At 62.2% G+C, this 57671-nt stretch carries 52 protein-coding genes and 1 riboswitch (1 of these 53 running past the window's edge); of the genes, 15 read left to right on the top strand and 37 right to left on the bottom strand.

The features are described from left to right. From atpA to HJ536_RS12075, 3 genes are all read right to left on the bottom strand, one after another. Positions 1–557, bottom strand: the 5' end (the start) of a protein-coding gene (gene atpA, locus HJ536_RS12085; RefSeq protein ID WP_176854919.1) for a F0F1 ATP synthase subunit alpha. The gene continues 982 nt to the left of window position 1, outside the view; 557 of the gene's 1539 nt are visible here — the first part of the coding sequence; its start codon is at positions 555–557; its stop codon lies beyond the left edge, outside the window. Further along, the gene (locus tag HJ536_RS12080) at positions 558–1118 is read right to left on the bottom strand and encodes a F0F1 ATP synthase subunit delta (RefSeq protein WP_177157909.1); all 561 of its coding nucleotides are present in this window, start codon (positions 1116–1118) and stop codon (positions 558–560) included. Between the two features lie 255 nt (positions 1119–1373). Continuing rightward, on the bottom strand, positions 1374–2117 hold the full coding sequence (locus tag HJ536_RS12075) for a class I SAM-dependent methyltransferase (protein WP_176854917.1): 744 nt from the start codon (positions 2115–2117) through the stop codon (positions 1374–1376). 62 nt (positions 2118–2179) lie between these two features. On the opposite strand from HJ536_RS12075, the gene gloB reads away from it, so the two are divergent. The 3 genes from gloB to HJ536_RS12060 all read left to right on the top strand — a co-directional run bounded on the left by gloB (position 2180) and on the right by HJ536_RS12060 (position 6399). Beyond that, positions 2180–2950 carry a hydroxyacylglutathione hydrolase gene (gene gloB / locus HJ536_RS12070; protein WP_177157908.1) on the top strand — a complete coding sequence of 257 codons (771 nt, stop codon included), beginning with the start codon at positions 2180–2182 and terminating at the stop codon, positions 2948–2950. A gap of 156 nt (positions 2951–3106) precedes the next feature. After that, positions 3107–5446 (top strand): ATP-dependent Clp protease ATP-binding subunit ClpA, encoded by a 2340-nt coding sequence (gene clpA, locus HJ536_RS12065; RefSeq protein WP_176854913.1) that lies wholly within the window; start codon positions 3107–3109, stop codon positions 5444–5446. After that, complete coding sequence (locus tag HJ536_RS12060) at positions 5446–6399, top strand: M23 family metallopeptidase (protein ID WP_177157907.1); 954 nt, start codon at positions 5446–5448, stop codon at positions 6397–6399. Before clpA ends, HJ536_RS12060 begins: the two co-directional genes overlap by 1 nt. Before the next feature lie 33 nt (positions 6400–6432). Here the strand turns inward: HJ536_RS12060 and HJ536_RS12055 are convergent, their stop codons facing one another. From HJ536_RS12055 to HJ536_RS12045, 3 genes are all read right to left on the bottom strand, one after another. Continuing rightward, positions 6433–8346 (bottom strand): peptidoglycan -binding protein, encoded by a 1914-nt coding sequence (locus tag HJ536_RS12055; RefSeq protein ID WP_177157906.1) that lies wholly within the window; start codon positions 8344–8346, stop codon positions 6433–6435. A gap of 3 nt (positions 8347–8349) precedes the next feature. Continuing rightward, the gene (locus HJ536_RS12050; RefSeq protein WP_177157905.1) at positions 8350–9570 is read right to left on the bottom strand and encodes a biopolymer transporter ExbB; all 1221 of its coding nucleotides are present in this window, start codon (positions 9568–9570) and stop codon (positions 8350–8352) included. A gap of 71 nt (positions 9571–9641) precedes the next feature. Beyond that, positions 9642–10172, bottom strand: a complete 531-nt coding sequence (locus tag HJ536_RS12045) for a gamma-glutamylcyclotransferase (protein WP_177157904.1) — start codon at positions 10170–10172, stop codon at positions 9642–9644. Positions 10173–10234: 62 nt separating this feature from the next. Between HJ536_RS12045 and HJ536_RS12040 the strand changes: the two genes are divergently transcribed. Next, positions 10235–11221 carry a DUF2125 domain-containing protein gene (locus tag HJ536_RS12040; protein ID WP_177157903.1) on the top strand — a complete coding sequence of 329 codons (987 nt, stop codon included), beginning with the start codon at positions 10235–10237 and terminating at the stop codon, positions 11219–11221. 15 nt (positions 11222–11236) lie between these two features. Here HJ536_RS12040 and HJ536_RS12035 read toward each other — a convergent pair whose 3' ends face one another. The 15 genes from HJ536_RS12035 to thiC form a co-directional block, all read right to left on the bottom strand. Continuing rightward, positions 11237–12208: an extensin-like domain-containing protein gene (locus tag HJ536_RS12035; protein WP_177157902.1), complete on the bottom strand. Its 972-nt coding sequence runs from the start codon at positions 12206–12208 to the stop codon at positions 11237–11239. After that, positions 12205–13125 carry a prephenate/arogenate dehydrogenase family protein gene (locus HJ536_RS12030; RefSeq protein ID WP_176854900.1) on the bottom strand — a complete coding sequence of 307 codons (921 nt, stop codon included), beginning with the start codon at positions 13123–13125 and terminating at the stop codon, positions 12205–12207. The genes HJ536_RS12035 and HJ536_RS12030 overlap by 4 nt, the downstream gene beginning before the upstream one ends. Continuing rightward, positions 13122–14207, bottom strand: coding sequence for a histidinol-phosphate transaminase (hisC, locus tag HJ536_RS12025; RefSeq protein WP_177157901.1), 1086 nt, complete (start codon positions 14205–14207; stop codon positions 13122–13124). The genes HJ536_RS12030 and hisC overlap by 4 nt, the downstream gene beginning before the upstream one ends. A gap of 161 nt (positions 14208–14368) precedes the next feature. Next, the gene (gene rpsD, locus HJ536_RS12020; RefSeq protein WP_176854897.1) at positions 14369–14989 is read right to left on the bottom strand and encodes a 30S ribosomal protein S4; all 621 of its coding nucleotides are present in this window, start codon (positions 14987–14989) and stop codon (positions 14369–14371) included. 146 nt (positions 14990–15135) lie between these two features. Continuing rightward, positions 15136–16191 (bottom strand): Hint domain-containing protein, encoded by a 1056-nt coding sequence (locus tag HJ536_RS12015; protein ID WP_177157900.1) that lies wholly within the window; start codon positions 16189–16191, stop codon positions 15136–15138. A 75-nt stretch (positions 16192–16266) separates the two neighbouring features. Next, positions 16267–17184, bottom strand: a complete 918-nt coding sequence (locus HJ536_RS12010; RefSeq protein WP_177157899.1) for a lipid A-modifier LpxR family protein — start codon at positions 17182–17184, stop codon at positions 16267–16269. Positions 17185–17369: 185 nt separating this feature from the next. Beyond that, positions 17370–20414, bottom strand: a complete 3045-nt coding sequence (locus tag HJ536_RS12005) for an efflux RND transporter permease subunit (RefSeq protein ID WP_177157898.1) — start codon at positions 20412–20414, stop codon at positions 17370–17372. 3 nt (positions 20415–20417) lie between these two features. Beyond that, positions 20418–21455: an efflux RND transporter periplasmic adaptor subunit gene (locus HJ536_RS12000; RefSeq protein ID WP_177157897.1), complete on the bottom strand. Its 1038-nt coding sequence runs from the start codon at positions 21453–21455 to the stop codon at positions 20418–20420. A 246-nt stretch (positions 21456–21701) separates the two neighbouring features. Beyond that, the gene (gene thiD, locus HJ536_RS11995; RefSeq protein ID WP_177157896.1) at positions 21702–22415 is read right to left on the bottom strand and encodes a bifunctional hydroxymethylpyrimidine kinase/phosphomethylpyrimidine kinase; all 714 of its coding nucleotides are present in this window, start codon (positions 22413–22415) and stop codon (positions 21702–21704) included. Between the two features lie 3 nt (positions 22416–22418). Next, positions 22419–23402 carry a HesA/MoeB/ThiF family protein gene (locus HJ536_RS11990; protein ID WP_228028710.1) on the bottom strand — a complete coding sequence of 328 codons (984 nt, stop codon included), beginning with the start codon at positions 23400–23402 and terminating at the stop codon, positions 22419–22421. Then, positions 23375–23971, bottom strand: coding sequence for a thiamine phosphate synthase (locus HJ536_RS11985; protein WP_177157895.1), 597 nt, complete (start codon positions 23969–23971; stop codon positions 23375–23377). Before HJ536_RS11985 ends, HJ536_RS11990 begins: the two co-directional genes overlap by 28 nt. Further along, positions 23971–24729, bottom strand: a complete 759-nt coding sequence (locus HJ536_RS11980) for a thiazole synthase (RefSeq protein ID WP_177157894.1) — start codon at positions 24727–24729, stop codon at positions 23971–23973. Before HJ536_RS11980 ends, HJ536_RS11985 begins: the two co-directional genes overlap by 1 nt. A 3-nt stretch (positions 24730–24732) precedes the next feature. Then, entirely contained in the window at positions 24733–24930 is a 198-nt protein-coding gene (gene thiS, locus HJ536_RS11975; protein WP_177157893.1) for a sulfur carrier protein ThiS, read from the bottom strand. After that, complete coding sequence (locus HJ536_RS11970) at positions 24920–25846, bottom strand: FAD-dependent oxidoreductase (RefSeq protein WP_177157892.1); 927 nt, start codon at positions 25844–25846, stop codon at positions 24920–24922. Before HJ536_RS11970 ends, thiS begins: the two co-directional genes overlap by 11 nt. After that, on the bottom strand, positions 25846–27645 hold the full coding sequence (gene thiC / locus HJ536_RS11965; protein ID WP_177157891.1) for a phosphomethylpyrimidine synthase ThiC: 1800 nt from the start codon (positions 27643–27645) through the stop codon (positions 25846–25848). The genes HJ536_RS11970 and thiC overlap by 1 nt, the downstream gene beginning before the upstream one ends. A gap of 141 nt (positions 27646–27786) precedes the next feature. Beyond that, a riboswitch (TPP riboswitch) is annotated at positions 27787–27913 on the bottom strand. 155 nt (positions 27914–28068) lie between these two features. Between thiC and pqqA the strand changes: the two genes are divergently transcribed. From pqqA to pqqE, 5 genes are read left to right on the top strand one after another with little or no spacing between them, the layout of a single operon-like run. After that, the gene (pqqA, locus tag HJ536_RS11960; RefSeq protein WP_176854878.1) at positions 28069–28167 is read left to right on the top strand and encodes a pyrroloquinoline quinone precursor peptide PqqA; all 99 of its coding nucleotides are present in this window, start codon (positions 28069–28071) and stop codon (positions 28165–28167) included. 24 nt (positions 28168–28191) lie between these two features. After that, on the top strand, positions 28192–29088 hold the full coding sequence (gene pqqB, locus HJ536_RS11955) for a pyrroloquinoline quinone biosynthesis protein PqqB (RefSeq protein WP_177157890.1): 897 nt from the start codon (positions 28192–28194) through the stop codon (positions 29086–29088). Then, a complete protein-coding gene (pqqC, locus tag HJ536_RS11950; protein ID WP_177157889.1) occupies positions 29085–29837 on the top strand; it encodes a pyrroloquinoline-quinone synthase PqqC in 753 nt (250 codons plus the stop codon). Before pqqB ends, pqqC begins: the two co-directional genes overlap by 4 nt. After that, positions 29834–30112 carry a pyrroloquinoline quinone biosynthesis peptide chaperone PqqD gene (gene pqqD, locus HJ536_RS11945; protein ID WP_177157888.1) on the top strand — a complete coding sequence of 93 codons (279 nt, stop codon included), beginning with the start codon at positions 29834–29836 and terminating at the stop codon, positions 30110–30112. The genes pqqC and pqqD overlap by 4 nt, the downstream gene beginning before the upstream one ends. Beyond that, positions 30109–31194 (top strand): pyrroloquinoline quinone biosynthesis protein PqqE, encoded by a 1086-nt coding sequence (gene pqqE, locus HJ536_RS11940; protein ID WP_177157887.1) that lies wholly within the window; start codon positions 30109–30111, stop codon positions 31192–31194. The genes pqqD and pqqE overlap by 4 nt, the downstream gene beginning before the upstream one ends. Before the next feature lie 57 nt (positions 31195–31251). On the opposite strand, the gene HJ536_RS11935 is transcribed toward pqqE, so the two are convergent. The 10 genes from HJ536_RS11935 to HJ536_RS11890 form a co-directional block, all read right to left on the bottom strand. After that, entirely contained in the window at positions 31252–32532 is a 1281-nt protein-coding gene (locus tag HJ536_RS11935; protein ID WP_177157886.1) for a hypothetical protein, read from the bottom strand. Between the two features lie 21 nt (positions 32533–32553). Beyond that, the gene (locus HJ536_RS11930) at positions 32554–34929 is read right to left on the bottom strand and encodes a substrate-binding domain-containing protein (protein WP_177157885.1); all 2376 of its coding nucleotides are present in this window, start codon (positions 34927–34929) and stop codon (positions 32554–32556) included. 466 nt (positions 34930–35395) lie between these two features. Continuing rightward, positions 35396–36640 (bottom strand): methyl-accepting chemotaxis protein, encoded by a 1245-nt coding sequence (locus HJ536_RS11925; protein ID WP_177157884.1) that lies wholly within the window; start codon positions 36638–36640, stop codon positions 35396–35398. Then, positions 36637–36948: a hypothetical protein gene (locus tag HJ536_RS11920; RefSeq protein WP_177157883.1), complete on the bottom strand. Its 312-nt coding sequence runs from the start codon at positions 36946–36948 to the stop codon at positions 36637–36639. Before HJ536_RS11920 ends, HJ536_RS11925 begins: the two co-directional genes overlap by 4 nt. Positions 36949–37143: 195 nt before the next feature. Next, complete coding sequence (locus HJ536_RS11915) at positions 37144–39030, bottom strand: bifunctional sugar phosphate isomerase/epimerase/4-hydroxyphenylpyruvate dioxygenase family protein (protein ID WP_177157882.1); 1887 nt, start codon at positions 39028–39030, stop codon at positions 37144–37146. Further along, entirely contained in the window at positions 39030–39881 is an 852-nt protein-coding gene (locus HJ536_RS11910) for a shikimate dehydrogenase family protein (protein WP_177157881.1), read from the bottom strand. Before HJ536_RS11910 ends, HJ536_RS11915 begins: the two co-directional genes overlap by 1 nt. Continuing rightward, positions 39881–41398 (bottom strand): tripartite tricarboxylate transporter permease, encoded by a 1518-nt coding sequence (locus tag HJ536_RS11905; protein ID WP_177157880.1) that lies wholly within the window; start codon positions 41396–41398, stop codon positions 39881–39883. Before HJ536_RS11905 ends, HJ536_RS11910 begins: the two co-directional genes overlap by 1 nt. Continuing rightward, positions 41398–41973, bottom strand: a complete 576-nt coding sequence (locus HJ536_RS11900) for a tripartite tricarboxylate transporter TctB family protein (protein WP_176854857.1) — start codon at positions 41971–41973, stop codon at positions 41398–41400. The genes HJ536_RS11905 and HJ536_RS11900 overlap by 1 nt, the downstream gene beginning before the upstream one ends. Before the next feature lie 124 nt (positions 41974–42097). Continuing rightward, positions 42098–43102, bottom strand: coding sequence for a Bug family tripartite tricarboxylate transporter substrate binding protein (locus HJ536_RS11895; RefSeq protein WP_177157879.1), 1005 nt, complete (start codon positions 43100–43102; stop codon positions 42098–42100). Between the two features lie 140 nt (positions 43103–43242). Continuing rightward, entirely contained in the window at positions 43243–44151 is a 909-nt protein-coding gene (locus tag HJ536_RS11890; protein ID WP_176854853.1) for a LysR family transcriptional regulator, read from the bottom strand. Between the two features lie 119 nt (positions 44152–44270). Here HJ536_RS11890 and HJ536_RS11885 point away from each other — a divergent pair, with 119 nt between their 5' ends. The 3 genes from HJ536_RS11885 to pobA all read left to right on the top strand — a co-directional run bounded on the left by HJ536_RS11885 (position 44271) and on the right by pobA (position 48105). Then, positions 44271–45965, top strand: coding sequence for an FAD-dependent oxidoreductase (locus HJ536_RS11885; protein WP_177157878.1), 1695 nt, complete (start codon positions 44271–44273; stop codon positions 45963–45965). Then, the gene (locus HJ536_RS11880; protein WP_177157877.1) at positions 45962–46771 is read left to right on the top strand and encodes a sugar phosphate isomerase/epimerase family protein; all 810 of its coding nucleotides are present in this window, start codon (positions 45962–45964) and stop codon (positions 46769–46771) included. The genes HJ536_RS11885 and HJ536_RS11880 overlap by 4 nt, the downstream gene beginning before the upstream one ends. A gap of 164 nt (positions 46772–46935) precedes the next feature. Continuing rightward, positions 46936–48105, top strand: coding sequence for a 4-hydroxybenzoate 3-monooxygenase (gene pobA, locus HJ536_RS11875; RefSeq protein WP_177157876.1), 1170 nt, complete (start codon positions 46936–46938; stop codon positions 48103–48105). Positions 48106–48142: 37 nt separating this feature from the next. Here the strand turns inward: pobA and HJ536_RS11870 are convergent, their stop codons facing one another. Further along, positions 48143–49384, bottom strand: coding sequence for an AGE family epimerase/isomerase (locus tag HJ536_RS11870; RefSeq protein ID WP_177157875.1), 1242 nt, complete (start codon positions 49382–49384; stop codon positions 48143–48145). A gap of 63 nt (positions 49385–49447) precedes the next feature. Continuing rightward, entirely contained in the window at positions 49448–49876 is a 429-nt protein-coding gene (locus HJ536_RS11865; RefSeq protein WP_176854844.1) for a VOC family protein, read from the bottom strand. Between the two features lie 96 nt (positions 49877–49972). Here HJ536_RS11865 and HJ536_RS11860 point away from each other — a divergent pair, with 96 nt between their 5' ends. Continuing rightward, a complete protein-coding gene (locus tag HJ536_RS11860; RefSeq protein WP_177157874.1) occupies positions 49973–50836 on the top strand; it encodes a LysR family transcriptional regulator in 864 nt (287 codons plus the stop codon). A 63-nt stretch (positions 50837–50899) separates the two neighbouring features. Here the strand turns inward: HJ536_RS11860 and HJ536_RS11855 are convergent, their stop codons facing one another. Beyond that, positions 50900–52252 (bottom strand): aspartate ammonia-lyase, encoded by a 1353-nt coding sequence (locus HJ536_RS11855; RefSeq protein ID WP_177157873.1) that lies wholly within the window; start codon positions 52250–52252, stop codon positions 50900–50902. Positions 52253–52485: 233 nt separating this feature from the next. On the opposite strand from HJ536_RS11855, the gene HJ536_RS11850 reads away from it, so the two are divergent. Beyond that, positions 52486–53439: an asparaginase gene (locus tag HJ536_RS11850; protein ID WP_177157872.1), complete on the top strand. Its 954-nt coding sequence runs from the start codon at positions 52486–52488 to the stop codon at positions 53437–53439. Here the strand turns inward: HJ536_RS11850 and HJ536_RS11845 are convergent. Then, a complete protein-coding gene (locus HJ536_RS11845) occupies positions 53436–54248 on the bottom strand; it encodes a helix-turn-helix domain-containing protein (protein ID WP_177157871.1) in 813 nt (270 codons plus the stop codon). The two genes, HJ536_RS11850 and HJ536_RS11845, sit on opposite strands and share 4 nt — an antisense overlap. Before the next feature lie 137 nt (positions 54249–54385). Between HJ536_RS11845 and HJ536_RS11840 the strand changes: the two genes are divergently transcribed. Then, positions 54386–55810 (top strand): alanine/glycine:cation symporter family protein, encoded by a 1425-nt coding sequence (locus HJ536_RS11840; protein WP_177157870.1) that lies wholly within the window; start codon positions 54386–54388, stop codon positions 55808–55810. Between the two features lie 34 nt (positions 55811–55844). Here the strand turns inward: HJ536_RS11840 and HJ536_RS11835 are convergent, their stop codons facing one another. Both HJ536_RS11835 and HJ536_RS11830 read right to left on the bottom strand, forming a co-directional pair. After that, positions 55845–56723: an FkbM family methyltransferase gene (locus HJ536_RS11835; RefSeq protein ID WP_177157869.1), complete on the bottom strand. Its 879-nt coding sequence runs from the start codon at positions 56721–56723 to the stop codon at positions 55845–55847. Further along, a complete protein-coding gene (locus tag HJ536_RS11830) occupies positions 56723–57574 on the bottom strand; it encodes a hypothetical protein (protein WP_177157868.1) in 852 nt (283 codons plus the stop codon). Before HJ536_RS11830 ends, HJ536_RS11835 begins: the two co-directional genes overlap by 1 nt. Positions 57575–57671 lie beyond the last annotated feature (97 nt).

The raw sequence follows: 57671 nt of genomic DNA, 5'->3' as shown, positions 1-57671 counted from the left end.
TGGTTCAGGATCGCGTCCAGAGCAACGGCAGTTTTGCCGGTCTGACGGTCGCCAATGATCAGCTCGCGCTGGCCACGGCCGATCGGGATCATCGCGTCAACGGCTTTCAGGCCGGTCGCCATGGGCTCGTGAACCGATTTACGGGGGATGATGCCCGGCGCTTTGGAGTCAGCAATGCGGCGCTCGGTGAAAACAACCGGGCCTTTGCCGTCCAGCGGGTTACCCAGACCGTCGACAACGCGACCCAGCAGGCCTTCGCCAGCGGGAACGTCCACGATCGAGTTGGTGCGCTTAACAGTGTCACCTTCTTTGATGTCGCGGTCCGAACCGAAGATAACGACACCGACGTTGTCGGTCTCGAGGTTCAGAGCCATGCCCTGGATGCCACCGGGGAATTCGACCATTTCACCAGCCTGGACGTTGTCCAGACCGTGAACGCGCGCAATACCGTCACCGACGGAAAGAACGCGGCCAACCTCGGCCACTTCGGCGTCTTGGCCAAAGTTTTTAATCTGCTCCTTTAGGATCGCAGAAATTTCGGCTGCTTGGATACCCATTTATCCGACCTCTTTCATTGCATTCTGTAGGGCGTTGAGCTTGGAGCGGATCGACGTATCGACCATCTTCGAGCCCACCTTAACAACGAGACCACCGATGAGGGTTTCATCAACGGCGGCTTCAATCTTCACGTCCTTGCCGACGCTCTCTTTCAGAGCGGCTGCAAGTTTGTCCTTTTGCGCGTCGGTCAGAGCCGTTGCGCTGACAACCTCGGCGGTGACTTCACCTTTGAAGGCTGCAATCTTCTCGCGCAGGGCGACGATCAGTTGCGGCATCGCAAAGAGACGACGCTTGGACGCCATCAGCGCCAGCGTGTTCTTGGTGATGTCGCTCACGCCCATTTGAGTTGCAACTGCGACAATAGCAGCGCCTTGCTCTTCGCGAGAGTAGACAGGGTTGTTGATCAGTTCACGCAGTTCATCGCTCTCTGCCAGTACAGCAGCCAGCGCGTCTACGTCCTTTTCAACGGAGTCGAGCGATTTGGTCTCGAGGGCGAGATCAAATACGGCAGAGGCATAGCGTTGCGCGATGCCGAAGGAGATCGAAGCTGGTTCGGACACGTCCACCCTTCCGATGTCTTGGCCCCGACCCGTCAAATTGCCGTATCGGGGGCGTTTACGCCCGTAGGTCCTATCCCTACGGGCATCGAAATCGCGCAGGACTTAGCAGAGGGTGGCCTGCCTAGCAACAATGGATCACACAATTAAAGTAGTAGATGGCGCTAGCATTTGCTGAGAGGCGTAAATTAATTTCTCCAAATGCTGCGATGTGCCGCATCGGACGCCATTTTTGGATTCGCGGGACGAATCCCTAAGTCATGCAGGTTTGGCTTCGGGGGTCGCCAGACCGGCCAGCACCTTGAGCGGGCGGGTCGCCACAGCTGTACCGCCGCCGGTGGGCTCCTGCGTCAGCTTATATGCCTCTAGCATAAGGACTCCGGCCGGAATCACCGATCCTGTGCTGCGCGCAATCTTCTCGATCCAAGGGCCCGACCGCAGCCAGAACCGCTTGTGCGAGGGGGGCTGATACAGCACCGAACTGGACCGTCTGGGCTGGAACCCGCTTTTCAGAAGCTGAACTTCGAGCTGACTGACGCTAAACGGACGACCATAGCCGAAGGGCGTTATGTCGCGGCGCGACCAGACCCCTGCGCGGTTCGGAACGATGAAAATTGCACTGCCGCCGGGGCCAAGCACGCGCCACGCCTCTTCCAGAACCAGATCCGGCTGCTCCGAGGTTTCGAGCCCGTGCATAACGACCAGCTTGTCCACATGGCCGGTTTCAATGGGCCAGTTCGCCTCTTGGCACAGAACAGACACGTTGGGCATTCCGGCGGGCCAGGACATCACGCCTTGGGGGCCGGGCATCAGTCCGATCACGCGGCGGGCCTCTCCCAGATAGGGGCGCAGCAGGGGAACGGCGAATCCATAGCCCAGAACCGATTGGCCACGCGCCTCTGGCCAGTAGCGCACGACCTCGTCACGGATCACCCGTTGGGCCGCACGCCCCAGAGCGCTGCGATAATAGAAATTACGCAGATCTTGCACGTCCAGATGCATTGCGCCTTGATGCCCCTTCGGTCAGTCTTGGTCCGACAATAGCAACAGCGTCAGGAAACACCATGCCCCTTGAGATCGTGACGGTCCCCTGTCTTGCAGACAATTACGCCTATCTGGCCCACGATCCGGCCACCGGGCAGACCGCAGTGGTCGATGTCCCCGATGCCGCCCCTATTATAGAGGCCCTGAACGCGCGGGGTTGGACCGCCGACACGATTCTGCTGACCCACCACCACCACGACCACGTTCAGGGTGTTCCGGATATGCTCGAGGCCTTTCCCTTGGCCGAGGTTGTTGGCGCTGTGGCCGACCAGAACCGCATGCCCCCCTTGGACATCACTCTGGCCGAGGGTGACACCGTCCAAGTCGGTCAGGAAACCGGTCAAGTGCTGGACGTGTCGGGCCACACCGTCGGGCACATCGCGTTTTATTTCCCCGCCAGCGCCGCTCTCTTTTCTGCGGACAGCCTGATGGCGCTGGGATGTGGCCGCCTGTTCGAGGGCACGCCAGAGATGATGTGGGAAAGCCTGTCCAAGATGGCCGCCCTGCCCGCGGACACCCTTGTGTACTCGGGGCACGAATACACCGCATCCAACGCGCGCTTCGCCCTGACGATCGAGCCCAAGAACCCCGATCTGGTCGCCCGCGCCGAGGATATTCGCCTAAAGCGCGAGGCCGACCAGCCCACCGTCCCCGTTTCGCTGGAGCTAGAGCTTAAAACGAATCCGTTTTTGCGTGCGGGTAACAGCGATGTGAAGGCGTCGCTTGGCATGGGAAATGCAGCGGATTCCTCAGTGTTTGCTCGCATTCGCGCGATGAAAGATGCCTTCTGACCCAGCAGAAAGATCAGGCTCGTACTCTTATTTGGTCGGATAAATACAAGTTTTCACTTGAAGACGCGCGAGGAACGACCAAACTTTAACTTATGCAGGCCACGGTTGGTTGGGGCCTCGGGCCCCTCTCGACCCCGATCAAGAGGAGCACCCCAAGTGCCTTCATTCTCTACTACTCTCGAACAGGCAATCCACTCGGCATTGGCTCTGGCCAACGCACGATCGCACGAGTTTGCGACGTTGGAGCACCTGTTGTTGGCCCTCATTGATGAACCCGATGCTGCCCAGGTCATGCGCGCGTGCAATGTCGACCTTGGCGAACTCAAGAGCACGCTCGTCGAATATATTGATGATGACCTCTCGAACCTCGTGACCGAGGTCGACGGCTCCGAAGCAGTGCCCACCGCTGCGTTCCAGCGCGTGATCCAGCGCGCGGCCATCCACGTCCAGTCCTCGGGGCGTACCGAAGTGACCGGCGCGAACGTTCTGGTCGCCATCTTTGCCGAGCGCGAATCGAACGCTGCCTTCTTCCTGCAAGAGCAGGACATGACCCGTTATGACGCCGTGAACTTCATCGCACATGGCGTTGCCAAGAATCCTGCCTTCGGCGAGAGCCGCCCCGTTTCCGGCGCGACCGAGCAGCACGAAGAGCCCCAGAATGTCGAACGCGAGGGTCCGAACCCGAGCGAGAACAAGGAATCCGCGCTGGCCAAATACTGCGTGGACCTGAACAAAAAGGCCCGCAAAGGCGATGTGGACCCCCTGATTGGCCGCGGCGAAGAAGTCGAGCGCTGCATTCAGGTGCTCTGCCGCCGCCGCAAGAATAACCCGCTGCTGGTGGGCGATCCCGGTGTGGGCAAAACCGCCATCGCCGAAGGTCTGGCGCGCAAGATCATCAAGGGCCAGACCCCCGATGTTCTGAAAAACACCATCATCTACTCGCTGGATATGGGCGCACTGCTGGCGGGCACCCGCTACCGCGGTGACTTTGAGGAACGTCTGAAAGCCGTTGTGACCGAGCTGGAGGACCACCCCGACGCGGTTCTGTTCATCGACGAAATCCACACCGTGATTGGTGCGGGCGCGACCTCTGGCGGCGCGATGGATGCCTCGAACCTGCTGAAGCCTGCGCTTCAGGGTGGCAAGCTGCGCACCATGGGATCGACGACCTACAAGGAGTTCCGTCAGCACTTTGAAAAGGACCGCGCGCTCAGCCGCCGGTTCCAGAAGATCGACGTGTCCGAACCCAGTGTCGAGGATACCATCAAGATCCTGCAGGGCCTGAAGCCCTATTTTGAAGAGCACCACGACATCCGCTACACCGCAGACGCCATCAAGTCGGCTGTGGAACTGTCGGCCCGTTACATCAACGACCGCAAGCTGCCCGACAAGGCGATCGACGTGATCGACGAAGCGGGCGCCGCGCAGCACCTGCTGCCGGACTCGAAGCGCCGCAAAACTATCGGGGTCAAGGAGATCGAAGGCGTCGTCGCCAAGATCGCCCGCATCCCCCCGAAGAACGTCAGCAAAGACGATGCAGAAGTGCTGAAGGATCTGGAAAACAGCCTGAAGCGCGTTGTGTTTGGTCAGGACGCCGCGATTGAGGCTCTGTCCAGCGCGATCAAACTGTCCCGTGCCGGTCTGCGTGAACCCGAAAAGCCCATCGGCAACTACCTGTTCGCTGGCCCGACTGGCGTGGGTAAAACCGAGGTCGCGAAACAGCTGGCCGATCAGCTGGGTGTGGAACTCCTGCGCTTTGACATGTCCGAGTACATGGAGAAGCACGCGGTTAGCCGCCTGATCGGTGCCCCTCCGGGCTATGTCGGCTTTGATCAGGGCGGTCTGCTGACCGACGGCGTGGACCAGCATCCGCACTGCATCCTGCTGCTGGACGAGATCGAAAAGGCGCACCCCGATGTCTATAACATCCTGCTTCAGGTGATGGATAACGGGCGTCTGACCGATCACAACGGCCGCACCGTGGACTTCCGCAACGTGGTTCTGATCATGACCTCGAACGCGGGTGCCTCGGACATGGCCAAGTCGGCTGTGGGCTTTGGCCGCGATCGCCGCGAGGGCGAGGACACCGCCGCGATCGAGCGCACCTTCACCCCCGAATTCCGCAACCGACTGGATGCGGTGATCAGCTTTGGTCCGCTGCCCAAAGAGGTCATCCTGCAAGTGGTCGAGAAATTCGTGCTGCAACTCGAGGCTCAGCTCATGGACCGCAACGTCCACATCGAACTGACCCAGCCTGCCGCCGAATGGATCGCCGACAAAGGTTACGACGACAAGATGGGCGCCCGCCCGCTTGGCCGCGTGATCCAGGAAAACCTCAAGAAGCCGCTGGCCGAGGAACTGCTGTTCGGCAAGCTGACCAAAGGCGGTCTCGTCAAGGTCAGTGTCGAGGATGGAAAGCTCAAGCTCGAAGTTTCGGGTCCGGACAGCAAACGGATTACCACTGGCAAAAAGCCCCCATTATTAACGGCAAACTGATGAAATATCTGATCGCCCTCGCCACTTTGGCGGGGGCTTCTCCGATTTACGCGCAGGAATTGACCCTGCATCTTCCCATTGATTGCGGGTTAGGCAAAACCTGTTTCATCCAGCATTACACGGATCGAGACTCCGGCCCCGAGGCCAAGGATTATACCTGCGGCACCCTCAGTTATGACGGACACAAGGGCACCGATTTCGCCCTGCCCACCCATGCAGACCGATTGAAAGGCGTGAACGTGCTGGCCGCTGCGGCTGGCAAAGTGCGCGGTGTGCGCGACGGCATCCCCGATATGGGGCTCGACGACACCCCCGCCGAACTGCTCGACGGAAAAGATTGCGGCAATGGCGTGGTGATCGACCACGGCAACGGCTGGGAGACCCAGTATTGCCACATGGCCAATGGATCGGTTCAGGTCAAACAGGGCGATCAGGTCACCACAGGCACCCTGTTGGGGCAGGTCGGCTATAGCGGCCGCACCCAGTTCCCGCATCTGCACCTGTCGGTGCGCCACGATGGCAACGTGGTTGATCCCTTTGCCAACGGTGCGGACACCTGCGCTGACAGCGGCCTGACCCTGTGGGACGAAGACATCCCCTATCAGCCGACTGCGCTGTTCGATCTGGGCCTATCTGACGCTGTCCCCCAATACGGCGCGATCAAACAGGGCCTACCTAAGACCGAGGTTTCACGCGATGAACCCTTGGTTCTGTGGGGCTATGCCTTCGGTGGCAAGCCGGGCGACGTAATGGGTTTCCTGATTTCCGGCCCCCATGGCGAGGTGTTTCGCCACGACGTCCTGATCGACCGCCAGCAAGCGCAGTACTTCCGTGCGGGCGGGCTGAAGGCGCCTTTGGGCGGCTGGCCTTCGGGGCGGTACACGGGGCTGGTGACCCTGACCCGCGATGGCAAAGTGCTTGACCGGCGCCCCACCCAAACCGAAATCCACTAAAGACAAAGGGCGCCGAAAGTGGCGCCCTTTTCCTTATCTCTCGGTGAACTTCAGCTCGATCCGACGGTTTTGCGCCCGCGCGGCGGCTGTGTTTTCGGGGTTCACGGGCTGGAACTCGCCAAAGCCGTTGGCCGACAGGTGGTTCGCTGGCACGCCCAATTCGCTGACCATGTAGCGCACAACCGACAGGGCGCGGGCCTGGCTCAGTTCCCAGTTATCCGCGAACTCGCCGGTGCCAGACAGAGGCACGTTGTCGGTGTGACCATCCACGCGCAGGATCCAGTCGATGCCTTCGGGAATTTCACCGGCGACCGAGTTCAGGATACCCGCCACGTTGGCAATCTGCGCCCGACCTTCGCCCGACAGGGTCGCATCGCCCTGATCGAACAGCACCTCGGACGAGAACACAAAGCGGTCCCCCTGAATTTGAACGCCCTCTTGGCTGCCAAGCAGATCACGCAGGCGGCCAAAGAAGTCGGACTTGTACTTTTCCAGCTCCTCGGCTTCGGCGGCAAGACGTGCGGCCTCTTCGGCGAGGCGCGCATTCTCGGCCTCTTCCAACTCGCGGCGGCGGCGTTCTTCGGCGGCGGCACGGGCAAGGGCGGCGTTCAGGTCTGTTCCCAGCGATTGCAGCTGCACCTGAGACGCGGCGTCACGCGCCTTGGCGTCATCCAGCAGCGATTGCAGTTCCCCTAGCTGGGTCCGCAAGGCGCTAAGCTGCTGGTTCAACAGGGTTACTTTGCGCTCTGCCTCGGCGGTCTGGGCCTCTTGGCCCGACAGCGCATCCTGAGCGGCGGCCAACATGGCGGCGCGCTGTTCGGCCTCTGTCAGTTTGGTGCTGGCGTCCTGCCCTGCCGCAAGGGCGGCAGCCAACTGGCGCTGAAGTTCGGCACTGTCCGCTTCGGCCTTGTTGGCGCGATCGGCCTCTTGGGTTTGCAGGGCAAGGGCGGCGGCCAACTGATCGTCCAGTGTGATCCCTTGGGCGCGCAGGCGCTCCAGTTCTGCCGTGGTGTCCTGACGGGCGGCAAGGGCGGCAGCCAGTTCATCCTCTAGGGACCGGATTTTGCCCGCCGCGTCCTGAGCCCCCGCATTCGCGGCCAGCGCCTCTTGCAGGCGGGCCTCCAGTTCGGCGCGGGCGGCTTCGGTATCGGCGGTGGACAGGTTCACTTTGTCCAACTCGTCCTTCAGGGCATCGCGGGCCAGAATGACTGTCGCCAGACGTTTGTTCAGATCATCCTGAACCGCATTCGCAGCGGCCAGTTTGGTCAGGGTATCCTCGGCCTGTTTGCGCTGCTCCTCGAGCGCGAGGGTCATGGCAGTCAGTTCCGTATCCGCCTCGGCCAAACGTTTGCGCAAGGCGGCAGCGGCTTCGGCTTCGGTCAGGCGGGCGACCTCGGCGGCAGACAGCTGTTCTGCCTGCTCCTTGGCCTGATCCTCCAAATCCTTGACCATCGCCTCCAGTGCGGCGCGGCGGGCGGCATCCAGTTTGGCGGCCTCGGCCTGTGCGTCCAGCTGTTCGTGGGCGGCGTACAGGTTGGCGTTCAGATCGTTCTGCTCGGCCAGCAAGGACGCCACGCGGGCCTCGAAATCCGTGATGCGGGTCTGCGCCTCGGTCAATTCGGCGGTCTTAGCGGCAATCTCTTCGCGGGTCAGGGCAAGGGTCGAGGTCAGCTCGCCCACCTCTTGCTCCAGCCCTTCGGCCTTTTTCTGCGAAAGGCCAAGCGCGCGGGACAGTTCCGCGACCTCGGACCCCAGCGCGCTCAGCTGGTTTTCCTGCTGCTCGATCTGGGTTTCCTGCCCCGTGATCTGTTCACGCAGCACCGACTGGACAACCATAAAGATGGTCAGAACAAACATCAGCACCAACAGCAGGCCGGTCATCGCATCCACGAAACCCGGCCAGATCGACCCCTGAAACCTGTTACCGGTCCGGCGTGACAGCGCCATGGCTTAACCCTCTTCGCGCGGGCGGCGGGGGGTCGCGGTGTCCACGGACCCAAGGCGCTGCACCGCGCGGGTCAGCGCCGCGATGTCGGTGCGCAGCTCGGACAGGGTTTCCTGACGGCCCGCATTCATATCCTCGAGGAGTTGCAGCATTTGCAGGTCGATCGAGCGCAGACGCATCCGCGATTCCTCGTCCAGTTCGACCACGCCAGCGCCGCCAGCCCCACCACGGGCGACCATCATCTGCAGGGCGTCCACCATCTGCTGCTGGCCGTTGGCGATGACTTGCAGACCGTGGGCCAGATCCGAGTTGTCGATCATCGACATTTTCTCGCCCATGCGGTCAACGGCGCGGGTCAGGTGCGACAGGTGCTCGTCCAGCGAATTGCGCTGCGAATCCGAGTTCAGCATCGCCGCCTGCATCTGCTCCATCTGGTCGGCCATCTGTTCCAGAACCTGCACGACGGCGGCTTGTTCGGGGCTGGCGCCTTCGGTGTCACCGACATAGCCCAGACGGGTGATCGAGGTCAGCCATTCCTCAAGCTCGCGGTAAAAGCGGTTCTGGCCGTGGCCTGCGAACAGCTCTAGCAGGCCCACCACCAGCGAACCGGCCAGACCCAGCAACGAGCTGGAGAACGCCGTCCCCATCCCGCCAAGCTGGCTTTCCAGACCCTTCATCAGGTGCGAGAACATCTCGGCGCCGCTGCCACTGCCGTCTGACGGAGCGAGCGAGCGGATGGTATCCACCACCGCAGGCACCGTCGTAGCCAGACCGTAGAACGTGCCCAGAAGACCAAGGAAAATCAGCAAGTTCACCACATAGCGGGTGATTTCGCGGGCCTCGTCGATACGGGTGGCCAGACTGTCCAGAATGCTTTGCGCCGCGGTCGAGCTGATCTTCATCCGCTTACCATGGGACGACAGCAGCGCCGCTAGCGGCTTCAGCAGTCGGGGCGCACGGACCCCGCGGGTGTCGACGCGCTCATCTGTAAACGCCTCGATCCACCGGACCGAGGAAATCAACTGCCCCACCTGTACGAAACAGGCCAGCACACCGAACACGAACACCAGCGCGATGGTGCCATTCAGCCATGGGTTCGCGACAAAGAGTGGCCGCACCACCCCGTATGCCAAAGAGGCCCCTGCCCCGGTCAGGCCCAGAGCCACAACCATTAGGAAAATCTGCCGGATCGGCTGCGAAAAATGCGGCTCGGACTCGCGGTTCATGCGTGGCGCCCCCTGCCCCCCAAGTTAAAATCCGACCTCACCATAGGGACTAAGTCACAAAGCGCAAAGGATTATCCGATGATCTCGCGCACTCGGGTTTCCAACCAGTTGAGGTCTGCATCCGATATTCCCAGTTCGCGCAGTTGCGAAGCGGTATTATAGAGGTACTCCCAATTCGGCCCCCGCATTCCGCTGGCCTCTGCGATGATCTTCGCCTGCTCTTCCAGCGGCAGTCCCCCGCAATACTGGCTGTGATCGGGGTCGATGATATAGGTCACGGCCTCGACCTCTCGGCCATCGTCCAGATGCACTGGCAGGTGACGCTCCAGATAGGCGGCGGTCACCAATTCGCGTTCACGTAGGTAGGCCAGTGTGGCCTCTTCGGTGCCGGGAGCCACGCGCAGGGCCAGACCGTCGCACACTGCCTCGGGGTCCGCGTCCAACGCCAGCACCAGACCGGGCGCCTCGTAACTTCCACGGTGGGTGACAGACCGCATGCTAAAAGAACGGTGATACCCCTCAAGGGTCGCAAGCCTTTTTTCTGCAACTTCAAACCCCGGATTCCACAGAAGTGAACCGTATCCGAATACCCACATGCTCATGATGCTGGCCTCCCTTTTGCGTCGTCTGTAAACAGAGGGTGACTTATTTGAAAGGGTGGGGCATGAAGCGCCTAGTTGCAATTACGATTGTCGCGGCCGGAGCATGGAGCGGCTACTGGTTTTACGCATCGGGTCAGAAACGCGCCGCCATCGAAAACTGGTTCACCGAAAAGCAGGAAGAAGGCTGGACCGCCAGCTATGCCGATCTGTCGATCGCAGGCTTTCCCAACCGCGTCGATGCCACCCTTGATGACCTGAGCGTCAGAAATCAGGACGGCTCGATTGAATGGAACGCGCCTTTCTTTCAGCTGCTGTCCATTGTCTACAACCCCTCGCACGTCATCGCCATCTGGCCCGACACGCAGACCTTTGCCACGCCCTATGGCCTTGTAAACCTGCGTCAGGACGATCTGCGCGCCAGCATCGTGTTCGATGGGGATGACGCCAGTTCCTTGAACCGCTTCACCTTGACCGGCCAGAACCTGCAGGCCCGCACCGAGCGCGGAGCATGGGATGCGGCTGATCTGCTGCTCGCCGCCGAGCGCGAGCCCGGCGCGACCTCGGACTACAAGGTCGCCCTGAACGCCAAGGACCTCTCGGTTACCGTGCCCGGATTCGGTTCGGGCGCCCTGCCCGACCACATCGAATCGCTGGCCGTCGACACCCGCGTTGCGTTCGAACACACGTGGGACGCCAACAGCTTTCTCTTTGACCGGCCCAAGCCGACCAAACTGGACATCACTTTGGCGGATGTGACGTGGGGCGCGATGCACCTGACCGCCAGCGGGACCCTGAACCTGGACGCCAAAGGGGTGCCCGAAGGGTCCATCGCCTTCTCGCTTCAGAACTGGGAGGAGATGATCGGGGACATCGCGAATTCCGGCGCCATCAGCCACGAACAGGCCCAGTCCATGCGGATGATGATCGGGATGCTGGCCGGCAGCACCGGCAACCCGCGCGAGTTCGACGCCACCCTGACCTTCTCTGGCGGGATGATGCGACTGGGGGCGTTGCCCATCGGCCCCGCCCCCCGCTTTAGTCCGCACTGATCCCTGATACGGGGCTTACTTGCAGTAGGCCCCGTTCCGGTACCGCGCCGTATCAAAGTGGAAGTGATCCTGATGGAAACGGTTCGCGTTCGGCCCCAAAGTTGTGCCAAACGTGCCACAGGCTTTGGAATAAGCGGCTTTCAGGATCTTGCCCTGCTTTTGCTTGGTCCAGTCCTTTAGAACGCTGATCTTGGTGCCATCGCGCAGGGTAATGCCACCGATATCCACCGCGCGACCTTTGCCATGCTCGGAAATCTTCTGGCCCGCTTGGTTGTTGCGGGGACGGCAGGTGTAGCTGCCCATGATGTCGATCTTGGACAGACCGCCACCGGTGGACCCGACAGCAGGCACCAGCCCGTTCACAACCCATTTTTTCAGGGCCTTGGCAGTCGCGCAGTCGATGGTAGCCACTTGGCTCAGCGGGATGCCCGCGATCGATTTGACCTTCACCGCATCTTCGACACCGCAGCCCGCGGTCGAGGCCAGAATAACCCCCGCGTCAGTCCCCTGAATTTCAGGATCGCCGCAAACCGATCCGCGGATCTGCTGTTCACGGCGCAGGATGGCCTTTTGGGTGATGCCCTTGGGGCGGGGTTGGGGACGCAAAGCGTTGGGCAGAATGAACGCACCCGCAGATGCGACCAGAACGGGCTCTGCCTCGGGCTCGGCTTTATCCTCGACCGTGACAACGGCCTTGGGTTCCTCTGCCTCGGCGGGCTCGGGATTGGTCGCTGCGGCCAGCGCGGCAGCGCGCTCTTCATCCGTCAGCTTTTTGGGCGGAGAGGCCTGAATGGCGGCCAGCACCATCGCGGCGTGGTCGTCATTGGGGCGGGCCTTGGGGCGCAGGGATGAGGCCAACGCCTCGGTCGCGACCAGTTCGGCACCCGCCGTTTCGGGACGCGCCACGGGGCGCAGCGACGTCTCAAGGTTAAACGCAGAGGCAGCGGTCGCCCCCATCATCAGGGCGATCACCAGACCGCGCATCATTTTGCAGCCTTGCCGCGACCGAAATCCGGTGCGTCCACGTCCTGGCCTGCCTCGAGGATGCCGCGGCGGATCGCGCGTGTCCGAGTAAAGTAAGCATGCAGCATATCGCCGTCTCCTGTGCGAATGGCTCGCTGAAGGGCGAAAAGCTCCTCGGTGAACCGACCGAGAATTTCCAACGTAGCGTCCTTGTTCGTCAAGAACACGTCGCGCCACATGGTCGGGTCACTGGCGGCAATCCGCGTAAAGTCGCGGAAACCCGCCGCTGAATACTTGATAACCTCGCTATCGGTGACGCGGCGCAGGTCATCTGCGACGCCAACCATGGTATAAGCGATGAGGTGAGGCGTGTGGCTGGTGACAGCCAGCACCAGATCGTGGTGCTCGGCGTCCATTTCTTCGACGTTGGCACCGATTCCCTCCCACAGGGCGCGCAGCTTGGCGACGGCCTCGGGATCAGAATCGGCCACGGGCACCAGAAGGCACCAGCGGTTATCGAACAGCTCGGCAAAGCCGGAGCGCGGACCAGAATGCTCGGTCCCGGCCAGCGGGTGAGCGGGGACAAAGTGAACCCCCTCGGGCAGGTGCGGACCAACGGCGTTGATCACCGCCTGCTTGACCGAACCCACGTCGCTGACGGTGCAGCCGGGTTTTAGGTGCGGAGCGATCTCTTGGGTGACGGCGCCCATGGCACCCACGGGCACACACAGGACCACCAGATCGGCGTCTTTCACGGCCTCGGCGGCCGAGTCGCACACGCGGTCGCACAGACCGATCTCGCGCGCAGTAGCGCGGGTTTCGGCCGAGCGGGCATAGCCGGTGACTTCACCCACCAGACCACCGCGCTTGATCGACCAGAACATCGAGGACGCGATCAGGCCAAGGCCGATCAGCGCCACACGGTTATAGATTTGGGTCATGCGCGGGCTCCTGCCTTGAACGCGCCAATGGCGTGGGCCACGCGGCGACAGGACATTTCATCGCCGACAGTGATGCGCAGGCAGTGCGGCAGGTTATAGCTGCCGACGGGACGCACGATCAGACCTTGGGAGGCCAGATATTCGTTGCAGGCGGTCGCCTCTTCCTTGTCGTGGAAACGGGCAAGGATGAAGTTCCCCATCGACGCATCAGACTGAACACCGTTGGTGGCCAGCGCCTCGGACAGCCACACGCGCAGGCGGGCGTTCTCGGACAGGGACTTTTCGATGTGCGCGGTGTCTGCCAGCGCGGCCTTGGCTGCCTCGAGCGCGATGTTCGAGATGTTGAACGGCGCGCGCAGACGGTTCAGCACGTCGATGACTTCGCGCTGCGCATAGCCCCAACCCACACGCAAACCGCCCAAGCCATAAAGCTTGGAGAAGGTGCGGGTCATCAGAACGTTCGCGCGGGTGCGGGCCAGCTCGGCGCCGCCATCGTAGCCATCCACGAACTCGGCATAGGCGCCATCCAGCACCAGCATCACGTGACCGGGCAGATTGTCGGCCAAGCGGGTCAGCTCGGGGATGCCAACCATGGTGCCGGTCGGGTTGTTCGGGTTCGCGATGAACACGATGCGGGTGTTGTCATTCACCGCCGCCAGAATGGCGTCCACATCGGTCACGCGCTCGGCCTCGGGAACCTCGACCGGGGTGGCGCCTGCGCCAAGGGCGCAGATGCGGTACATGGCGAAACCGTGCTGGGTATAGATCACCTCGTCGCCGGGACCGGCATAGGCGTTACAGACCATCTGCAGGATCTCGTCCGAGCCGACACCCAGAATGATGTTGTCTGCCTCGAGGCCGTGATGACGTGCCAGTGCTTCACGCAGCGAATACCCGTCAATCTCGGGATAGCGGTGCATCTGGTGCGCCGCGACACTCGCTGCCTTGATCGCTGCCTCGGACGGACCGAACGGGTTCTCGTTCGAGGACAGCTTGACCACATTGGAACCCGGCGCGCCTGACGCGCCGCCGACGTAGAGATCGATCTCCATGATGCCGGGCTGGGGGACGGGTTTGTTCATCTGGGCCTCCGTAACTCGGGCCCTGTCTATAGCGGAGATCACGACTGGAAAAGAGCACTTTGATCCCAAGGGGGCGGTAAAAACGACTCTGACCCCACAAAAGCAAAGCGCCGCCCCATCAGGACGGCGCTTGTGGCACAAAACCTGTCCTGAAATCAGGATTAGTTCTGTGCGTAGAATTCGATAACCAGGTTCGGTTCCATGATGACCGGGTACGGAACATCCGACAGGCCGGGCATACGAACGAAGGTTGCAGTCATCTTGCTGTGGTCTGCTTCGACGTAGTCGGGAACATCACGCTCTGCCAGCTGAACAGCTTCCAGCAGGACGGTCAGTTGCTTCGACTTGGCGCGAACCTCGATGACGTCGCCTTCTTTGCAGCGGTACGAGGGGATGTTCACAGCTTTGCCGTTCACCAGAACGTGGCCGTGGTTCACAAACTGACGCGCAGCGAACACGGTGGGAACGAACTTGGCGCGGTAAACGATCGCGTCCAGACGGCTTTCCAGCAGACCGATGAGGATTTCACCGGTGTCACCACGACGACGCTCTGCGTCTGCGTAGATGCGACGGAACTGCTTCTCGGTCATGTCGCCGTAGTAGCCTTTCAGCTTCTGCTTGGCGCGCAGCTGCAGACCGAAGTCCGACATCTTGCCCTTGCGGCGCTGGCCGTGCTGGCCGGGGCCGTATTCGCGCTTGTTCAGCGGCGACTTGGGGCGACCCCAGATGTTTTCGCCCATACGGCGGTCAATTTTGTACTTGGCAGCGGTGCGTTTGGTCACAGCTGATCTCCTTCGTTAGAGTATGAAGGGCGTTGTCCTACTGGGTTTCCCCTGACAGGCATCCCCTTGCGGGGGCCACCAACACCAATGTGAGCCGCGCGTATATCTGCTCTGGCGACAGAGTCAACAGGCCCGCGCGATATTTCTCAGGTATCGTAAACCAGAATGGCCGCCTCCGAGCGCGATAGCGGACGGCGCACGAAATCACCATAGCGCATGGGGGCCTCGCCGACCCAAGGCAGCAGTTGTTCCAACGCCATCCGGTCCCCTTGGTCCAGCGCATCCATGGATGCCGTGGCGGGGTGGAAGCTTTCGCATTCGATGCCGTTGGCCCAGATCACCTCATGGCGGCTGAGCAGGATGTGCACATAGGTCACCTCCTTCATGTCGGCTGCACATATAATAGTGCGGTCGTTCACCAGATCGCGGGCCTGCACCATCACCTCGGGGGTATTGAACAGCGCACGCGCCGCATCCCCCTGCACCAGCAGACGGTGTTCAGGGGACACAATCAGGGTTTCATCGGGCCGATCCGCCCCAAAGGCGCTGGCATGGATACGGACGGGGCGCAGATGGGGCATGGCGAACAGACGTGCGCCGCTCATCCGGCGGCTGCCGGTCCACAGCACTTGCTGAACGCCACTGTCGCGGGTCAGGACATAGTCACCGGGTTGCAGGGTTTCCACGCGGCGCGGCCCCTTGGGCGTGTCGATCCGCGTCCCTGCCCCGAAGCAGATCACACCGGCGGGCGCTTCGGCCACAGGGGCGCTCAGGGCGGTGCGATCCTGATCTTCCAGCTTCAGGCCCATGACCCAGTAGTCGCGGTCGGGCTTGGGGTAATTCTCGTCAAAGCACAGCAGGATCTGACCAGAAGCCGCGCTGCGCACGATGCGCGCGGTGTGGCGGCTGGTGCCATCGGTCACGGTCAGGCATTGCGTTCCCGAACAGACCAGATCGCTGGTGCGTTGCGGGGTGGCGATATCCCCGATCAACCGGCGCACCATTCCCGCGGCCCCACGGCGCAGATGGGCGTCCCCCTCGGGGTCGGTCAGTTGCAGCACCGAACGGGGGCCATCCACGCGGGTCAACTCTCCGGTCCAGCGCCATGTCGCGCCGGTTGCCAGATCTGACAGATCGGGGTGCGTCACACCGTCGATTTCGGTCTGCGCCCATTGGATAACAAAAGTGCCTGCAATCGCCATTTGCCTGCGTCCGATACTTTTAAGTCACTGCTCTGGCGGTTTCCCCGCCGGTCCGAAGCCCGTTCAGGCGGGCTCTCAGAATTTGTAGGTAAAGTTGAAGGACCCCAGCATCTGGCCTTCGTCCTGATTGTCGAATTCTTTGCTCAGGTAGGTCAGGCCGAAGGTGGCCGCCGACTGCTGCCCCCGCCACATCAGACCCGAGCGCACGCGGGCCCGTTCCTGCACCAGATCGTAGCCCGCATTGTCAGGCAGCAAGGCCGAAGAACCGGTGTACCCGATATCCGCCCCGGCAATCAGGGTCAGCGCGCTGCTGGTCCCGCGGATCGCGGTATAGGTCTGGCCGGTGGTGTAGTCGCGCACGCGCAACTCGTCCTGCACCAGTCCGCCGATCTCGATATCCGCGCCGATGCGGGCATAGGTCTCCAGTCCTGCGTGCCCCTCGACAAAGGGGATCGCGCGGGCGCTTTCCCCCAGCTCCATGGTCCGCGCTGCCTCGATATGCCCATAGGCCGAGACATCGTCGCCGATCTGCCCCTTGCGGGTGGAATCGCTGGCCACGCTAGAGCCGATCATGCGGTGAAAGTTCGCTTGCAACTCGTCCAGCTTGGTTTGGGGGCCGATTACCTCGATCCCCAGACCGATGTCGAAATCCGTGTCCGACAGTTGTTCGTTGAAGTGGCTGTGCACCCCGAACCGCGCCACACCGGCATAAGAGCGGTCGCCCTTTGCGGGGGAATCCAGATTGTCGGGTGCCACGATTTCAGCGCTGGCGCGCAGTTCGAGGGTATCAAAGTATTGCATCGCCAGACGGCCGTTCCAGTCGCGACCCAGCATTACACTGGCCTGCGCGGAACCGGTACGCCAACGGTCGTGACCGTCGCCGACAAAATCGTTCGCAACCTGATAGCCAAAGCCCAGAAACCCGAAGTCCTGAGCATGGGAGGCGGGTGCCATGGAAAGCAGGGCCAGTGCGGCCCCAACGATCATACGCATGATGACCCTCGTTGTTGTGCCCCCCCAGGCACACTCAATCTATAGCAATATGAGACTTACGATTTCCAGTCCTTGAATACATTTTCGTAAGTTTGTCCTACGGCACTGCGGAAAAGACACACCCATAAATGGCAGAGGGGGCGCGGTTTCCCGCACCCCCTTGGGTCGTCATATTCGGCAACCGGTCAGGCCACTTCGGCGCGGCGTTCGCGGTAGAAGAACATGTAGTACAGCACCGGCGCGGCCACCAAAGTAAGGACCGAAGCAAAGCCAAGACCGCCCATGATCGTCACCGCCATCGAGGCAAAGAACGCATCCGAGAGCAGCGGGATCATCCCCAGAATGGTCGTCGCCGCCGCCAGCACCACGGGGCGCAGACGGGACGTGGACGCATCAAGGATTGCCTTACGGAACGGCACGCCTTCGGCACGGACCAGATCGATTTCCTCGACCAGAACGATACCGTTCTTGATCAGCATCCCCGACAAACTGAGCAGACCCAGCAGCGCGGTAAAGCTGAACGGCAAGCCCGTGCCAAGCAGACCCAGCGCAACCCCGTTCACCGCCATCGGCACTAGTAGCCAGATGATCAAGGACTGACGCAGACGGCCGAACAGCAGAATCGAGATCACGATCATGATCAGCAGGGACAGGGGCAACTGTTTACCCAGACTGCTCTGCGCTTTGGTCGAGTTCTCGTATTCGCCGCCCCACTCCAGCGCGTAGCCTTCGGGCAGTTCCATCGCCTCGATCACGGGGCGGATGGTGGTGAACACGGCAGCGGCGTTCGCACCGTCCACAACGCCTGCCTCGACCGTGATCGTGGGCACGCGGTTGCGGCGCTGGATCAGGGTGTTCTGGGCCTCGTACTCGAACCCGTCGATCAGCTGGATCACGGGGATATACGCCCCCGCCGCGCTGGAATAGACTAGCTGATCCACCAGATCCTCGCCGCCGTTGTCGCCGGTCAGGCCGTTGCGCACGATGATCGGGATTTGGCGATCATCCTCGCGGTAGGTGCCCGCCTGCCCGCCATCGGTCGCGGTCAGGAAAGCCGAGGCCAGATCCTCTCGCGAGACACCGACCGCTTGGGCGCGGTCCTCGGCGTAGATGGGTTTCAGCACCAGTTCCCGTTCGCGCCAGTCGGTGCGCAGGTCTTGCAGTTGGTCCGACGCGCCAGTCATCAGCACCGAGGCCTTGGCCGCCAGTTCCCGCAGGATCACCGGATCAGAGCCCGAGAACCGCGCCTCGATCGGAGAGCCGCCACCGGGGCCAAAGGCCAGACGTTCGGTCCGAAATTCACCGGCCACCAACTGACTGCGGCCAAAGGCCTCCAGATCGGTGCGCAGCTGGGGGATTTCCTCCAGATTATGGGTGCGGATGATCAGGTGGCCGTAGGTGGGCAGCGCCTCCTCGGGGCCATAGGTCAGCATAAACCGGCTCGCCCCGCCGCCCACGAAAGTAGCGACCGACACGACATCTTCGCGGTCCTTCAGCCAGCCCTCCAGAACCTGCATGTCCGCAGCGGTGCTGTGGATGCTGGAGCCTTGGGGCAGCTTGTAGTGGACGTAGAACAGGGGCGTGTTGCTGTCGGGGAAGAACTGCTGCTTCACCTGACCGAAGCCGATATAGCACATCACCGTCACCACCCCCAGCGCAGCCACCACGGGCCAGCGCAGGGTCAGCGCCAGATCCAGCGTCCGGCGATAGGCGCGGAACACCGGCCCGTTGTAGTTCCCGTCAGCCGAGCCACCGCCCACCTTGAAGAAGTAGTGCCCCAAAAGCGGCGTGGCAGTGATCGCCAGCACCCAAGACAGCAGCAGCGAAATCCCGATCACCGCAAACAGCGAGAACAGGAATTCCCCCGTCGCATCCGGTGACAGACCAATGCCCGCAAAGGCCATGATCCCGATCACCGTCGCCCCCAGCAGGGGGGTCTGGGTCTTGCTGGCGACATCCTCGGCGGCGTCACGGGCGGATTTGCCTTGGGCCATGTCGCCTTGCATCCCCTCGGCCACCACAATGGCGTTATCCACCAGCATCCCCATCGCGATGATCAGCGCCCCAAGGGAAATCCGCTCCATCTCGATGCCGAACATCGCCATGAAGAACACGGTGCCCACCACGGTCAGCAAGAGGGTCGCCCCCACCACCACAGCCGCGCGCCAGCCCATGAACAGCGCCAGAACGATCACCACGATCGCCACCGACATCGCAAGGTTCACAAGAAACGCGTTCGAGGCCTCCTCGACGACCACGTGCTGCTGATAGACGTTGTGGATTTCCACACCGGCGGGCAGGTCATGTTCCAGCTGCGCCAGACGGGCGTCGATGCGGTGACCGATGTCCACGATGTTCTGGCCGGACTTGCCCGACACGCCCATGGTGAACGCTTCATGGCCGTTGAAGCGGATGATCATATCGGGGTCGCTGACACGTTCGCGGCTGACGCGGGCAAGGTCGACCATGTCGATAATCTCGCCGCTGACACCGATGGTCAGGCGGGCGATCTCGTCCACGGTGCTAGAGCCCTGAGGCGCCTCGATCCGGATGTCCTGACCGTTGTGGGTCACGCTGCCCGCACTGGCCACCGCGTTCGAGTTCGCAATCGCACTGGCCAGCGCCGCGGGCGCCACGCCAAGGTTGCGGGCAATCGCCATGTCGGGGGTCACATAGACCGCCTCTTCGGGCAGGCCTTGCAGGTCAACGTCGGCCACACCATCTACGGTCAGCAGTTCGCGCCGCAGAAACTCCGCGATTTCATGGGTTTCCGCATCGGTGAAACCCGGCGTGGTGATCGCAAAGAACACCCCGAACACATCGCCAAAGCTGTCGTTCACATAGGGCGTCCCCGCCCCCGACGGCAGGCTTCCCCGCGCATCGCTGACACGTTTGCGCAGCTTGTCCCAGATCTGGGGCAGTTCGTTGCCGTCAAAGGTGCTCTCGATCTCGACGTCGATCCGGCTGACGCCCGGCTTGTTGGACGAAGTGATCGTCTCGACCTCGGACATCTTCTGGATGGCGGATTCCAGCGGCTCGGTCACTTCGCGGGCGACCTGATCGGCCGAGGCTCCGGGGTATTGGGTGATCACCACCGCCTGTTTGATGGTGAATGCGGGATCCTCAAGGCGACCGATCGTGGCAAAGCCCCAGATCCCGCCAAGAAGGCAGCCAATCATCAGAAGCCACGTGATCAGCGCCTTATCAATGGACGCGCGTGCGATAGACATGGGTCACTCTCCGACGCGGGTAAAGCGGCGCACGGACTGGCCGTCTTGCAACTGGGATGCACCGGTGGACACGATCTCGGCCCCTTCATCGATGCCGCCCACCAGACGGACGCGGCCATCGGTTGTGATCTCGATCTGGATGGGGGTGGCGTGGACGGTGCCCGCCTGATCGAACACCATAACCTGCGGCTTGCCCGCGGGATCAAAGGCCAGCGCGGTCTCGGGCAGGAACACAGCCTCGGCGGCGGGCAGTTCGGTGCCCGCATAGACCGTCACCGACGCCCCCGGATAGATGCCCGCCCCCAGATCACCGGTGAACGCCAGCGTCAGGGTATAGGTCTGACCAACGGCGCTGGTCTCGGCCTCGAATTCGCGGGGGGTCAGGGGCAGGCGCTCGGTCGCGCCGGGGAACTGCGCCTCAAAGGTCACGTCACCGGATTGGCCCGCCTGACGGAACAGCACCTCGGGGACTTCGATCTCGACCCGCATTTCGGACACGTCATGCAGGCGCACCACAGGGGTGCCCGCCGAAACGGTGGTAAAGTTCGCAACCTCGCGCCGCGCCACCAGCGCGTCAAAGGGCGACCGGAGGGTGGCGTGATCCAGATTGTCCTGCGCATCCTTCAGCGCGATTTCTGCCAGTTGGACCTGAGTGCGCGCATCGCGGATCGACACTTCGCTGACCGCCGCCCCGCTCAGGGATTCCAGTCGGGCAAGGTCGCGGTTCGCTTTGTCCAGATTGACCTCGGCCTGCGCCTTGGCGCGATCAAAGGCGTCCAGATCAAGCTGCGCGATCACGCTGTCCTTGGCGATGGGCTGGCCTTCGGGCGCGGTCAGCACCTGAATTTGGCCCCCTACCTGAAACGCCAGATCGACGGTTTGCAGCGCCGTCACCTGACCAAAGAACTGCCGCTCGACCTTTTGCGGTTTGGCGGTGACGGTCATCAACTTGACGGGTTTTGCGGTTTCTTGGGCAGCCAGCGGAGTGGCCACAGGCACGGCCAACGCCAGCACGGCAAACAGGGCGGAAAGTCTGCGCATGGGGATCCTCTGTAGTTTGACGCCATCAAGGGAGGTTAAAGGGGCCCCGTCCGGCATAGGCAGATTGAACTGAACTAATCGGTTTAGTTCGGTCATAACCTCGTGAGTTGCAACGGATCAAGACAGGAATTCCCCCTGCCCTGATGCACAATCGAACCTTCACAAATGCAGTGTCCACAAAATAGCCGCCGCAGTCCGTAGACAACGGCAACCGAAAGGGTCGTTTTATTAGGGGAACTAGGTCGGTCAGTCCGCTGCGGCAAACAGGCGACTGACGGCCTGCTTGCCCCGCGCGCACGCATCGGGCAGCGCCGCGCCTTCGGCCAAAGCGCAGGCAATCGCACTGGCCATTGTACATCCGGTCCCGCGCGGGTTGCCGCTGTGACGGGGGCCGGTCAGGTGGATCGGGGTAGCGGATCCATAGAGGATGTCAGTCGCCTCGGGGCCGGTATCGTGGCCACCTTTGACAAGGACGTTGGCCGCCCCGCGCTGCAGAAGGGTGCGAGCCAGATCAGAGGTGCCTCCAGTCGTTGTGCCACAGAACCCCGCCAGAATGTGCAGTTCGGGCAGGTTTGGCGTGATCAGCGTGACCTTGGGCAAAAGCAGATCCAACATCGCCCTGATGCCATCGTCCGACAGAAGCCGCCCGCCAGAGGACGCGGCGATCACAGGGTCCAGCACGATCGGCATATGGAAATTGGACAGAGCCTCTGCCACCGCGCGCACGGTAGTTTCATCGCAGAGCATCCCGATTTTCACGGCATCAGCCTCGGTAATCTGAGCCGCGATCACCTCTGCAGGGACGGGATGGATGGCAGTCACGCCCTGCCCGCCCTGAGCCGTCACGGCGGTCGCGCAGACGATGGGCAGGTGCCCTTCGGCCAGCACAGTCGCCGCATCCCGCACCAATCCGGCACCGCAACTGGAATCCAGCCCTCCGATCAGCAGAACGCGCGCCATAGTTCAGTCCCCCATCGCCAGAATCGCGAGGCTATGCGCCCCCCGTTCCCGCAATACCCGAGCCGCCTGCCACGCCCGCAGGCCAGAGCGGCAGGTCAGAACGATGCGCTGGCCGTTGATGTTCACCGCACTCAGGCCCTCTGGCGCGATGCGCTGCGCCCAATCGCAGGGCATCGCAGGGGCCTCGGTTTCGGAGCGCAGATCAAGGACGCGGTCTTCGGCCGACAGTTGGTCCGGATGGATAAATAGCAGTGCGTCCTCAGGCTCGGGCGCAGTATCGAAGCCGAAAGTCGAAACCCGATAGCTGGCCATATCCACCTGCATCATCTGCCCCAAAGGACTGGGCCGATGTCCCAGCAAAACCGCCAGCGCCATTTGCGCCTGCATCGCGCCGATCATTCCCACGACCGGCCCCATCACGCCCGCCGTGGCACAGGTCGCCCCGTTGTCGGGCAAGTCAGGGAACACCGCCCGCAGCGAAGGGGCCCCGCCGCAAAAGCCGCCCACATAGCCGCCCCACCCCAGAACCGACGCGCTGATCAGCGGCAGCCCCATCTCCAGACACAGGTCCGACAGGATATAGCTGACCGCAAAGCTGTCGGCGGCGTCGATCACCAGATCAATCCCTTGGACCGCAGCCGGAGCCGTCCGCGCATCCAGCCGCAACCGCACCGCATCCACCTGAACGTCGGGATTCAGGGCGCGGGCATAACGGGCCGCGCAATCGACTTTAGGCAGGCCAACGTCTTGGGTCCGGTAGATGGTCTGGCGGTGCAGGTTGCTGAGGTCGATCAGGTCATGGTCCATCAGGGTCAGCCGCCCCACCCCCGCGCCAGCCAAGGCTGGAATGACCGCAGACCCGAGCCCGCCACAGCCCACCACCAGCACATGGGCCTGCGTCAATCGCGCCTGCCCGTCGGCTCCGACTTCGGGCAAGATCATCTGGCGGGCATAGCGGCTCATGGGTGCACCGTTGCGGCCAGCCATTCGCGGGTGCGGGCTTCGGGGTCGGCGGCCTGCTGGATGTCGGTCACAACGGCGGCGCTGTCGGCCCCTGCGGCGAACACCCCCGGCAGACGCTCTGGCGTCAGGCCACCGATCGCGACCAAGGGTGTTTTTCCTGCGCGGGCCTTCCAAGCGGTCACACGGTCCAGCCCTTGGGGGCCCCATTTCATCTTCTTCAGCAGGGTCGGATAGACCGGCCCCAACGCCACATAGGCCGGATCATGGGACAGCGCCCGATCCAGTTCCGTGTCGTCATGGGTGGACAGGCCGAACCGAACGCCCGCACGGCGCAGGGCGTTGAAATTGGCAGTGTCCATGTCCTCTTGACCGAGGTGGACAAAGTCGATCCCCAGTTCCAGCGCCAGTTCCCAGTAGTCGTTCAGAACCAGCGTCGCTCCATGGACGGCGCAGCAATCACGGGCGCGGATCGCCTCGGCGCGCAGGGTTTCGGGGGGCAGGTCTTTGGCCCGCAGTTGCACCAGTTTGACACCCAGCGGAACCAGCCGCTCCAGCAGGTCAGCGGTGCCGGTGATCAGGTAGAAACGCTCCATCAAACCAACTCCGCCATGCCAAAGATCGGGGTCGAGGCCGACGCCATATCGCGCGGCGGCATCAGTCCGGCGCGCATCGCCAAGTGCCCCGCCTGCACCGCCTGACCAAAGGCGCGGGCCATACCGATGGGGTCCACGGCCTTGGCCACGGCGGTGTTCAGAAGCACCGCGTCAAAACCCATTTCCATCGCCTGCATCGCTTGACTGGGGGCGCCGATCCCCGCATCCACCACCAAGGGCACACCGTCAAAATGGGCGCGCATGGTGCGCAGACCTTCGATGTTGCGCAGCCCTTGGCCAGAGCCGATGGGCGCGCCCCAAGGCATCAGCACCGCGCATCCGGCTTCTAACAGTTTCTCCCCGACGATCAGGTCTTCGGTCGTGTAAGGGAACACCTCGAACCCGTCCGCGCAAAGAATGCGCGCGGCCTCAACCAGCGCAAAGGGGTCCGGTTGCAGGGTGTCCGCGTGGCCGATCACCTCGAGCTTGATCCATTTGGTGTCAAAAACCTCGCGGGCCATGTGGGCGGTGGTGATGGCCTCTTTGACCGTGTGGCAACCGGCAGTGTTAGGCAGAATGCGGCAGCCGCTAGCGCGGATCAGATCACGAAAGGCTGTGCCGCCCACGCCCTCTCGGCGGAGGCTGACGGTGATCACCTCGGTCCCGCTGGCGGCAATGGCATCGGCAAGCACGGCGGGGGACGGGTATTGGGCGGTTCCCAGCATCAAGCGGCTGGTCAGGGGGACGCCATAGAACATCGCCTAGCCCCCCTGCATCGGAGAGAGGACTTCGATCTTGGCCCCCTCGGGGATCGGGGTGGTGGCGCGCAGACCGCGAGGCACGAAATCCCCGTTCAACGCGGTTGCCACGCTGGCCGCATCGAACCCTTGGGCCGCGATCAAATCGGCCAAGGTCGCCGCGTCGGTGGCGATAGGTTCGCCGTTCAGTTCAACTTGCATTCATCAGCCCCTTGGTCAAACGATCCGCGAGCTCTTCGGCCAGATAGGGCGCGGCCAGATACCCGTGACGGTACATCCCGTTCACGTGGATGCGGCCACCGGCTTCGCGGATGCAGGGAATGTTGTCGGGAAAGCTGGGGCGCAGGCCGGTGCCTGTTTCCAGCAGTTGTGCCTCGGCAAAGGCGGGGTGGATCGTGTAGACGGCGGACAGCATTTCCATCAGCGCGCGGGCGGTGATGGGGCCGTCGTCGTCGCTTTCCACCATGGTCGCGCCGATCATGTAGATGCCGTGCCCACGGGGAACGACATAGCAGGGAAAGCGCGGGTGCAGCAGGCGGACGGTGCGGGTCAGGTGCACGTCGGCGGCGTGAACCACCAGCATTTCACCGCGCACAGCCCGCAGGTCGGGCAGCTGATCACGGGCAGCAAGGCCTCGGCAATCAATGATCTGCCCCTTGGGGGTTTTCACCGTGGCCACCCCTCGATCCGCCAGCCGCTGACGCAGGCAGGCCATCGCGGCGCGGGGGTCCATGTGCGCCTCTTCGGGGAAGTAGAGCGCGCGGCTGAACCGGCCCTTCAGGTCGGCCTCGTATTGCGCCGGATCGACAGTGTGGTGCCCCCGCGTGGCACGGGCGAACCGTAGCAGTTCGGCCTGATCGCGCGGGGACGCCACCACCAAAGTGCCGCGCCAATGCACGCCGTCAAAACGGGCGCTCCACCAGTCGGCGGCGTGTTTGCCCATGTGGACGACTTCGGGCGGGGCGCTTTCGCCTTCGCACATGGGGGCCAGCATTCCGCCAGCCCAGTGAGAGGCCGGAATGTCCGGCCCCGCAACCAGTTCCACGGGCAAACCGCGTTCGGAAAGGGCTGTGGCAACGCACAGCCCCGCCACCCCTGCCCCAAGGACAGAGTACATCACTCGGCATCCTCTTTGGCGGGAACATAGAGCTCGCCGCCTTCGCGGAATTTGGCGGCCATGGCCTCCATGCCTTCGGCCTTCTGCGCCTCGGCTCGGATGTCGTGGCTGATCCGCATAGAGCAGAACTTGGGCCCGCACATCGAGCAGAAATGCGCCACCTTGTGCGCCTCTTTGGGCATGGTCTCGTCGTGGAATTCGCGGGCGGTGTCGGGGTCGAGCGACAGGTTGAACTGGTCCTCCCACCGGAACTCGAATCGCGCGCGGCTGAGGGCGTCGTCGCGCAGTTGCGCGCCCGGATGCCCTTTGGCCAAGTCCGCCGCGTGGGCCGCGAGCTTGTAGGTGATCACGCCGGTTTTCACGTCGTCGCGGTCGGGCAATCCCAAGTGCTCTTTGGGCGTCACGTAGCACAGCATCGCGGTCCCGAACCAACCGATCATTGCCGCCCCGATGGCGCTGGTGATGTGGTCGTAACCCGGCGCGATATCCGTGGTCAGCGGCCCGAGGGTATAGAACGGCGCCTCGTGGCAATGCTCCAGCTGCTTGTCCATGTTGGCCTTGATCTTGTGCATGGCGACGTGGCCGGGCCCTTCGATCATGACTTGGCAGTCTTTGGCCCATGCGATTTTGGTCAGCTCGCCCAAGGTCTCCAGCTCCGCAAACTGCGCCTGATCGTTCGCGTCCGCGATCGAACCGGGGCGCAAACCATCCCCAAGGCTGAAGGACACGTCATAGGCCCGCATGATGTCGCAAATCTCGTCGAAATGCTCGTAGAGGAAGCTTTCGCGGTGATGGTGCAGGCACCACTTGGCCATGATCGAGCCGCCACGGCTGACGATGCCGGTCACGCGTTTGGCGGTCATGGGGATCATGTGCAGACGGACGCCCGCGTGGATGGTGAAGTAGTCCACGCCCTGCTCGGCCTGTTCGATCAGGGTGTCCCGGAATACCTCCCACGTCAGGTCCTCGGCGATGCCGTTGACCTTTTCCAGCGCCTGATACAGGGGCACGGTCCCGATCGGCACGGGGGCGTTGCGGATGATCCAGTCGCGGATGTTGTGGATGTTGCGGCCCGTGGACAGGTCCATCACGGTGTCCGCGCCCCAACGGATGGCCCAAACCATCTTGTCGACCTCTTCCTCCATGCTGGAGGTCACGGCCGAGTTCCCGATATTGGCGTTGATCTTCACGAGGAAGTTGCGCCCGATGATCATGGGCTCCAGCTCGGGGTGGTTGATGTTCGCGGGGATGATCGCGCGGCCTGCGGCGATTTCCTGACGCACAAATTCGGGGGTCACCAGATCGGGGATCGACGCGCCAAAGTCCTGACCATCGCGGGCCTGCTCCCACGCTTGGGTGCGGCCAATGTTTTCACGGATCGCGACGTATTCCATTTCGGGGGTAATGATGCCAGCGCGGGCATAGGCCATCTGGGTCACGGCCTTGCCATCCACGGCGCGCAGCGGGTCGCGCTGGTGCGGGAAGGCGGGGACGAGGCGGTTGCCCTCGGCATAGCCATTGTCGGCGGCAGTCACGGGGCGGCCTGTGTACTCCTCAACATCACCGCGGGCCTTCAGCCAAGCGCCACGCTGCGCGGCCAAGCCCTGCGCGATGTCAGTCTCGGCCATCGGATCGGTGTAGACGCCCGAACTGTCGTAAACCGAAACGGGGGCCTCTCCTCCGCCCACGTGGATCTGACGCAGAGGGACGCGGATGTCGTGGATCTGGCCGGGCTCGTACACCTTGCAAGACGCCGGCATGGCGCCGGTGGTGATCTGCGGGGTCGCGTTGTCTTTCATCTATGGTCTCCTCAAGACAATCTCGAAAAGACCCAAGTGAAACGGGATGCAGAAAGGGGCCAACCGTCGGCCCGACACGGAGTCCCCGTGCACAAATGGGCCATCAGCGGCCCGAAAGGACCGCCCGCAAAATCGCGAAACCGGGATACCCTTCGGTCTTCCTACGCCAGCATCAACTGGGTCAGGTTCAAAGGGTCGCTTCACCGCGGGAACAGTGCCCCGCTGTCAGCCTCTCAGTCCCCTAGGCGGGACTCCCCTGACGTGTGGGGACATTTGCGGCATTACCGATGATTGTCAATCGGAACTATTCCGGCGGGCGCCAGCCAGACCAATGTCTGCACCGACCTTGGTCTTACTGACTCTGGGGCGCGGCCTCGACCATAGTGGTTGGACCAGCGATTCAATCTTAGGGAGGAGAAAATCATGGCATGGGCAAAACCCGTTCTGAAAGAGATCGAGTGCGGCATGGAAATCAACATGTACGGCCCCGACTCGGGTGATGACCACGGCGTTCTGTTCTAAGAACCCGTAGCGCGAGGAAGGCGTATGACACTTCGCGCGCGAATCCTGGGGGCGGCAGCCGGTGGCGGTCTCCCCCAATGGAACTGCGGGTGCGAGAATTGCAATCTCGCACGGGCGGGGCAAATCCCCTCCCAGACACAGAGCTCGGTCGCGTTCAGCGGCAATGGCTCGGATTGGGCGATCCTGAACGCCTCTCCTGACATTCGTGACCAGATGGCGCGCACGCCGGAACTGCACCCTACGGCCCTACGGGAATTGCCCTTGCGGTCGGTGATGGTGACCAACGGCGATATCGACCACGTGGCGGGCCTGCTGATCCTGCGCGAACAGCAACCGTTCAATCTGTTCGCCACGGCCGAAATCCACAGCGTTCTGGCTCAGAACCCCATCTTCGACGCCCTGCGCGCGAACATCGTGATCCGCAAGGAAATCGCCCTGAACACCCCCTTTGAACTGGCCCCTGACCTGACCGCGACCCTGTTCGCCGTTCCGGGCAAGGTGCCGCTTTATATGGAGGGCGAGGTCGTCCAGACCGACCTTGAGGGCGAGCAAACCGTCGGCGTTCACCTGCAGGCGGGCGGCAAGGATGCGTACTACATCCCCGGCTGCGCACTGGTGAAAGGCGATCTGGCGGATCGTCTGCGCGGCGCGGATATGGTGATGTTCGACGGCACCCTCTGGCAGGATAACGAGATGATCGACATGGGCCTGTCGCAGAAGACAGGGCAGCGCATGGGCCATATCTCGATGTCAGGGCCTGATGGGTCGATGGCCGCCTTCGCCGATCTGGATGTCTCTCGCAAAGTCTATGTCCACATGAACAACAGCAACCCAGTCCTGCGCCCTGACAGCGCCGAACGCGCCGAAGCCGAAGCAAACGGCTGGACCATCGGGCAGGACGGGATGGAGATCACCTTATGACCGCCAGCCGCGAGGAATTCGAAACCCGCCTGCGCCAGATCGGTGCCGACCGCTATCACGACAAGCACCCCTTTCATCACATGCTGCACGGCGGGGAATGCACCCCTGCGCAGGTGCGCGCGTGGGTGATCAACCGCTTTTATTATCAGGCCAGCATTCCGATGAAGGACGCCGCCTTTATGTCCCGCGTCGAGGACCCCGCCCTGCGCCGCGAATGGCGCAGCCGGATCGAGGATCACGACGGTCATGGCGAAAACGAAGGCGGCATCGAACGCTGGCTGCGTCTGGCCGATGCCGTGGGTCTGGACCGCGACTATGTGGCCAGCAAAAAGGGCGTTCTGCCTGCCACCAAATTCGCCGTCGATGCCTATGTCCGGTTCGTCCGCGAGAAGCCGTTGCTCGAGGCTGTAGCGGCGTCTTTGACGGAACTCTTTGCCCCGAAAATCCATGCCGACCGGATCAAGGGCCTGCTGGCGAACTACGATTTCGCCAATGATCGCAGCATGTCTTATTTCAAGCGCCGCCTTGATGAGGCACCCAAGGACGTGGCGTTCGGCCTGAAATACGTGCTCGACAACGCCGACACGAAGGAAAAGCAGGACGCCGCCGCCGCCGCGCTGGAATTCAAGACCGATGTGCTGTGGTCGCAATTGGATGCGCTCTATTCGGCCTATGTCGCGCCGGCCCGCATCCCGCCTGGTGGCTGGCAGCCCGGCACCTATGAATTGGACCTGCGAGCCAGCGCATGATCGCGCCCGACGCTGTCCCCTACTTGCCGCGCGGTGTGCGCCTGCACCGCGATCACGTGCGTGACCGCTGGGTGTTGCTCGCACCCGAGCGGACGATCAGCCTTGATATGATTGGCCACGCGATTATCACCGAACTGGACGGCTCTAGCGGGTTCGCGCAGATCGTGGACCGGCTGGCCGCGAAATACGACGCCCCTGCCGACCAGATCGCAGGCGACGTGCAACAGTTCCTCGGCCAACTGGCCGAGCGCCGCTTTCTGGAGGTGCGCGCATGAAGGTTCCCGCCCCTCTGGCCATGCTGGCCGAGCTGACCCACCGCTGCCCCCTGTCCTGTCCATATTGCTCGAACCCTGTCGAATTGGCGGCTCGTTCGGGCGAATTGACGACCGAGGAGTGGATATCGACGTTCAAACAGGCCGCTGATCTGGGTGTCCTGCAACTGCACCTGTCGGGCGGTGAACCCGCGACACGGCGCGACCTGACAGAACTGGTCAAGGGCGCGCGGGATGCGGGGCTGTACACCAACCTGATCACCTCGGGCATCGGTCTGACCGAGAAACGGATGCACGAGTTGGACGCGGCAGGGCTGGATCACATCCAGCTGTCGCTTCAGGGGACTGACGCCGAAATGGCCGACCGCATCGGCGGATATCGTGGCGGCTACGAGCGCAAAATGCAGGTGGCGGGCTGGATCAAGGACATCGGCTTCCCCCTGACCCTGAACGCTGTGCTGCACCGTCAGAACCTACACCAGCTGCCTCGTGCGTTGGAAATGGCCGTGGAAATGGGGGCCCGCCGGATCGAGGTCGCCATCGTTCAGTTCTACGGTTGGGCCATGCTGAACCGCAACGTCCTGATGCCCACCCGCGAGCAAGCCAAAGAGGCAGAGCGGATCGTGGCGCGGGCGCGCGAGGATCTGAAGGGCACGCTGGTCATCGACTTTGTCCCCGCCGATTACCACAGCGACTATCCCAAGCGGTGCATGGGCGGCTGGGGCACCACCGGTCTGAACATCGCGCCGGACGGGCAGGTTCTGCCCTGCCACGCGGCCCAGACGATCAAGCACCTGAAGTTCGAGAATGTGCGGGACAAACCGCTGGCCGACATCTGGTACCAGAGCGATGCGTTCAACACCTATCGAGGCACCGATTTCCTGCCCGAACCTTGCCAAAGCTGCGATCGCAAGAAGATCGATTTCGGCGGCTGCCGGTGTCAGGCTTTGGCGGTGGCAGGGGATGCCAGCGCGACCGATCCGGTCTGCGTGAAGTCCCCTTTCAACGACAAGATGCGCGCCTTGGCAGAGGATTTCTCGGCCGATGAGGCGGCGGAGATCACCTACCGGACTGCGGCTGGTTAACCCAGAAGCAGTCCAGAAACGAAAAGGGGCGGCACCTGATGGGCCGCCCCTGTTTCTTTACCAGAACGGGTGGATGTCATCCACGCGGCGGTAATATTGGCCGCTGTCCAAGGTGCTGCCACAGGCCGCCTTTTCAAAGGCAAAGCGGACCTTCTGGGGCCTTTCCGCACCGCCGAGCATCACACGGAAATCGGGGCCAGCCAGCGCACCATCGCCGCAGAATTCACCGGCGGGGGACATGCCGCGCGACACATCGCTAAGGACCACGGTGCCCATCCCTTGGGGGCCGCTGGATTGTAGGCTGTCGTACACCTCGAACCGGGTGGCATCGTCCGCGGCAGAGGTCACCACCATGCGGCCATGCTCGCCGAAGGCGGCGTCGGTACGATCCTTGTGGGGTGCGGTTTCGAACGCGTTGTAGGACACACCCGGCTCCAGCACATAGAGGTCGAGGTCAATCGGCTCGTCCCACGCCAGCACGACGCGGATGGTGCGCGCGGCCTCGGGCCAGTTCACTTCGTGATCAGTGCCGTCGGCGGTTTTGACCAAGGAGGTCGCCTCCAGCAGCGGCACTTGCAGGGCGGCGGAGCCGTCCTGAGCGGCGGTCGTGTGGAACTTGGCCTTCTGGTATTCCAGCGCCACAGGTTCGCCTGCGGTGCAGCCCGCGAAGGTGGCGGTCAGGATGCCGTCCACCACAGCCGCGTCAAAGCTGTTACCGCAGCCCGAGCTGGCCACAGGCGCAGCCGGTACGGGTTGTGCGGCCTGAATCGGTGCCTCGGTGCAGGGATAGGATTTTGGGGTCAGCGCCATCGACACAGGCTGGAACCCGACCATCATCTTCAGCCCGCTAAAGGTCTGACCACAGGGCATCGCCGCGCGCAGGGTGCGGTCCACCACAGTGAACTCGGGCTTGACCATCGCACCCTCGCGGGTGGTCAGGGTCAGACGCACCTGATCGGCACAGATCGGCGAGATGACCAGTTGGTGCTGGCCATCGGCTTCTTCAACCCCAGCGGTGCGGGGATCGTCACAAGAGGGCATCACAGCCGCAGGGGTTACCTCGGCCTCGGGGGCGGGAGCGACCGCCGGAGCCTGCGCCAAAGCGTCGGCATCCAGTTTCTGGCCGTCATACCCCTTGGGAAGGGCCAGACCGGCCCCTCCTTCGGTTTGGGTGATGGTGGGGACGGCTGCGGGTACGGGCAGTTCGGACTGCACATCAATCTGCACGGCCTGACGCATTTCGCTCAGGGTTGCAGCCTGTGCGCCCGTCTCTGCCAAACCCTGCTGCGCAAACACGCAGAGGGCCGCAATTCCGAACGAGTTAACAAAAGTACGCATAAAAATCCCCCTTTCGGCCCCTTAGCGGGAGACCCACACTTCGACGCGGCGGTTCTGATCGTATCCAGTCTCGTCATTACAGGCGACGGGCGCATCTTCGCCCACAGCCATGACCTTGATCTCGGGCTTCACGGTGCTTTGCGCCAGGAAGTTGTCCGCAACCGCCTGAGCGCGCTGCTGCGAAATCTGCAGGTTGATCTCGTAACCGCCGCGGTTGTCGGCAAAGCCCACGAACACCAGCTTGCGGCCCGCATTTTCCGGCTGCGCCATCCACTCGGCCAGACGGCCCATGTCATCGATCGAGCGCGCATCCAGATCGGACTTGCCGGTGATGAAGTGGAAGGTGGTGCTGAGACGTTCCATATCGCGCACGGTCAGCACGTAGTCGCGGACAACCGGCCCGTTCTGGTGTGCCATGAACTGGATGTTTGCCAGCGCATCGACTGCTTCCCAGCCCTTGCGGGTGCCAACCTCGAGGTTCACGAAGCCGGACTCTTCGACCTGTTTCTGACCTTCGGTAACCACGTAGTCGGTAAAGGACTTCACATCAACCGGATCAACCTTGGTGTTGGTGTACATGTACAGGCGGCGGGACAGGGGGTATTCTTCGGTCTTCACCGAGAAACCGGTCGGGCTGTGAACCGCGTCACACACTTTCAGCGGCAGGGCGCGGGCGTTGCGGACATAGGACAGACCGGTGAAGCCGATCGCGCCCTTCTCGGCGCGGACCGCGTCCGACAGGTTGGCGTTCGATTCAAACAGCTTGGCCGAGCCGACGATGGGCAGCTTGTTCATCACCAGCGATTCAAAGGTGTCGTAGGTGCCCGACTTGTCGTCACGGCTGTGGACCACGATGGGCAGGTCCTCACCACCCAGTTGCGACCAGTTGGTGATCTGGCCCGCAAAGATGGCGCGCAGCTGCTCGATGGTCAGTTCGCGGATCTGGTTGTCGGGGTGCACGATCACGGCCACACCGTCCAGACCAACGACCACTTCGCCCTTCTCGCCATCGGCAAGCGGATCTTCGTAGCCAGCGGTCAGCAGGTCGTTACGCTCTTCGTCCTTGATCCGGCGTGAGGCCATGGCGATGTCGGCGTTGCCTTCGATCATCGCGCGGAAGCCGGTCGAACTGCCATGGGCCGCCAGAGTGATCTCCTTGACGCCGCCGGGCAATTCGCCCTCGACCTCGACCGAGCGTTCGTTTTCTTCACCCAAAGCCCAAGCGCCCATTTCGGCGCCCTCTTTGGCAACCCAAGCCTCGAGCAGCGCGGGGGCCAACTGAGCGCCCACGGTGTTCGAGCCCTGCAAGCGCAGTGCTGTCGGTGCGACGCTGGCCACAACCTCGGGCTCAGCGGGGGTTTCGACCACGGTCTCTGCGACGGCCTCGGCAACCTGCTCGGCCACATTCGCGGCGGGCGCGGCTGCAACGGCGGGCGCTGCGTCACCGGGGCATCCTTCGGCGGGGCAGATGTCGGCGATGATGCTGCGGGGATAGGTGATCGGGCCGTACTGGGTGTCCACGTCGTAACGGCCGGGGGCGCTTTCCAGAACGCGGCCCTTCTGGCGCGAACCGTCGTGCAGCTTCAGCACCGCATCAACGCCTGCCTTCACACGGAAGTCGGTCGCGCTGAGCGGGATCAGGTCCACGTCGATGCGGTCCTTGAGCATCTGTTCCAGCTCGCCGCTGTCGCGGGCTTCGGTCAGGGCGGTGTTGAACTTGGTGATGATGTCCGCCGCGTTCGGGTAATCAAACGGGATCATCAGGTGCAGGGTTCGGCGCGCCAGATCGAAGTTGCTTTCGCGGACGGCGGCCACGTCATAATCGGCAAAGTTCAGGACAAAGCCCGCTTCGCTCTGATCGGCCAGAACAGCAAAGACTTCCTTGTTCGCCAGCTTCTGGAAGCAGGCGTTCATGTCGGGCGCGAAAACGCGGCTGAAGTCGCCCGCATCCACACGTAGCTGGAGCGAAGTCGCCAGATCGTAGCCCTCGGGGTAGCAGACATCTTTGCCCGCCAGATCATCCAGCGAGGACAGGCGCACATCGTTGGCATAGAGACGCTCGCCCACGGCCAGAACCGCGTCCGAGTAGCGGAACGATAGCGACCGCGCGAGGGTATAGTAGAACGGGAAGGTGCCCGCGTAGTCGGCCTTGCGCGCGCCCTCTTCGGCGTCGGTCCAGCTGGGGGCGAATTCCACCGCAGCGTTCAGACCGGCCTTATCCATGATGTGCTTGAACACCAGCGTGCCAACCCCGCCGTCAGGCAGTTCGCTGCCCGAAATCAGGCCGTAGGGCTGACTGGTGGCGAACGTCAGGCTGTCTTGCGCGACCGCAGAGGTCGAAGTCATCAGCGCGAACGCGACCGAGTACGCAAAGCCGGAGGAAATGGTCTTAAACATCAACTATCCTTTGAGCACTTTCGCCGAAAGGTCGCCCGAGCTTCGGACACACCTCCGCCAGCCGAAACACAATCATGAATTGCATTTCAGAATGACACAAGTTACCGAAATTTCAGGACTATCCCCCGACAAATCCCAATATTTATTACAAATTTATGACAGGAAAATCCTCTGATCCCTTAGCCAGAGCATGGCGGCACTTTTGTCGTTTGCAACCATAAAGTGCGATTATATTCCAAAATTGCTGATTTTGACTGCAGTTTAAAAATTCCGGTCAAGGTAACGAATTCCCCTAAGGGCCTAGCGCAAAATGGAAATTCCTCACGCGCCTTTTCACGGCTTCGTGAGGATTGCGGCACCTGTGCAACAATCTTTCAAGACCGCACCGGATAGCTTTGCCATTCGGAAAAGGAAAAGCGCCCAACCATGAGGCGGGCGCTTGGAAATTTGCAATGTAAGGGGTGAATCAGTCGACCAGAGACAGGGTCTTACGTTCGACCAAATTCTGCTTAACGTCGTCCTCAGAGATATTATCAATCTGAGAGATTGCGACGCTGACTTGGTTAAGACCAAGCGACTGCTGCTTGGCGTTTTCCGCGATCCCGCCCATCAGTTCTGTCAGCTCGGATACCGCTTCCAGGATCTGGGTCAGGGCCTCGCCGGTTTCGCCGACCAGGTCCACGCCCTCGGCCACTTGCTCGGACGAGGTGGTAACCAGATTGCGGATTTGCTGGCTGGCATCGGCCGAGCGTTGGGCCAGTTTGCGGACCTCTTGGGCAACCACTGCAAAGCCGCGGCCTGCCTCGCCTGCGCGGGCGGATTCAACGGCGGCGTTGAGGGCCAGCAGGTCGGTCTGACGGGCGATCTCGTCGATGACGGTCACGATGGTGTCGATCTGGGCTGACGAGACCTTGATCGCGTTCATGGCGTCCATAGCGCGGTGCACGACCGAGCCCGAGCGTTCCGCATGATTGCGGGCCTGAGCCACGACGCTCTGCGCGTTGCTGGCGTTCTCGGCGGCCGAGCTGGCTGCGGCGGAAATCTCTTCGACGGCAACGGCGGCTTTCTGGCCTTCTTTGCGGGTGCGGGCGGCGACTTCCAGTGCCTGCTCGCGGGCGGTTTCTGCCGCGACCTGCGCTTCTTCGGCTGCGGCGGCAGAACGGCTGAGTTCTTCGCGACCGTTCAGGATAGCGGCTTCGGCTTTGTCAGACTGGTGCATCGACCAGAACAGGACCGCAGCTTCAAAGACCACGATCACAGCGTGGAAGACAACGCGGCCCAGAGCATCCAGCACATCTACGCTAGGAAAGACGAGCGACGGCGCCAACAGGCCGAAGGCAAGGTGGTGCACTGCAGTAACCGCAACAGTGACCAGAAGGGCGGGCTTGCTGCCCATGGTCGCAACAATTGCCAGAACGGCAAAGAAGATCATGTGCGCGTCGATCTGCCAGGGGTGGCCTGCAAACGCAGAGACAAGCGCCGCAGCACAACCCGTCAGAACCACGCCAAGGACGACGGCTTGCGACTTGAGCGCCACGCGGTTCGACAGGAACGCAACAGCCATCAGCACGCCGGCGACAACGATTTCTGCGATGAAATTGCCACCTACGATGAACGCCGCGATTGGGGAAAGGGGCGCCATACCCATCGCGATCAGACGGGTCATCGCAATCGCATTCGCCTTGGTGGGAGAGAGTTCTGCAGTACTCATTTGGATGTTTCCGTTGCGCATAGGAAGGGAAATTTATTCGGGTCGAGCAAAAACCAAGCGCCGGCGTCTTTGAAGGCAGCCGGTGTCGCATCAGTTGCAACCACAGCAAGCGGCGCGTTGGAGGGGCCAACGACGGAACCACCAGCTGCGGCGACAACGGCCTCGGGGCCGCCATGCCAAGGTGGGGCTACCACGAGGACCAGATCCGCATCATCAGGCACCGCAGCCACGGCAACGCTCGCCAGTTCTGCAAACAGAATGGCGATCAGTCCAAGAGCTATGAGGGGCGCAGGATGAAGGTTTCGCATCTAGTTTGTTTACTGCACGCGACAAGCCGATCAATCGGGTCCCGACTTATGCGCCGCCCCGTGATCCGATTGGGTTAATCCCGACCGTCGATAGTGGCGTTCGGATATCCCCGTTCGTGTGCACCCCCCTGTTTACAAAGAAAAATGCAGGCACCACGGGGGCACCTGCATCAAGGTTCTGACAGTCAGAGGGGATTAGTTGCGCGGCATATCCTTGGCGCGGGCCAGCCGTTTCTGGGCCGCGATCCGCATCGGAGCGTTCGGAGCCCCGTATCCGGCGTATCCGGCGCGGCGCTCCAGCACCTCGACAAACAGGCCGCCGGGAATCGATTGGCTGTAAATCTGGAAGAACTCTCCTTGATCGTCGCGATCATAGAGGATGTTCAGCTCCTTCATCTGGGCCAGTTGCTCGGCGGGCAGATCGAAGCGCGCCGCGAGGTCGTCGTAGTAGTTCCCCGAGATCGGCAGCGACGCGAACCCACGATCCGCCAGTTTGCGCGCGGTGGCAAAGATGTCGTCCGTGGCCATCGCAATGTGCTGGACTGGCGCGCCAAAGCTGTCGGCGAGGAACGCGCCCGCCAGCGTGCGGTGGGTTTCCGCGCCGTTCAGAGTGATGCGGAACTTGCCGGACTTGGCCTCCATCGCGCGAGAACGGACCAGACCGTCAGGGTCGGTCACGTCGAACATCGGCGACTGCTTCATGTCAAAGAGCGAGGTGTAGAACAGCGACCACGACAACATGTCGTCATAGGTCATGGTCTGCGCCACATGGTCCACGCGCTGCAGGCCAACGCCGGTGGTGTCGGCCTCGACGGGGGCGAATTCGGTTTCCCAGACGGGGGCCAGCTTTTCCGACTGATCGAGGAAGTGCAGCAGGCTGCCCCCCAGACCGCGGATCACCGGAATGTCGATCTGCCCTTCCGACAAAGGCTGCGAGAACATGGTCGCCCCCAGCGCCTTGGCGCGGGTCACGGTGTCGGCGGCCGAGCCAACGTCCAGACCGAAATCACACACACATGTGCCGTGCATGTTATAGGCCGAGCCCGCGAAATCGTGGGGCTGCTCGTTGATGATCACGCGGATATCGCCCTGCTGCCAGAGCGCGACCTTCTTGTCGACGTGCTGACCGGTCTTGGCAAAGCCCAGAACCTCGAGCTGTTTGCGCAGCTTCTCGGCGTCGTCCCCGCGCGAGGCGAACTCGATAAACGAAGTGCCGGTGACCTCGACCTTGGGGGGCAGGTTCGGCAGGGGCATCGCGACTTCGGGCTCATTGCGGCGCACGTCGTCCATCAGGTTGATCAGCGAGCGATAGCCATCGCGGGCCACGGTGCGCGGGTTGCCCTGACGGAACTGGTCGTTGAAGATTTCCAGACTGACAGGACCGTTGTAACCGGTCGCCACGACGGCGCGCATAAAGTCGGTGACGGCCAGATCGCCCTCGCCGGGCATGTTGCGGAAGTGGCGGGACCAGTACAGCAGGTCCATCTCGATCATCGGCGCATCGGCCAGCTGGACAAAGAAGATCTTGTCCCCGGGGATGCGGCGGATGGTGTTCGGGTCGATCTTGCGTCCCAAGGTGTGGAAGCTGTCCACGATCAGGCCGATGTTCGGATGATCCGCACGGCGCACGATTTCCCATGCATCGCGGTGGTCGTTCACGTGGGTGCCCCACGCCAGCGCCTCGTAACCGACGCGGATACCGCGCTTGGCGGCCCGTTCACCCAGTTCGGCGAAATCCTCGGCCGCGCGGTCGATGCCGCCCAAGGCCTGCGGATGCACGGACGAACAGAACAGCACCAGATCGGTACCCAGTTCCTGCATCAGGTCAAACTTGCGTTCGGCGCGGTCAAAGGCCTTGGTGCGCAGAGCGCCGGGCAGGCCTTCGAAGTCGCGGAAGGGTTGGAAAAGCGCAATCTCCAGCCCGTGGTCGCGGACAATGCGCCCCACATCGCGCGGGGTGCCCTCGTCCGCGATAAAGTCCTGTTCGAAAATCTCGATCGCCGAGAAGCCTGCGGCGGCGATTGCTTCGAGCTTTTCGCGCAGGTTGCCAGAGACCGATACGGTGGCGATCGAGGTCTTCATTAGTAGGTCCTTTCGGTCATGAGTTCCGCGCGGAGGGCCGCTTCGTCCAGAGGTGCACCACAGAAGAATTTCCACGCGTGCACCCCTTGGAAGAAGAACAGCTCCCACCCCGAAATGATGTCGAGGCCGTTGGCCTTGGCGTCGGTCAGGAACTGGGTGTTCGGCGGGGTATAAACCGCATCGAACGCCCAAGCCGCACCGGCCATCGCCCATTCCGCCAGCGGGGTGCCGTCATAGCCGACCATGCCCACGGGGGTGCAGTTCACGATGCCCTGCGCGCCATCGGCCAAGGCTTCGGCGTTCGAGCCGCAGATGACTTTGACTTCGGGCGCGGTTTTGCGGACGTCGGCGGCCAGAGCTTCGGCTTTGGCCGCGTCGCGGTCCACCAGACGCAGTTCAGTGCAGCCCAGACCAACCAGACCAAAGGCAATCGCCCGCCCCACTCCGCCTGTGCCGATCATCAGGACCGCACCAGCGGCACGATCCCCCCGCACGTTCCGGTAGGCCGACATAAAGCCCGAGTAATCGGTGTTGTGGCCCTTGGGGGTGCCCTCGCCAAAGATCACGGTGTTGACGGCGCCGATGCCACGCACCAGCGGATCGTCCACTTGCAGAAACTTGGTCACGTATTCCTTGTAGGGATAGGTGACGTTGATCCCGCGGTAACCGTTGTCTTTGGCGTATTGGAACACGCCGTCAAAGTCCTGTTCCATCTCGCGGGGGACCAGACGCAGATAGCTGACGTCCATCCCGTTCTGCTCGCCTGCGATCTTGTGCAGAAGAGGCGAGCGCGAGGCGGCAATGTTATCACCGATCAGGCCAAGCTGAAGAGAAGCGGGCAGGTCTTGCATTACGATGCACTCCGGTTGCTACGGCCAAAGATCATCTCTTTGCCTTTGGTCCACAGCGGGGTTTGCGACACGAAAATCAGCACCACGGCAACGAACAGCACGGTCGAGAGGGGGCTGGAGAAGAGCCCGCCAAAGAAGCGGCCCAGATCCTCGCGTTCCGAAATGATGGCACGGCGCCAGTTGTCGTCCAGAAGGCGGCTTAGGATCACACCCAGAATGACCGGCCCCAAGGGGTAGCCATAGTGGCGCATAAAGTAGCCGAACACACCGAAGCCAAGCATCCAGTAGACATCGTTGATCGAGTTGTTCACCGCATAGGCACCCACGATCGACAGCATCATGATCAGCGGGATCAGGAAGGCGCGCGGGATTTCCACGATCTTGGTGAACAGCTTGATACCAGTCAGGCCGAACAGCAACATGAAGAAGTTCGCAGCCACCAGTGTACCAACGATGAACCAGAACATGTGCGGCTGATCGATCATCAGCATCGGGCCGGGGTTCAGGCCGTGGATATAGAGCGCACCGATCATGATCGCGGTCACCGCGTCACCGGGGATACCCAGTGTCATCATCGGGATAAAGGCACCGCCAACCGCCGCGTTGTTCGCGGTTTCGGGGGCAACCAGACCTTCGATCGCGCCGTCGCCGAACTTGCGCTCGGGGTTCTTGGTGACGCGTTTTGCGTGGTCATAGGCCATCAGCGCCGCGATATCGCCACCGGTCCCGGGCAGAGCGCCGATGATCACACCGATGGTCGAGGTCTGCAGCGACAGCGGGAGGTGCTTCTTGATGGTGTTGAACGAGGGGACGATGCGGTCGATCTTTTGGCGGACGGCCGGCAGGTCGATGTTGTGAAGCTGCAGCAGTGCCTCGGACACACCGAACATACCGATCATGACGGCGATGAACGAAATGCCTTGGGTCAGCAGCGGGATGTCAAAGGTGAAACGCTCGGTAAAGGTCAGCGGGTCCATGCCCACAGCGCCGATCCCGATGCCCAGAGCCCCCGAGAAGATGCCTTTGACCAGCGAACCGGACGAGAGCGAGCCCACCAGCAAAATGCCCAGAACGGCCAGCAGCATGTAGTCGCGCGGCTGGAATTTCAGCGCAAAGTCGGACACCAGCGGCGCGGCCAGTGCCAGCACGCCAATCCCGATAAAGCCGCCAAAGAACGACATCACGGTGGTCACGCCGATGGCGGTGCCCGCCTCGCCGCGTTGGGCCATGGGGTAGCCATCCATCGCGGTCGCAATCGCCGAGGGCGCGCCGGGAATGTTCAGCAGGATCGCCGTCCGCGAGCCGCCATAAACGCCGCCCATATAGATGCCGATCATCAAAGAGATCGCGGGCAGAACGTCCCAAGAAAAGGTAAACGAAATCAGGATCGAGACGGCCATCGTGACCGACAGACCGGGGATGGCGCCGATATACACGCCCGCAAAGGTCCCCAGACCGACCAGCAGGAACAGCTCGGGATTCAGAATGACCTGAAAGAAATCATGGAAAGCCCCCATTATTTCGCTCCTGCTTGGACAAGGCTACGGAAGAACTGGATGAACTCGGACTCGGGCACGATGCCCGCGGGCAACAGAACCGTGAACACGATCCGGAACACCAACCAGATCAGAGCAAGGCTGCCGAGCGCTACAGCAAATGTGTAGGGCCAGCTGCGACGGGCCATGATCTTCATCGAGATGATCAGGAAAACAGCAGCGGTGGGCAGGAAACCAACGGGTTTCAGCGCGATGCCAAAGCCGACCAGCAGCACGAACATCACCAGCACGATCATCGGCAGGATGTCTTTGGCAAGCGTTTCACCGGCGACCTTCTGCAGGCCGATGGTGCGTACCAGAGTGATCACCGAGGTCACCAGCATCACAGCCGCGGTCGCCATCGGGATTGCCCCCGGCGAAGACAGCGCGTCGAAACCGGCGATGCCATAGGCATTCCACAGCAGCGCGGCGCTGCCTGCGGTCATCAGACCTGCGAATACCAATTCTCCGGGGCGTCTTTGGTCGGCATAACCACCGGGGGTGGCGTCTGACGTACCGTCGTGGTGATCTGCGTCACCGCGAAATTCGGGGTCCATGGCTTCCTCCATCAGCCTCTGGGCAAGGCGGGTCCGCCTTGCGGAACGGTTGACGCCGCCCATCAACGGACGAGCGGCGCCATTATGTCAGTCAGATCCCGTTCAGGGATATGCTGTCTTTTGATTATTTGCCGGGACGGGCGATGCCGAACTCTTCGGGCGAGGTCTTGGTCAGACCGGCGTCCTGAAGCAGCCAGGTGGTGTTCTGCTGCCAGGTCGACAGGAACGATTCAGCTTCTGCGCCAGCGATGTTCATCATGGTGAAACCACGGTTGTTCATCAGCTCGACGAATTCGGGGTTGGTTGCGGCTTCGGCATAGGCACCTGCCAGCTTTTCAACGACGTCCGCGGGGGTGTCCTTGGCAACGAATACGCCGAAGAAGGGGCCCCAGGGCAGGTAGTCATTGTAGGCGGCGTTGAAGTCGGTGACCGCGGGCGCCTCGGGCAGTTTGTCCGATTTCGCGACGTCGAACAGAGCCAGCGGCTTCATGTTGCCAGCGCGGATGCCTTCGATCGCTGCACCCAGAACGGCGGGCATCACGTCGATGGCGCCACCCTGCAGAGCGGTCAGCGCGGGGCCGTCACCGTCGTAGGGAACCGAAATTACGTCCAGATCGCCTTCGATGGTTTCGATCATCGCGGTCACGACCGACGGCAGACCGCCGGGGCCGGTTGCACCAAAGCGAACTTCACCGGGGTGCTCTTTGATATAGGCCATCATGCCAGCGTAATCGTCGAAGGGCGCGTTGGGGCTTGCCACCAGGATCGGGGTGCCGCGTGCCAGAACGTTTACGGGAACGAAGTCGCTGTAGTCTTTCTTGCCAAGGCCCATGACCTTGTAGAGCAGCGGGTTTTCCGCGCCCATCAGCAGGGTGTAGCCGTCAGCCGACTGGTCCGCGACGTAGTTCAGCGCGATTGCGCCAACGCCACCGGTCATGTTCTGCATGACAACGGTGCCACCCAGGATTTCTTCGGCGTGCGGGGTGACCGAGCGCATAACGGTGTCGGTCGAACCACCGGCACCCCACTGGATGATGCCCTGGATTTCTTTTGCAGGGTAATCAGCAGCCAGCGCACCGGTTGCAGCCAGAACAAGCGCCGACACGGCGCCGAGAGCGAAACGTTTCATGGTATCTCCTCCCAATGAGATAGAAGCGGATGGGGTTGCACGGCCATCCGTTAGGTCCATAGCCTGACGTTGCCAAGGGATAACGTCAAATATCAAAAATTTGATGCCATTAACATAATGTTATTTTGACGGGTGCGCTTTTATCGCCAATGTTTCGCGGCGTCCTTCAACTCGCGCGTGATCAGGCGGATCGCATCCTCGGCAAAGGCCGACAGGTTGCGCCCCTTCTTCTGCACCACGTAGGACCGGACAACAACCTTTTCCTTCAAGGGTTTACGCACAAGGCCCGGCATATAAACCTCGGCCACGGAAAACTCGTCGATCAGGGCGACACCCAGCCCGTGACGCACGAAGCTGACCAGCGTCTGGGCAAAGCGTCCACGGATCGAGTGCTGCACCTTCAGCCCCGCCTCTTGAAAGGGTCTGGCTAGAATTTCACCATAGGGGTCGGTCGGATCGATTCCGATCAGGGGCTCGTGCTGCAGGTCATAGACCGACACCTCGGCCTGCGAGGCCAAAGGATGCCCCTCTGGCATAATGGCAACGATTCGGCCTTCGGCGATCTGGGTGTTTTCGATGCCGGCGTTCTGGACGGGGCTGCTCATGATCACGAACTCGCCGCGTTCCAGCAGCAGGTAGTCCACTGTCTCTTCGATCTTGAGGATGTTGAGGTCGATATACAGGTCCGGATAACGCCCCCGCAGATCGCGGATCGCTCGCGTCGCGATGAACTGCGCCACCGACGGGGCCGAGGCAAAGGCCAGCCGCACGTCCTCGCCCTTTTGCAGGGAGTCGAGCGCGAGTTGCAGGTTCTCGACGCCTTTGTAGACCTCGCGGATCTGGTCAAAGACCGCGCCGGCCTCGACCGCGGGGATGAACAGACCGGCGCGCCGCTCGAACAGGCGGATGCCAAGGCTTTCTTCGGTGTGCTTGATCAGGCGGCTGATACCGGGCGCGGAAACCCCCAGATGGTCCGCCGCGCCACTAATCGTGCCACGCAGCATAACCGCGCGGATCACCTCGATCTGACGAAGGGTGATTTCTTTCATTCGTTGATTCCTCCCGCACCCACATTAACGCGATGTTACGGAATTCGATATAGTTGTAATTGACGTTATGCGTGTATCCCTGCGTAATGCCCCCCGACATAGGGGTTGGGGGAGCGGCCATGGGACAAAATACACCTGAAAAACTTAGCTTTGACGTGATCGTTCTGGGATCGGGCGCGGCGGGCCTGTCGGCTGCGGTCACTGCGGCGGGCCACGGGGCACGCGTACTGCTGCTGGAAAAGGATACCGTGATCGGCGGGACCACCGCATGGTCCGGTGGCTGGATCTGGAGCCCCTGCAACCCCGTCGCCAAACGCGCAGGCATCACCGAAGAACCGGATGCCCCCCGCAAGTATCTGGAAGGCGTTCTGGGCAACTATTTCGAAGCGGACCGCGTGGACGCCTTTCTGACCGCCGCGCCGCAGATGGTCAGCTACTTCGAGGAAAACACCGCCCTGCAATTCGACGGCGGTCTGGTGATCCCCGACACCTATGGCCACCTCGAGGGCGCGGGCACCGGCGGCCGCTCCGTGATCGCCCGCCCCTTTGACGCGCGCCAGTTGGGACGGGACATCGACATCCTGCGCCACCCCGTGCGCGAAACGACCTTTTTCGGGATGACCATCCAGTCGGGGCCCGACCTGAAGGCGTTCATGACGATGACGCGGTCGGCCAAATCCTTTGCCTATGCGACGGTGCGGGTGCTGCGCCATTTCCGCGACTTGCTGGTGTACCGGCGAGGCATGGATTTGCGGAACGGGATTGCCTTGGTCGGGCGGCTCCTGAAATCGGCCCGCGATCTGGGGGTAGATATCCGCGTGGAGCAGACGGTTACTGCGCTGCTGCAACAGAACGGCGCTGTGACCGGCGTGCGCCTGTCTAACGGGACCGAGATTTCGGCGCGCAGCGTGGTGCTGGCGTGTGGCGGCTACGCCCACGATGCGGCGCGGCGTCAGGCGACGTTTCCCCGCAATGACGAGCATGAGACGCTGGCCGTTCCCACGGCGAATGGCGGCGGCCTTGCCTTGGCCGAAGGGGTTGGCGCCCATGTCCGCACCGATCTGGCCCGTCCCGCCGCATTCTGCCCTGTGTCCACCGTGCGCTGGCCGGACGGGCGGGTGGCGCAGTTCCCTCATATCATCGACCGCGGCAAACCCGGCCTGATCGGGGTGCTGGCGAACGGCAAACGCTTTTGCAACGAGGGACTTGGGTACCACGATTACGTCGAAGCCCTGCTGCGGGTCACCCCCGAGGGCACCCCTGCCCGCAGTTGGCTGATCTGCGATCACCGCTTCTTGCGGCGTTTCGGGATCGGGGTGGTGCGGCCTGAACCTGTGCCCTTTGGCCAGTGGATCAAGCGCGGCTACCTGAAAACCGGCAAAACCATCGAGAATCTGGCCCGTGCCTGCGGGATCGATCCCGCTGGTCTGGCCGAGACTGTGCGCAACTGGAACACCGGCGCGGCTCAGGGGCAGGACCCCGAATTCGGGCGCGGCACCACCCCCTATATGCGCCTGCAGGGCGACCCCGAACAGCAGCCCAACCCCAACGTCGCGCCCATCCGCAAAGGCCCCTTTTATGCGGTCGAGGTGATCCCCGGCAGCTTTGGCACCTTTGCCGGACTGGCGACGGACGCGCGGGCGCGGGTGCTGGACGGCAGCGGCGACGTTATTCCGGGGCTCTATGCGGCGGGGGCAGACAATGCCTCGGTGTTCGGAGGGTTCTATCCGGCGGGGGGGATCAACCTTGGCCCCGCTTTGACGTTCGGATTTATTGCAGGCCGTGACGCGGCCACCAAAGGAGACGCCGCATGAACCGGCCCCTGTCTATTGCTCATCTCAGCGCCATCGAACTGGCGCCCCCTGCCCTGATCCACGCCGCCGCCGAGGCGGGGCTGGACGCCGTGGGACTGCGCCTGATCAAAGTGACCGAGGATTCGCCCGGCTATCCCCTGTGGCAGGACCCCGCGATGATGCAGGCGACCAAGGACGCATTGCGCCAGACCGGTCTGCGGGTAAACGACATCGAGTTTGTCAAAGTCACCGAAGAAACCACCGCCGAAAGCCTGCTGCCGTTCTTTGACGCCGGGGCCGAGTTGGGTGCGAAAACCGCTATTCTGGCCCCCTATGACCCCGATCTGTCGCGGCTGGCGGATACAATTGGATCGCTGTCAGACGCGGCGGCTGAACGCGGCCTTGGGGTGGTGCTGGAGTTTTTCCCGTGGACCTCGGTGCCCGATCTGGCCACCTGCTTGAAAGTGGTCGAGCAAGCGGGCGATGCGGTCGGCGTGCTGGTCGACAGTCTGCATTTTGATCGCAGCGGGTCGGGATTGGACCAGTTGCGAACGGTTCCGGCAGCGCGGATGCCCTTTGTCCACCTGTGCGATGCACCGGTTCAGGACAGCTACACGACCGAGGAATTGCTGCACACCGCGCGGGGCGAACGCTTTGCGCCGGGGGATGGACAGATTGATTTGGAAGCCTTTTTGCGCGCCTGCCCCGAGGGTGTGCCGATCGGGCTGGAAATTCCCCGCCCGAAAGCGATGAGCCGCGACGAGCGCATTCAGGCCTTTGCCGATTATGTCGCGAAGACCCGCAATCTGCTGAGCCAGATCGGTTAGGGCCGGAGCCTCCGGCGGGGGTATTTGGGCCAAGATGAAGGTCAAAGGAGGCGCTGATCCATGCGCCTTCATGCACGAAAACTACCAGAGTTGGCAGGACGCTGCCATTTACCCTTCCCGTGCTTCGCAGGCAGATTGGTCCGGCGAACACGGGGAGGATTTTTATGAAAACGCAGGTCGCGATTATCGGCGGTGGACCGTCGGGCTTGATGCTGTCGCAGTTGCTGAACAAGGCGGGAATTGAAACCGTTATTCTGGAACGCTCGACACGGGATCACGTGCTGTCGCGTATTCGCGCCGGTATTCTGGAGTGGGGCGCGGTGGATCTGCTGCGCGAAGCGGGCGTCGGGGTGCGTATGGATGTCGAAGGCATTCCGCACGATGGCTGCTATCTGACCGACGAAGAGCTGATGGTTCACATCGACTTCAAGGAACTGACCGGCAAGCAGGTTATGGTTTACGGCCAGACCGAAGTGACCACCGACCTGTATGCGGCGCAGGACGCCATGGGGACGACCATCCTGCACGGGGTTCAGGACGTTGCGATCCACGATCTGGATCAGGCGCAGTCCTATGTGACCTTTGTTCACGATGGGCAGGAAAAGCGTCTGGACTGTCTGTTTGTGGCGGGCTGTGACGGCTTCCACGGGGTCAGCCGCAAGACCATCCCCGAAGAAAAGCGCCGCGAGTTCGAGCGGGTTTACCCCTTTGGCTGGTTGGGGATTTTGTCCCGCACGCCCCCTGTTCATGATGAACTGATCTATTCCAATTCGCGCCACGGATTTGCTTTGGCCTCGATGCGGAACGAAAATCTGGTGCGCTATTACGTGCAGGTGCCGCTGACCGACACCGTGGACGATTGGTCCGACGATCGGTTCTGGGAGGAGTTCACGCGCCGCATCCCCTCGGAGGCGGCTGCGCGTCTGATCACCGGCCCCTCGATCGAGAAGTCGATTGCGCCGCTGCGGTCCTTTGTGTCCGAGCCTCTGCGTTGGGGGAACCTGTTCCTGGTCGGGGACGCGGCGCATATCGTGCCGCCGACCGGCGCCAAGGGCCTGAACCTGGCTGCGTCCGACGTGTTCTACCTGCATCAGGCGCTGATTGACGCTGTGAAGGGCGGCTCGCGGACAGGGATCGACGGGTATTCGGAACTGGCGTTGAAGCGGATTTGGAAGGCCATGCGCTTTAGCTGGCAGATGACCACGATGCTGCACCGGTTCGAGGGCGAAGACAGCTTTGCCGAGCAGATGCGCAAGTCCACCCTGCAGCATCTGGCCGAGTCCGAGACGGCGCGGCGCGAGCTGGCCGAGAATTACATCGGCCTGCCTTACTGAGTGAAAGAGGGGTCGCAGCGGTGCGGCCCCTTTTGCTTTACCACAGGGGGTTTGCGGCAAAGGTTGCCCCATAGCGCGACAGGCCACCCGCCAGCGGGAACAGCGCCGCCTGAAGCGAATGGTAGATGTCGGGTTTGCCCGCGAACTGGGTGGTCGTGGGCTGACCTTGCGCGTCGATCTCTGGGTACCAGCCACCACGGGTGTGGTCGATGAAATGGGCATCGGCGAACTGCCATAGGCGGCGATACCACTCTTCGTCCTGCGCGGTCGGGTCTGCTTTGATCACGCTGGCCAGCACGCCGATGGCTTCGGTCACGGGCCACCAATAGCGGTCGGCGATGGCGGGTTTGCCCTGCCAATCCAGAGTATAGACGATACCGCCACGGTCCTGATCCCACCCGTCCTTGAGCGCCTGCGCAACCACGTTTCGGGCGATTTCTAGCGTGCCGTCGTCGGGGCGGCCGACCAGATCCCAGTGCTGTAGCAAAAGGCGCGCCCATTCCAGCGAGTGGCCCGGCGTGGTGCCTGCGGGGCGGAACATCGGATCACCGGAATAGTCGCGGTCGATCTGCCATTGCGCGGTGTAATGCTCGGGGATGCGCCAGCACTCGGCACCAGCGATAGTGCGCATGAAAAACGCCAGAATACGGCCCGCGCGGGTCAGATAGAGGTCGCGGCCCGTCGCCTCATAGGCGGCCAGCAGCGCCTCGACCCCGTGCATGTTGGCGTTCATCCCGCGATATTTGGAAAAGGGCGTCCAGTCGCGGGTCCATTCGTCCAGCAGCAGGCCGTGATCCTCTTGCCAGAAGTGGAAATCGAGGACCGAGGTCGCATCCTCAATCAGCCGGTCTGCATCGGGGTGGCCCGCCATTTTCGCCGAGGCGCCCGCCAGCAGGACAAAGACATGGCCGTAGGCCAGCTTGCGCCCGTCCGCGATCTCGCCATCGTTCACGCCCCAGACGTAGCCGCCGTAATCCTCGTCCCGATGGGCTTTCCACAGGTAGGCCATGCCTTGGTCAATGATCGGCTGACAGTCCGCCTGCCCCGCCAGATGGCCCATCGCATAGGAATGGACCAAGCGCGTGGTCGAGTGCAGCTCTTGCAACGTACTCGGCAGCGGTGCGCCATCATATCCCAGCACGTGAAACCCGCCGCCCTTGCGAACCGAAGGGCGGAAGAAGTCGAACTGACGCTGAGCTTCCGTTCGCAGCCAGTTACGGTGTTCTTCGGTTTTCATCCAATATCCCGTAACTTCGAGGCCGGGGGCGGGATGGGTCATCGGGGGCGCTCCTGCTCTGATCGCCCCCAATATGCGCGTTTGCGGCAACAGCTCAAGCGGCTGTTATTTCGCAAAGAGATTGTTCATGTCGGCAAAGGACTTCAACTCGACCGCGTTGCCCGAGGGATCGTTGAAGAACATGGTGGCTTGCTCGCCCGGCTCGCCCTTGAAGCGGATGTAGGGTTTGATCACGAACTCGACGCCCGCTGCGGTCAGGCGGTCGGCCAGCGCCTGCCATTCGTCCATCGGCAGCACCGCGCCAAAGTGGCGGACCGGCACGCCGTGGCCGTCCACGGCATTGCGCTGTGCCTCGCCACATTCGGACGGTGCAAGGTGCGCGACGATCTGGTGGCCGTAGAAATCGAAATCCACCCAATCCGGCGAGCTGCGGCCTTCGCCACATCCCAGCAGGCCTTTGTAGAATTCGCGGGCCTTTTCCAAATCGTTGACGGGGAAAGCGAGGTGGAAGGGCGGGATTTGACGTGCGGACATGGTGCCTCCGGTTTGAAGATTTGTTCCGACCATAGCTTTGACCATTGAACATGAAAAACTGTATGTTATCGACCTGAGCAAAACGGATCGTTATGAATGTTGACCGAACTGCGCACCCTGATCGCCGTCGCCCGCCATGGCACCTTTGCCGCCGCCGGTGACCGGATCGGCCTGACCCAAGCCGCTGTCAGCGGCCATATCAAGCGGCTGGAGGATCAGTTGGGGCACAGCCTGTTCGACCGGACGGGGAGGGCCGCGATCCTGAACGGGATGGGGCGGACTGTGCTGGCGCGGGCCGAGGCGCTGGTGGCGTTGGCCGATACCTTGACCCAACCCTTGGACCTGACGCAGCAGACGGGGCGCTTGCGGGTGGGGGCGATCAACTCGGTCCAGCCGACGATACTGCGGCGGGTGATGGCGCGGTACCATGCCGCCCTGCCCCGCGTGCGGATCGAGGTGATACCGGGCACCTCGATGGAACTACTGGACAAACTAGATGCGGGGCAGCTGGACATGGCCGTGGTGATCAAGCCCGCCTTTGGCCTGCCGCCCGCGTTGAAATGGCAGCCCTTGTTGACCGAACCCTTTGTGGTCGCGACGCAAGACGGCAGCATCACCGACTGGCGCGAGGCTGTGCAGAGCCAGCCGTTCATCCGCTACAACCGCAAGTCATTCGGCGGGCGTCAGGTGGAACGCTATCTGGAGACGCAGGGGCTGGACGTGGCAGACTGGGCCGAGTTGGACGACATCCCGGCTATTCTGGCGATGGTGGCGGACGGGTTGGGGGTGTCGATCCTACCTCAGGCCGAGGCTTATGCGGCCAAGTTCGCCAACGTCCACTGCCTGCCCCTAGGCGACACCGATTTCCGGCGCGAGATTGGCGTCATCACCCCCCTGCGGGAGTCCGAAATCACCGCCCGCTTCCGCGAGGAATGCGCCCGCGATGCAGCAATGCAATAGGGCGCAGCCCGAAGGCCACGCCCTATTACCGGCCGGAGCCGGGAGGGGGAGCGGATGCCGCAGTTACGCGGCAGATGTCAGATCGGCCGTGATCCCCAGCGCCGCCAGCGCTTCGGGAACGGACAGGCCGTTATTCAGGGCGTGCTTGGCAACCTTGGCAGCTTTCTCGTAGCCGATCTGGGGCACCAGAGAGGTCGCCAACGCGAGGCTGTTTTCCAACAGATACGTGCAGCGGTCCTGATCCGCCTCGATGCCTACGACGCAGCGGTCGGTCAGACATGCCATCGCGCGCTTCAGGATGCGGATCGACTGGAGGATGTTGAAGATCGCCACAGGCTCCATCGCGTTCAGCTGGAGCTGGCCCGCCTCGGCGGCCATGGTCACGGTCAGGTCGTTGCCGATCACCTGATAGGCGACTTGGTTTACGACCTCGGGGATCACGGGGTTCACCTTGCCCGGCATGATCGAGGAGCCAGCCTGAACCGCGGGCAGCTTGATCTCGCCAATGCCGGAGCGGGGGCCAGAGGACAGCAGGCGCAGGTCGTTGCAGATTTTGGATAGCTTCACCGCGACCCGTTTCAGAATGCCCGAGAAAGCCACAAACGCCCCCAGATCCGACGACGCCTCGACCAGATTACGCGCCGCGCGGACGGGGAAGCCCGAGACCTGCATCAGCTGCGCCACAGCCACGTCGGTGTAGTTGGCGGGAGTGTTCACGCCGGTGCCGATGGCGGTGCCGCCAAGGTTTACCTCGAGCAGCAGCTTGGAGACGTCTTGTAGGCGGTCGATGTCCTCTTCGATGGTGTTAGCAAAGGACCGGAACTCTTGGCCCAGTGTCATTGGAACCGCGTCTTGCAACTGGGTGCGGCCGACCTTGGGGATGCCGTCAAATTCGGTGGCTTTGGCCTCGAACGCCTCGCACAGGCGGCGGTGTTCGGCGGTCAGGCTCTGCATGTTCAGCAGGATCGCCAGACGCAGAGCCGTGGGGTAGACATCGTTGGTGGATTGGGATTTGTTCACGTCGTCATTGGGGTGCAGGTGGTCATAGTCGGCCAGCCCGTGCCCCATGCGCTTCAGCGCGAGATTGGCGATCACCTCGTTCGCGTTCATGTTGGTCGAGGTCCCCGCCCCGCCCTGAATCATATCCACGATAAAGGCGTCGTGATGCTTGCCCGCGATCAGCTCATCGCAGGCGGCCTGAATGGGGTCAGCCTTGGATTTCGGCAGCACACCCAGTTTGCAGTTCGCGATGGCTGCGGCCTTTTTCACCATGGCCATGGCGCGGACCAGTTCGGGGAAATCCGACACCGGAACATAGGAAATCCGGAAATTGTTGTAGGCTCGCAGTGTGTGGATCCCGTACAGCGCATCCGCCGGAATCTGCATTTCACCGAGTGAGTCCTGTTCTGTGCGCATCGCGCAGCCTCCCTGCTTTTCAGACGAGGCGGCACATACGCTTGCTGCGTGACAAATCAACACGGCTGTCCGGCGCATTCGGATTTTTGGTGCTAGTTGACGCTTCTTCGGGGTTCAGTAGCATCAGATGCTGCAGGGGCAGAATCTGGCGCGGCGTCGTTATATGATGCACCAGACGCCCGGGCCGAGGCCCGAGACAGATAAAAACCAAGCGACGGGACAAGGGGACAAGAATGGCTTTGTTACTGATTCACACCGGCGGCACCATTGGCATGGCGCAGACCGAGGCCGGTTTCGCCCCCCAAGCCGGCGTGCTGGAGACCGCGATCGAGGCGCTACAGGCCTCTGGCAATGTCGGGGCCGAGGTGCAGGTCAGTGCCTTTGATCCGCTGATCGACAGCGCCCAAGCCACCCCCGCGGAGTGGGACAAGATCGCCCGCACCATCCACGCCGCCTATGACCGGTTCGACGGGTTCGTGGTGACCCACGGCACCGATACGCTGGCCTATACGGCGGCGGCGCTGTGCTTGGCCCTGCCCGGCCTGAAGAAACCCGTGGTGGTGACCGGCGCGATGCTGCCCCTGACGGTGGAAGGCACCGATGGCACCCGCAACCTGCGCGACGCGCTGAACGCGGCGATCCTGTCCCCCGCCGGTGTCTGGGTGCAGTTCGCGGGCAAGCGGCTGCATGGCGGGCGGGTGCGCAAATCGCACTCCCACGCCTTTGACGCGTTTGAGGCCGAAGCAGTGTCCACCATGCCCGTCATTCCCGCCGACAAGCTGCTGCTGAATACGGTCGGCGATCATCGGGTCGGGATGCTGTCGATCACGCCGGGCACCTGCACCGAGCTGATCTGCTATGCCGCCGAGCGCTGCGACGGGATCATTCTGCGCTGCTACGGATCGGGCACCGCCCCCGAAAGCCCTGCCCTGCGCGAAGCCCTTATGCTGGCCCAAGGCCGCGATATCCCCGTGGTCGCCGTGTCCCAATGCGCCGAGGGGGGCATTCGTCTGGGCACCTATGCGGCGGGGGGCATTCTGCGCGATGCGGGCGTTATCGACGGGCGCGATATGACCCCCGAGATGGCCTATGCCAAGGTGCAGTTCGCCCTGAGCCAGTTCGCAGATCCAGAGGCGCAGCGCGCCTACCTGTCCACCTGCCAGTGCGGAGAATACACCGCCGCCTAAAGCAAAGGCGCTTCGATCAGGCCGGTCCCTTCGCGGACGCCGCCGGACAGCATCGCGCGGACCTCGGCCGGAATTGCGGGATCGTCGGGTGTATAGAGACCGCTCAGCTTCAGGCTTTTGCGCAGGTCCAGATTGTCGCCCATGTACTGGCAAACGATCCGCGTGGCCGAGGGCGGACGGGGCGCCCGCGCCGCGACCCCCGACACCACGCCGGTCAGGTAATGGATGCGGTTGTTGTAGCTGGGATAGAGGATGATCTGCATGACCTCGTTGCGGGTCAGCATCTCCATCACTGTCATGAACAGCCGATCCCCCAGCATGAAACACGCACCCTCGTATTTGCAGGTGAACTTGCGCTGACCGGGCATCCCGACGGTTTCGATGCTTTTGACGTTGATGCCAAAGCGCGTGCGGTAAATCCGCGTGAGCGAGCGCAGGATCATCCCCGGATGGGACATCGAATTGTAGTAGGTAAAGTAATAACCCACGTACCGGTCCAGATCGCGGCGCGAGCCCATGCGCAGGTCCTCGGCGATGGCGGCGATCTTGTTGGGTTCGGCGCGGACACCGGATTCGTGGGGCTTCAACCGGATCAGTTCCATGAACTGGCCGTGGGGCATCAGAATCTCTGACTCCTCGACCCCGAAGAAATCGCACATCCGCCGCATCAGCCGCAGGGATGGAAACGTCTCGCCATTCAGATAGCGGTTGAACTGAGAGCGGTTCACCCCCAGCTGCCTGCACACCTCGGCGATGGACTTGTGATAGCTGCAAAGCGCCTTGAGGTTCGCTGGCAAATCGCGTGACACGGGGCTCACCCTTCACTAGTTGACGCTGTTTTCGATACAAGTTGCGCCAACCCTGCGCAAGTTAGCGAAATGGTAACACCGATTTCGCTAACTAGTGTGCCCCAATCGTTAACCAATGACCCGACCGGGAGGGGCTTATGGAATTTTTGGAACTGATCTTCGGCAAGATCGGAGACCTGACGTGGGGCTGGTCGCTGATCCCGATCCTTGTCGTCTTCGGTGCGTTCATCACCATCGCAACCGGCTTTGTCCAGTTTGAATACTTTGGCCGCATGTTCCGCGTGCTGTCGAACAAGAACAACTCTGGCGACTCGACCCAGATTTCCGCACGCGAAGCTCTGCTGGTGTCGGTGGGCGGTCGTGTGGGCGGCGGGAACATCGCCGGTGTGGCCGTGGCCATCACCCTTGGCGGGCCCGGTGCTGTGTTCTGGATGTGGGCGATCGCGCTGGTTGGTATGGCCACCAGTCTGGTCGAATGCTCGCTCGCGCAGCTGTTCAAACGCAAGACCGACGAAGGCTACCGCGGCGGCCCCGCTACCGCGATCATCCACGGTCTTGGAGCCGACTACAAATGGCTGGCCGTCGTCTATTCGGTCTGTCTGATTGCTGCGTTCGGCTTTGGCTTTAACGCGTTCCAAGGCAACACCGTCGCTGGCGCCGTTCAGGATTCGCTGGGGATTGACCGTCTGTGGACCGGTATCGCGCTGGCGCTGCTGTCGGGCTTTATCATCTTTGGCGGCATTCACCGCATCGCCAAGGCCTCGGACGTTGTGGTGCCGATCATGGCGGTTGGCTACATCCTGATGGCTGTTGCGGTCATCGTGCTGCACATCAGCGAAATCCCCGCCGTCATCGCAAGCATCGTCAAGAATGCCTTTGGCTGGGAAGAGGCCGTCAGCGGCGGCATGGGTGCAGCGATTGCCCAAGGTCTGCGTCGCGGCCTGTTCTCGAACGAGGCCGGTCTGGGATCTGCCCCCAACGTTGCGGCGACCGCCCAAGTGCGTCACCCCATCAGCCAGGGCATCACTCAGGCGTTCTCGGTGTTCATCGACACCATCCTGATCTGCTCGTGCACCGCGTTCGTGATCCTGCTGGGTGACGTCTACGTTCCCGGCGCCGAAGGCATCGACGGCGTGACCCTGACCCAGCAGTCCATCGTGCACCACCTTGGGGAATGGGCGCAGTACTACCTGACCGCCGCCATCCTGCTGTTCGCGTTCTCGTCGATCATCTACAACTACTACCTCGGTGAAAACGCGCTGACCTTCATGACCCGCAGCAAGCCTGCGCTGATCGTGTTCCGTCTGGCGATCATGGGCATCGTGTTCCTGGGGGCCGTGGCACCTGCGGCAACCTCGGTGTTCTTCTTCTCGGACCCGATGATGGGCATTCTGGCGCTGGTGAACCTGCTGGCCATCATGATGCTGTTCCCCGTGGCGATGCGTCTGCTGCGCGACTTCCGCACCCAGCTGAAAGAAGGCGTCGACCGTCCGGTTCTGAACCCCGACGACTATGCCGATCTGGACATCGATCGCGAAGCCTGGAGCAACGCAGGCCGCTAAAACACCTTGGGGCCGCTGGATCAGCGGCCCCTTTTTATTTGGTCCATTCGCTGGGAAGAGTGGCCAGATACGCCTCGGCCGAACTCTCTGGAATGGCCTCCCGGGCGATCAGATGGTCCAGCGCGAACAGCGTCACATCGGGCGCATCCATGATCCCGTCAGCAAGGATCGCCAAGGCCTTGAGCTGATCGTCGGAATAGGCCTCTGGCCGCCGCATATCCCGCAGGTAAAACCCGTCGCCATCCACCGCTTGGGAATAGATCGTCCGGCGCAGCCTTTTGCGCCATTTCGATGCCGCCGAAACGTGCTTGAGGCTGGCCAATTTCAGGAACCGGAAGCCCCCCTTGGCCAAGGCCTGCTCCAGCTCGCCATAGGTCGGCTCGCCCTCGTAGAGCGGAAAGAACCGCACCTCGGATTGCACAGCCACTGCCCCAGCCAAAGTCTTCAGCCCGTGGCTGATGATCTCGGTCTCGCTGCCTTGCACATCGATTTTCAGAAAATCCACCGCGCCGATTTCGGTGATCTCGTCCATGCGGCGGGTCTGGATTTGCACCCGATCCGTTTCCTTCATCGCTTGATGGAAACCCAGATAGCGGGCACTGGCGGCATCCGCCGGAAAGACCGATGTGAAACCGCTGGACTGGAAGAGATGCAGTTCCTTTTCCTGCCCCGCGCCCAACGCGTAGGGCAAATAAGTCTCAGCTTCGGATTTGCGTTCCAGCAAAGCGGCCAAGGCATGTTCTTGGGGCTCGAACCCCACCACCTCGGCGTAGCCCTGATCCAGCAGGCCCTTATAGGACACATCGCCCTCGACAAGAGGATTGGCGCCCACATCCAGAATTCTTAACCTACGCTCAAACTTCAGCACCTTTACCAAAAAACCGGTACGAACAGTGCTGCCGTCGTCATACATCAGATTTCTCCGTCTAGCCCCAAGGTCCGGAGGATCGCGGTGCGCTGCATCCCCTCTGCCTCTTTTAATACCCGACGAAGCCGATGGCGGGTGTAGTTTTTCTCGCTAGAGTAGATGCGGTCGATAACTTTTTCGAAACTGACTGCAGGATGGAAGATCCGTGCCTCCTCCGGGTCAGCATAGAGCGCATCGAGGAGGTGCGGCGGGTTCGTGTCAAAGGTGTCGGGGTCAATCAGGTCGGGAATCAGTTGCTCGAGGGGCTTGTAGCTGGCCTTTGCCAACTGCACCGCTCCACACAAAATTCCCTCATCATTGATGCGCAAGTCGCGTTTCAGCGCCCTGATCCGCAGCGCGTGCATCACATGCACCAAATCCTTGGTCACGCAGCTAATGGGGAAAATGCAGCCCCAGCGATGATCCAGATCCAGCTTCTTGAGGTCTTTTGAGTATGGCTTGGTCTTCTCTAGCGGCCCCAGCCCGAATGCAGTTGCATCCACATCCTTGGCCTGAAGCTGCTCCACAAAGGACTTCACACTGCGTTCGGGAATATAAACGTCGGATTCCACCAGCGCATATTGATCGAAATCGGGATACCGATCTGCCGCCAGATAATAGCACATATCCCCACAGAACCACCCCCAGTCCGCAGGCAAATCCCGGATGCCAAGCCCCGCTAGCGCCCCTTCGCTGGTCACGATCTTTGCGTAACCAGCAGTATCCACTATGCTCTTCCGCTCATCGGCAACATAAACCACCGTCGCGCCCGCAATCTCAGCCAAACGCTGGCCCAACAGCCTGCTATTCAGGTCGAATGCATTCGTGCGTATCACAAACAGAGTACGATCCGGCAATTTTGCACCTTTCAGAGCAACAAAAGTCCCTTGGACTATGGAGCCTGAGTGCGAAATTCGAAAGTGAAAATATCATTTAGGTATGACTAAGGGGATG

This window comes from Donghicola mangrovi (assembly GCF_013377535.1).
Classification (GTDB): Bacteria; Pseudomonadota; Alphaproteobacteria; order Rhodobacterales; family Rhodobacteraceae; genus Donghicola; species Donghicola mangrovi.
Note: the sequence above shows the minus strand (reverse complement) of the source record. Positions and strands in the feature narration are given on the sequence as shown.

Bases quoted from the DNA above. Each gene is read 5' to 3' on its own strand.
- HJ536_RS11870 (WP_177157875.1), bottom strand. From the start codon at position 49,384: ATGACCCATCCCGCCCCCGGCCTCGAAGTTACGGGATATTGGATGAAA.
- pqqD (WP_177157888.1), top strand. From the start codon at position 29,834: ATGATCGCGCCCGACGCTGTCCCCTACTTGCCGCGCGGTGTGCGCCTG.
- HJ536_RS11860 (WP_177157874.1), top strand. From the start codon at position 49,973: ATGTTGACCGAACTGCGCACCCTGATCGCCGTCGCCCGCCATGGCACC.
- HJ536_RS11900 (WP_176854857.1), bottom strand. From the start codon at position 41,973: ATGGACCCCGAATTTCGCGGTGACGCAGATCACCACGACGGTACGTCA.
- HJ536_RS11895 (WP_177157879.1), bottom strand. From the start codon at position 43,102: ATGAAACGTTTCGCTCTCGGCGCCGTGTCGGCGCTTGTTCTGGCTGCA.
- pqqC (WP_177157889.1), top strand. From the start codon at position 29,085: ATGACCGCCAGCCGCGAGGAATTCGAAACCCGCCTGCGCCAGATCGGT.
- HJ536_RS12060 (WP_177157907.1), top strand. From the start codon at position 5,446: ATGAAATATCTGATCGCCCTCGCCACTTTGGCGGGGGCTTCTCCGATT.
- HJ536_RS12010 (WP_177157899.1), bottom strand. From the start codon at position 17,184: ATGCGTATGATCGTTGGGGCCGCACTGGCCCTGCTTTCCATGGCACCC.
- pqqA (WP_176854878.1), top strand. From the start codon at position 28,069: ATGGCATGGGCAAAACCCGTTCTGAAAGAGATCGAGTGCGGCATGGAA.
- HJ536_RS12015 (WP_177157900.1), bottom strand. From the start codon at position 16,191: ATGGCGATTGCAGGCACTTTTGTTATCCAATGGGCGCAGACCGAAATC.
- HJ536_RS11980 (WP_177157894.1), bottom strand. From the start codon at position 24,729: ATGTTCTATGGCGTCCCCCTGACCAGCCGCTTGATGCTGGGAACCGCC.
- HJ536_RS12075 (WP_176854917.1), bottom strand. From the start codon at position 2,117: ATGCATCTGGACGTGCAAGATCTGCGTAATTTCTATTATCGCAGCGCT.
- HJ536_RS12035 (WP_177157902.1), bottom strand. From the start codon at position 12,208: ATGATGCGCGGTCTGGTGATCGCCCTGATGATGGGGGCGACCGCTGCC.
- HJ536_RS11970 (WP_177157892.1), bottom strand. From the start codon at position 25,846: ATGTACTCTGTCCTTGGGGCAGGGGTGGCGGGGCTGTGCGTTGCCACA.
- HJ536_RS11990 (WP_228028710.1), bottom strand. From the start codon at position 23,402: ATGGCTGGCCGCAACGGTGCACCCATGAGCCGCTATGCCCGCCAGATG.
- HJ536_RS11840 (WP_177157870.1), top strand. From the start codon at position 54,386: ATGGAATTTTTGGAACTGATCTTCGGCAAGATCGGAGACCTGACGTGG.
- HJ536_RS11865 (WP_176854844.1), bottom strand. From the start codon at position 49,876: ATGTCCGCACGTCAAATCCCGCCCTTCCACCTCGCTTTCCCCGTCAAC.
- HJ536_RS11985 (WP_177157895.1), bottom strand. From the start codon at position 23,971: ATGGAGCGTTTCTACCTGATCACCGGCACCGCTGACCTGCTGGAGCGG.
- HJ536_RS11890 (WP_176854853.1), bottom strand. From the start codon at position 44,151: ATGAAAGAAATCACCCTTCGTCAGATCGAGGTGATCCGCGCGGTTATG.
- HJ536_RS12040 (WP_177157903.1), top strand. From the start codon at position 10,235: ATGAAGCGCCTAGTTGCAATTACGATTGTCGCGGCCGGAGCATGGAGC.
- HJ536_RS12000 (WP_177157897.1), bottom strand. From the start codon at position 21,455: ATGCGCAGACTTTCCGCCCTGTTTGCCGTGCTGGCGTTGGCCGTGCCT.
- HJ536_RS11855 (WP_177157873.1), bottom strand. From the start codon at position 52,252: ATGCGCACAGAACAGGACTCACTCGGTGAAATGCAGATTCCGGCGGAT.
- HJ536_RS11885 (WP_177157878.1), top strand. From the start codon at position 44,271: ATGGGACAAAATACACCTGAAAAACTTAGCTTTGACGTGATCGTTCTG.
- HJ536_RS12050 (WP_177157905.1), bottom strand. From the start codon at position 9,570: ATGAACCGCGAGTCCGAGCCGCATTTTTCGCAGCCGATCCGGCAGATT.
- pqqB (WP_177157890.1), top strand. From the start codon at position 28,192: ATGACACTTCGCGCGCGAATCCTGGGGGCGGCAGCCGGTGGCGGTCTC.
- HJ536_RS12030 (WP_176854900.1), bottom strand. From the start codon at position 13,125: ATGACCCAAATCTATAACCGTGTGGCGCTGATCGGCCTTGGCCTGATC.
- HJ536_RS12055 (WP_177157906.1), bottom strand. From the start codon at position 8,346: ATGGCGCTGTCACGCCGGACCGGTAACAGGTTTCAGGGGTCGATCTGG.
- gloB (WP_177157908.1), top strand. From the start codon at position 2,180: ATGCCCCTTGAGATCGTGACGGTCCCCTGTCTTGCAGACAATTACGCC.
- HJ536_RS11910 (WP_177157881.1), bottom strand. From the start codon at position 39,881: ATGCAAGACCTGCCCGCTTCTCTTCAGCTTGGCCTGATCGGTGATAAC.
- thiS (WP_177157893.1), bottom strand. From the start codon at position 24,930: ATGCAAGTTGAACTGAACGGCGAACCTATCGCCACCGACGCGGCGACC.
- HJ536_RS11905 (WP_177157880.1), bottom strand. From the start codon at position 41,398: ATGGGGGCTTTCCATGATTTCTTTCAGGTCATTCTGAATCCCGAGCTG.
- HJ536_RS11930 (WP_177157885.1), bottom strand. From the start codon at position 34,929: ATGTTTAAGACCATTTCCTCCGGCTTTGCGTACTCGGTCGCGTTCGCG.
- HJ536_RS11915 (WP_177157882.1), bottom strand. From the start codon at position 39,030: ATGAAGACCTCGATCGCCACCGTATCGGTCTCTGGCAACCTGCGCGAA.
- HJ536_RS11835 (WP_177157869.1), bottom strand. From the start codon at position 56,723: ATGTATGACGACGGCAGCACTGTTCGTACCGGTTTTTTGGTAAAGGTG.
- HJ536_RS11925 (WP_177157884.1), bottom strand. From the start codon at position 36,640: ATGAGTACTGCAGAACTCTCTCCCACCAAGGCGAATGCGATTGCGATG.
- thiC (WP_177157891.1), bottom strand. From the start codon at position 27,645: ATGAAAGACAACGCGACCCCGCAGATCACCACCGGCGCCATGCCGGCG.
- thiD (WP_177157896.1), bottom strand. From the start codon at position 22,415: ATGGCGCGCGTTCTGCTGATCGGAGGGCTGGATTCCAGTTGCGGTGCC.
- pqqE (WP_177157887.1), top strand. From the start codon at position 30,109: ATGAAGGTTCCCGCCCCTCTGGCCATGCTGGCCGAGCTGACCCACCGC.
- hisC (WP_177157901.1), bottom strand. From the start codon at position 14,207: ATGAACAAACCCGTCCCCCAGCCCGGCATCATGGAGATCGATCTCTAC.
- HJ536_RS11920 (WP_177157883.1), bottom strand. From the start codon at position 36,948: ATGCGAAACCTTCATCCTGCGCCCCTCATAGCTCTTGGACTGATCGCC.
- HJ536_RS11850 (WP_177157872.1), top strand. From the start codon at position 52,486: ATGGCTTTGTTACTGATTCACACCGGCGGCACCATTGGCATGGCGCAG.
- HJ536_RS11880 (WP_177157877.1), top strand. From the start codon at position 45,962: ATGAACCGGCCCCTGTCTATTGCTCATCTCAGCGCCATCGAACTGGCG.
- HJ536_RS11935 (WP_177157886.1), bottom strand. From the start codon at position 32,532: ATGCGTACTTTTGTTAACTCGTTCGGAATTGCGGCCCTCTGCGTGTTT.
- HJ536_RS12045 (WP_177157904.1), bottom strand. From the start codon at position 10,172: ATGAGCATGTGGGTATTCGGATACGGTTCACTTCTGTGGAATCCGGGG.
- pobA (WP_177157876.1), top strand. From the start codon at position 46,936: ATGAAAACGCAGGTCGCGATTATCGGCGGTGGACCGTCGGGCTTGATG.
- HJ536_RS12005 (WP_177157898.1), bottom strand. From the start codon at position 20,414: ATGTCTATCGCACGCGCGTCCATTGATAAGGCGCTGATCACGTGGCTT.